The organism is Butyrivibrio sp. VCD2006 (assembly GCF_000423925.1).
Classification (GTDB): Bacteria; Bacillota; Clostridia; order Lachnospirales; family Lachnospiraceae; genus Butyrivibrio.
On sequence record NZ_AUIX01000002.1, the window covers coordinates 173,014 to 230,684 of the forward strand.

The 57,671-nt window shown below is 42.9% G+C and carries 48 protein-coding genes and 1 tRNA gene (2 of these 49 only partly in view); 45 read left to right on the forward strand and 4 right to left on the reverse strand.

The window, feature by feature from the left end:
• From G586_RS0102275 to G586_RS24530, 12 genes are all read left to right on the forward strand, one after another.
• Positions 1–1,024 carry the final stretch of a DUF7309 domain-containing protein gene (locus G586_RS0102275; protein ID WP_026526390.1) on the forward strand. It extends 1,118 nt beyond the left edge of the window, so only the last 1,024 of its 2,142 coding nucleotides appear in the window; its start codon lies off the left edge, out of view; its stop codon occupies positions 1,022–1,024.
• 6 nt (positions 1,025–1,030) lie between these two features.
• Positions 1,031–1,702: a DNA/RNA nuclease SfsA gene (gene sfsA / locus G586_RS0102280; RefSeq protein ID WP_026526391.1), complete on the forward strand. Its 672-nt coding sequence runs from the start codon at positions 1,031–1,033 to the stop codon at positions 1,700–1,702.
• A 99-nt stretch (positions 1,703–1,801) separates the two neighbouring features.
• The gene (locus G586_RS0102285) at positions 1,802–3,451 is read left to right on the forward strand and encodes a leucine-rich repeat protein (RefSeq protein WP_026526392.1); all 1,650 of its coding nucleotides are present in this window, start codon (positions 1,802–1,804) and stop codon (positions 3,449–3,451) included.
• A 14-nt stretch (positions 3,452–3,465) separates the two neighbouring features.
• Complete coding sequence (locus G586_RS21485; protein ID WP_051204423.1) at positions 3,466–7,119, forward strand: SNF2-related protein; 3,654 nt, start codon at positions 3,466–3,468, stop codon at positions 7,117–7,119.
• A 117-nt stretch (positions 7,120–7,236) separates the two neighbouring features.
• Complete coding sequence (locus G586_RS0102295; RefSeq protein ID WP_026526393.1) at positions 7,237–8,373, forward strand: FecR family protein; 1,137 nt, start codon at positions 7,237–7,239, stop codon at positions 8,371–8,373.
• A gap of 314 nt (positions 8,374–8,687) precedes the next feature.
• Positions 8,688–10,193, forward strand: a complete 1,506-nt coding sequence (locus tag G586_RS0102300) for an FxLYD domain-containing protein (RefSeq protein ID WP_026526394.1) — start codon at positions 8,688–8,690, stop codon at positions 10,191–10,193.
• Entirely contained in the window at positions 10,190–10,792 is a 603-nt protein-coding gene (locus G586_RS24525) for a VanZ family protein (RefSeq protein WP_051204424.1), read from the forward strand. The genes G586_RS0102300 and G586_RS24525 overlap by 4 nt, the downstream gene beginning before the upstream one ends.
• Positions 10,793–10,933: 141 nt before the next feature.
• The gene (locus G586_RS0102310; RefSeq protein WP_026526395.1) at positions 10,934–12,022 is read left to right on the forward strand and encodes an SH3 domain-containing protein; all 1,089 of its coding nucleotides are present in this window, start codon (positions 10,934–10,936) and stop codon (positions 12,020–12,022) included.
• A 3-nt stretch (positions 12,023–12,025) separates the two neighbouring features.
• A complete protein-coding gene (locus G586_RS0102315) occupies positions 12,026–13,015 on the forward strand; it encodes a LacI family DNA-binding transcriptional regulator (protein WP_026526396.1) in 990 nt (329 codons plus the stop codon).
• 481 nt (positions 13,016–13,496) lie between these two features.
• Positions 13,497–15,803 (forward strand): glycogen/starch/alpha-glucan phosphorylase, encoded by a 2,307-nt coding sequence (locus G586_RS0102320; RefSeq protein WP_081674126.1) that lies wholly within the window; start codon positions 13,497–13,499, stop codon positions 15,801–15,803.
• A 404-nt stretch (positions 15,804–16,207) separates the two neighbouring features.
• Positions 16,208–17,389: an acetyl-CoA C-acetyltransferase gene (locus G586_RS0102325; RefSeq protein WP_026526398.1), complete on the forward strand. Its 1,182-nt coding sequence runs from the start codon at positions 16,208–16,210 to the stop codon at positions 17,387–17,389.
• 128 nt (positions 17,390–17,517) lie between these two features.
• Positions 17,518–18,117: a hypothetical protein gene (locus tag G586_RS24530; RefSeq protein WP_051204428.1), complete on the forward strand. Its 600-nt coding sequence runs from the start codon at positions 17,518–17,520 to the stop codon at positions 18,115–18,117.
• A gap of 266 nt (positions 18,118–18,383) precedes the next feature.
• Here G586_RS24530 and G586_RS0102335 read toward each other — a convergent pair whose 3' ends face one another.
• Positions 18,384–18,986 (reverse strand): TetR/AcrR family transcriptional regulator, encoded by a 603-nt coding sequence (locus G586_RS0102335; RefSeq protein WP_026526399.1) that lies wholly within the window; start codon positions 18,984–18,986, stop codon positions 18,384–18,386.
• Positions 18,987–19,165: 179 nt separating this feature from the next.
• On the opposite strand from G586_RS0102335, the gene G586_RS21500 reads away from it, so the two are divergent.
• The 3 genes from G586_RS21500 to G586_RS21510 all read left to right on the forward strand — a co-directional run bounded on the left by G586_RS21500 (position 19,166) and on the right by G586_RS21510 (position 25,988).
• Entirely contained in the window at positions 19,166–21,307 is a 2,142-nt protein-coding gene (locus G586_RS21500) for an efflux RND transporter permease subunit (protein WP_051204430.1), read from the forward strand.
• Positions 21,308–21,370: 63 nt separating this feature from the next.
• Positions 21,371–24,805, forward strand: a complete 3,435-nt coding sequence (locus G586_RS24535) for a hypothetical protein (RefSeq protein WP_051204432.1) — start codon at positions 21,371–21,373, stop codon at positions 24,803–24,805.
• Between the two features lie 118 nt (positions 24,806–24,923).
• Positions 24,924–25,988: a glycoside hydrolase family 43 protein gene (locus G586_RS21510; protein ID WP_051204434.1), complete on the forward strand. Its 1,065-nt coding sequence runs from the start codon at positions 24,924–24,926 to the stop codon at positions 25,986–25,988.
• A 127-nt stretch (positions 25,989–26,115) separates the two neighbouring features.
• Here G586_RS21510 and G586_RS0102355 read toward each other — a convergent pair whose 3' ends face one another.
• On the reverse strand, positions 26,116–26,985 hold the full coding sequence (locus tag G586_RS0102355; RefSeq protein ID WP_026526400.1) for an ROK family protein: 870 nt from the start codon (positions 26,983–26,985) through the stop codon (positions 26,116–26,118).
• Between the two features lie 88 nt (positions 26,986–27,073).
• Here G586_RS0102355 and G586_RS0102360 point away from each other — a divergent pair, with 88 nt between their 5' ends.
• The 12 genes from G586_RS0102360 (at position 27,074) to G586_RS0102420 (ending at position 38,987) form a co-directional block, all read left to right on the forward strand.
• Positions 27,074–28,420 (forward strand): replication-associated recombination protein A, encoded by a 1,347-nt coding sequence (locus G586_RS0102360; RefSeq protein ID WP_026526401.1) that lies wholly within the window; start codon positions 27,074–27,076, stop codon positions 28,418–28,420.
• Entirely contained in the window at positions 28,404–30,215 is a 1,812-nt protein-coding gene (locus tag G586_RS24540; RefSeq protein WP_051204435.1) for a DUF5722 domain-containing protein, read from the forward strand. The genes G586_RS0102360 and G586_RS24540 overlap by 17 nt, the downstream gene beginning before the upstream one ends.
• 154 nt (positions 30,216–30,369) lie before the next feature.
• Positions 30,370–30,885 (forward strand): DUF4364 family protein, encoded by a 516-nt coding sequence (locus G586_RS0102370; protein WP_026526402.1) that lies wholly within the window; start codon positions 30,370–30,372, stop codon positions 30,883–30,885.
• 170 nt (positions 30,886–31,055) lie between these two features.
• Positions 31,056–31,128, forward strand: a tRNA-Thr gene (locus tag G586_RS0102375).
• A gap of 614 nt (positions 31,129–31,742) precedes the next feature.
• Positions 31,743–32,159 (forward strand): GNAT family N-acetyltransferase, encoded by a 417-nt coding sequence (locus G586_RS0102380; protein ID WP_026526403.1) that lies wholly within the window; start codon positions 31,743–31,745, stop codon positions 32,157–32,159.
• A 215-nt stretch (positions 32,160–32,374) separates the two neighbouring features.
• Entirely contained in the window at positions 32,375–32,803 is a 429-nt protein-coding gene (locus G586_RS0102385; RefSeq protein ID WP_026526404.1) for a hypothetical protein, read from the forward strand.
• A gap of 72 nt (positions 32,804–32,875) precedes the next feature.
• Entirely contained in the window at positions 32,876–33,043 is a 168-nt protein-coding gene (locus tag G586_RS25940; RefSeq protein ID WP_155834007.1) for a hypothetical protein, read from the forward strand.
• A gap of 347 nt (positions 33,044–33,390) precedes the next feature.
• Positions 33,391–34,284, forward strand: a complete 894-nt coding sequence (locus G586_RS0102395) for a J domain-containing protein (RefSeq protein ID WP_026526405.1) — start codon at positions 33,391–33,393, stop codon at positions 34,282–34,284.
• A 175-nt stretch (positions 34,285–34,459) separates the two neighbouring features.
• On the forward strand, positions 34,460–34,993 hold the full coding sequence (locus tag G586_RS0102405; RefSeq protein WP_026526406.1) for a GNAT family N-acetyltransferase: 534 nt from the start codon (positions 34,460–34,462) through the stop codon (positions 34,991–34,993).
• 14 nt (positions 34,994–35,007) lie between these two features.
• On the forward strand, positions 35,008–35,853 hold the full coding sequence (locus G586_RS0102410) for a hypothetical protein (protein WP_196811533.1): 846 nt from the start codon (positions 35,008–35,010) through the stop codon (positions 35,851–35,853).
• A 78-nt stretch (positions 35,854–35,931) separates the two neighbouring features.
• Positions 35,932–36,168 carry a hypothetical protein gene (locus G586_RS26505; protein ID WP_026526408.1) on the forward strand — a complete coding sequence of 79 codons (237 nt, stop codon included), beginning with the start codon at positions 35,932–35,934 and terminating at the stop codon, positions 36,166–36,168.
• Positions 36,169–36,173: 5 nt separating this feature from the next.
• Positions 36,174–38,987, forward strand: coding sequence for an alpha-L-rhamnosidase (locus G586_RS0102420; RefSeq protein ID WP_026526409.1), 2,814 nt, complete (start codon positions 36,174–36,176; stop codon positions 38,985–38,987).
• Here G586_RS0102420 and G586_RS27465 read toward each other — a convergent pair.
• Entirely contained in the window at positions 38,956–39,120 is a 165-nt protein-coding gene (locus G586_RS27465) for a helix-turn-helix domain-containing protein (protein WP_081674142.1), read from the reverse strand. The genes G586_RS0102420 and G586_RS27465 overlap by 32 nt on opposite strands.
• 146 nt (positions 39,121–39,266) lie before the next feature.
• On the opposite strand from G586_RS27465, the gene G586_RS0102425 reads away from it, so the two are divergent.
• Together G586_RS0102425 and G586_RS0102430 are read left to right on the forward strand one after the other, a co-directional pair.
• The gene (locus G586_RS0102425; RefSeq protein WP_026526410.1) at positions 39,267–40,676 is read left to right on the forward strand and encodes an MFS transporter; all 1,410 of its coding nucleotides are present in this window, start codon (positions 39,267–39,269) and stop codon (positions 40,674–40,676) included.
• A 12-nt stretch (positions 40,677–40,688) separates the two neighbouring features.
• On the forward strand, positions 40,689–43,121 hold the full coding sequence (locus G586_RS0102430) for a beta-glucosidase (protein WP_026526411.1): 2,433 nt from the start codon (positions 40,689–40,691) through the stop codon (positions 43,119–43,121).
• A 69-nt stretch (positions 43,122–43,190) separates the two neighbouring features.
• Here G586_RS0102430 and G586_RS0102435 read toward each other — a convergent pair whose 3' ends face one another.
• On the reverse strand, positions 43,191–44,162 hold the full coding sequence (locus G586_RS0102435) for an AraC family transcriptional regulator (RefSeq protein WP_026526412.1): 972 nt from the start codon (positions 44,160–44,162) through the stop codon (positions 43,191–43,193).
• 170 nt (positions 44,163–44,332) lie between these two features.
• Here G586_RS0102435 and rhaB point away from each other — a divergent pair, with 170 nt between their 5' ends.
• The 16 genes from rhaB to G586_RS0102515 all read left to right on the forward strand — a co-directional run.
• Positions 44,333–45,778, forward strand: coding sequence for a rhamnulokinase (gene rhaB / locus G586_RS0102440; protein WP_026526413.1), 1,446 nt, complete (start codon positions 44,333–44,335; stop codon positions 45,776–45,778).
• 39 nt (positions 45,779–45,817) lie between these two features.
• Positions 45,818–47,080: an L-rhamnose isomerase gene (locus G586_RS0102445; RefSeq protein ID WP_026526414.1), complete on the forward strand. Its 1,263-nt coding sequence runs from the start codon at positions 45,818–45,820 to the stop codon at positions 47,078–47,080.
• Positions 47,081–47,149: 69 nt separating this feature from the next.
• Complete coding sequence (gene rhaD / locus G586_RS0102450; protein WP_026526415.1) at positions 47,150–47,977, forward strand: rhamnulose-1-phosphate aldolase; 828 nt, start codon at positions 47,150–47,152, stop codon at positions 47,975–47,977.
• A 627-nt stretch (positions 47,978–48,604) separates the two neighbouring features.
• Positions 48,605–49,393, forward strand: a complete 789-nt coding sequence (locus G586_RS0102455) for a class I SAM-dependent methyltransferase (RefSeq protein ID WP_026526416.1) — start codon at positions 48,605–48,607, stop codon at positions 49,391–49,393.
• A 202-nt stretch (positions 49,394–49,595) separates the two neighbouring features.
• Positions 49,596–50,030: an LD-carboxypeptidase gene (locus G586_RS0102460; RefSeq protein WP_026526417.1), complete on the forward strand. Its 435-nt coding sequence runs from the start codon at positions 49,596–49,598 to the stop codon at positions 50,028–50,030.
• Between the two features lie 11 nt (positions 50,031–50,041).
• Positions 50,042–50,644 (forward strand): AAA family ATPase, encoded by a 603-nt coding sequence (locus tag G586_RS0102465; RefSeq protein ID WP_026526418.1) that lies wholly within the window; start codon positions 50,042–50,044, stop codon positions 50,642–50,644.
• A 97-nt stretch (positions 50,645–50,741) separates the two neighbouring features.
• Entirely contained in the window at positions 50,742–51,389 is a 648-nt protein-coding gene (locus tag G586_RS0102470; protein ID WP_026526419.1) for an HAD-IA family hydrolase, read from the forward strand.
• Between the two features lie 166 nt (positions 51,390–51,555).
• The gene (locus G586_RS0102475) at positions 51,556–51,939 is read left to right on the forward strand and encodes a VOC family protein (protein WP_026526420.1); all 384 of its coding nucleotides are present in this window, start codon (positions 51,556–51,558) and stop codon (positions 51,937–51,939) included.
• A 146-nt stretch (positions 51,940–52,085) separates the two neighbouring features.
• On the forward strand, positions 52,086–52,568 hold the full coding sequence (locus G586_RS0102480; RefSeq protein WP_026526421.1) for a YbaK/EbsC family protein: 483 nt from the start codon (positions 52,086–52,088) through the stop codon (positions 52,566–52,568).
• On the forward strand, positions 52,555–53,313 hold the full coding sequence (locus G586_RS0102485; protein ID WP_026526422.1) for a CPBP family intramembrane glutamic endopeptidase: 759 nt from the start codon (positions 52,555–52,557) through the stop codon (positions 53,311–53,313). The genes G586_RS0102480 and G586_RS0102485 overlap by 14 nt, the downstream gene beginning before the upstream one ends.
• A 276-nt stretch (positions 53,314–53,589) precedes the next feature.
• Complete coding sequence (locus G586_RS21520) at positions 53,590–54,126, forward strand: GNAT family N-acetyltransferase (RefSeq protein ID WP_051204438.1); 537 nt, start codon at positions 53,590–53,592, stop codon at positions 54,124–54,126.
• Positions 54,127–54,198: 72 nt separating this feature from the next.
• Positions 54,199–54,642 (forward strand): GNAT family N-acetyltransferase, encoded by a 444-nt coding sequence (locus tag G586_RS0102495; protein WP_026526423.1) that lies wholly within the window; start codon positions 54,199–54,201, stop codon positions 54,640–54,642.
• Between the two features lie 108 nt (positions 54,643–54,750).
• Positions 54,751–55,227 carry a GNAT family N-acetyltransferase gene (locus tag G586_RS0102500; protein ID WP_026526424.1) on the forward strand — a complete coding sequence of 159 codons (477 nt, stop codon included), beginning with the start codon at positions 54,751–54,753 and terminating at the stop codon, positions 55,225–55,227.
• Positions 55,228–55,301: 74 nt separating this feature from the next.
• Entirely contained in the window at positions 55,302–57,287 is a 1,986-nt protein-coding gene (locus G586_RS0102505) for a hypothetical protein (RefSeq protein ID WP_026526425.1), read from the forward strand.
• Between the two features lie 60 nt (positions 57,288–57,347).
• A complete protein-coding gene (locus G586_RS0102510; RefSeq protein WP_026526426.1) occupies positions 57,348–57,551 on the forward strand; it encodes a hypothetical protein in 204 nt (67 codons plus the stop codon).
• Between the two features lie 3 nt (positions 57,552–57,554).
• Positions 57,555–57,671: the beginning of a hypothetical protein gene (locus tag G586_RS0102515; RefSeq protein WP_026526427.1), read on the forward strand. 366 nt of this gene lie beyond the right edge of the window; only the first 117 of its 483 coding nucleotides appear in the window; the start codon lies at positions 57,555–57,557; the stop codon falls past the right edge of the window.

Below are 57,671 nucleotides of genomic sequence, written 5' to 3' on the forward strand. Positions count from 1 at the left end.
CAATACCAAAAAAATGAAGAAGTCAAAAAAGAATAATGAGACATGGGAGCTGGATATGCAGCCAATGGGTAGTTTTGTAGAAGATGAAAACTATTCGAAAATGTTGATGCCCGCGACCATTATGCTTGCATCAAGGAAGAATGAGCAGATTATAGCGCATTCCATAGTTGAGCCTCATTTGATAAAGGAAGAGGAAGCTTGTAGCCTTTTGGCTAATGCAGTAATGAATTATGGGAAACCCAAAACACTTGTAGTGAAGGATTACATGATTTTGTCTATGGTAGCCGATGTGTGTAAGGTATGTGGCATTGAGCTTGCGGTAGGGGAGACCGGAGTAGTTGATGAGTCCTATGAGTATGTAAACGACCCGGAAAATGATAAGGATGTCCAGAAAATGTTGGACGTACTGGGAATAGACATGGAGGAGGCTATTGCTGCTGCATCAAAATCCAAAGATGATTTTATGGAATATACAAACCAAAAGCTTGCTGATTATTTAATGCAGGGTGAGTTTGGTCCATTATCATTAAAAGAGGAAAAGCTGACTACTCAAAAGCAGAAAATTCAAAGAGTTTTGGATGCATTCGGTGAGGGCGAATATGACGAGGATACTCTTGAAGAGATTGGCGTAGTAATTACCTCTGAATGGGCAGATAGAACCAAAGACGTAGTATCTACATGTAGTAAGAAGACTCTTGAGAATATGGTGGAAACATTGGGCCTTCTGGTGAATAGCGGTGCGAAGAAAGAAACACTGGTGGACATTATTACGGACAGGTTTATACGTAAACCTCAGGAGATGGCTACATTTGTGAATGATAAAGAGAAGAAACTGCTTAAGACTTGTCTGCAACTTATAAAAAATGATGACTGTGAATTTCCTGATGAGTGCTCCTTTACTTCGGAAACAGTAATAGGGCTGATTGAAAAGGGCATGCTTGATGTTAAATGGAGAACCAGTAAGTATGAGATTCAGCTTGTGCTGTGTCCTTTAAAAGCAATGGAAAAGATCATAAGGAAATAGAGTAACATGAAATACCAATCCATCACCCCGGCAATTTTCATATCCCGTCCCAACAGGTTCATTGCGAAAGTAAATCTTAATGGCGATGAACTTTCTGTTCATGTGAAGAACACCGGAAGGTGCAAGGAGCTTCTGATTCCCGGGTGCAAGGTTTTCCTTGAGAAAGCATCCAATCCGGAGAGGAAGACGCCGTATGATCTGGTGGCAGTGGAGAAGAACGGCAGAATCATCAATATTGATTCCCAGGCACCAAATGCAGTGGTGAAGGAGTGGCTTCTTAAGAATAATAAGTATGACCTTGTGAAGCCGGAATTCAAATTCGGTGACTCACGGATCGATTTTTATATGGAAAAAGATGGCGAAAAGTATTTGATGGAAGTCAAAGGCTGCACACTTTTCGTAGATGGTATTGGATATTTTCCGGATGCACCTACAGAGCGTGGAGCAAAGCACCTTAGGGAGCTTGCCGCTTCAGTAGCAAAAGGCTATAATGCTGCGGTTGCGTTTGTGATCCAGGGCGAGGGCATACATGAAGTAAGACCCAACACAGCGACAGACCCTGAGTTTGCAAAGGCGTTTGATGAAGCCATAGCAGCAGGAGTCAGGGTGCTGTTTTATACCTGCAAAATTTCAGAAGATGGAATCGAGATTGCAGGCTGTGAATTTTTGCAGGCTTAAATTTACCGAAGCATTTTCATTTTATTATCTTGTACTTTTTCTTAAAGCACCTTATTGTATAGTAATAAAGGTGCTTTTTTTATGTTATGGAGGTCAGTTTTGAATCGGGGAAAAAATCTAATAATTAACAAATTTCTAATTCTATTTCTTTCAGTTTCAATTTTTTGTAATTATAATATCAGTGCTCAAGCAGCAGGCACGACGACTTATCAGGTAACAGGTAACTACCTTCAAACGTCAGCCAGGAATATGCTTGCTACGATTAATCAGCTTCGCACAAGCGGTAATGCCTGGGAGTATGATGAGAATAACAATAAGGTTAATATTGGTGTGAGGAGTGCACTTCAATATGACTACACTCTTGAGAAAATTGCCATGCAGAGAGCCATGGAGATTTCGGTGAGGTATGGACATGAGAGACCTGATGGCACTCTTTGCAGTACTGCTTACCCTGCAGGACTTAATTCTTGGTGGGGTGAGAATATTCTGTGCGGATCATATGACATCGATACCTTGGAGGCCTTCAATATGTGGCTTGAAGAGAACGAGGATTATGACGGACAGGGACACCGCAGGAATATGCTGAGCAGTAATTTTGCAGCTATTGGAATTGGGCATGTTGAACGTGATGGCTGCCATTTCTGGGTTCAGGAGTTTTTGGGAAAAACTACAACTGCTGCAGCAACCGCTGCTCTTGATGGGCCTTCTACTGTTCCGGTGGAAGTAGACAATTCATACATAAGATTATTTATTTCTGACGAAGAGGGCTATAACAGAATAAATCTGACCTTTGGCGATTCCTATGATCTTTCCGGAATTAAGGAGTGCATAACAGCTGCAGTAACATCAATTGAGCCGCCGATAGTTAAAATACCTGCTTCAGCGGTTACATCATCGGATACTTCTATAGCTTCCATATCAGGTAATAGACTCGTAGCAAATAATGTGGGAACAACTACGCTGTCAGCTACATCCTCACTTGGAACGACCGCCAGCATAACGGTCAGGGTATCAGCTCGTTCATTATTTGGTGCTTCTATGACTTTTGATAGGACTTCATATCAGTATACAGGAAACCCTATCGTTCCGGTTATCACTCTTACCTGTGATGGAAGAACTTTGACTGAAGGAGTTGACTATACCGTTGCATTGAGTAATAACACAAGTGTTGGATACGGAATGGCTACTATCACGGGAATAGGCAACTATAGAGGCACTATGTCACGGTCATTTACTATTTCCAGAAATTCAAGCAGCGGAAATCAGAATGGTAATAATTCTGATGGTGTCGATAGTTCCTCCGGGCTTGACGAGATTCAGGATGATGACGATACCGTCGTTATAAATCATATTGGTTATACTATTAAGGGACAGAATGCAGAGGTAATTGGCTGCACCACCAATATTACATCTTATACGGCACCCAAATATATCACAGTTTCCGGCAAAAAATATAAGGTAACTTCAATTGGAAAATATGCATTTGCCGGTCTTTGCAGTTTAAAAAAGCTTGATCTGTCAAAATCCGAGATAACTAAAATTGGGGCGAACGCTTTTTACAGATGCTTTAATCTTCAGACAGTAAAACTTAACGCATCAAAGCAGAAAACAATTGGCAAAAATGCATTCAAAGATGCTGCGTACTACGGAAAATGTATCATCAAAGCGAAGAATAAGAGCGCATATAATAAGCTGGTCAAGAAATTAAAGAAGGCCGGCATGAAGTACACTAATTTTAAAAAGAAGTAATAGGAACAAAACAAATGAACTGGACCGACTATTTTGACAGTACAATCCTTAGCAGGGGGCATGACTACTATGAGCTTGGTAAGGTAAAGGGACTCACACAGACTGAAGATGGATGCATGGCGAGAGTACTTGGTACTCATGTTTATAACGTTCACATAATAGGGCTTAAGGCGGGATATCTTACATTTTATTGTGATTGCAAGTTTGCGAAAAAGGGTTATAACTGCAAGCATGAAGCAGCTGTTATGTTCCAGTGGGAGGAAGAAAACTCATCGCTTCTCGTAGAGGGAGAAGAGTTCGAATCTGACAAGGGGCAGACCTTTTTCAATGTGAGGAAGGTGATTGAAAACAGCAGGATAAGCTATGATACCCTTGAGAAGGGTCGCGAGCTGGTAAGGCTAGGGCAGGTAAAAATTACGGATTCGGATTTTTACTATCTTGGCAGATATAACTCCAATAAGGGTGAGCTCGCGATTACTTTTAATGGTGAGTACACGGATAAGAAGGGGAATGTATCTGATTTAGAAATTACGTTTAACAGAAGCACTATCATAAATTCTTCATGTACACACATGCACAAGAGACTAAGTCACTATGGATATTATTCTCCAATGTATGATGAAATCTGTGAGCACAGGGCTGCGCTTCTTTTTCTTGCTGATAAATATATTGCCAAGTACAATCCCGGTGATGATACGGATATAGTTGGTAGCAGAATTCTAAGCGGATATAAGAGAATCACCAGTGCCCAGAAAATTGAAGAGACGATAAGTCGTAACCCGGTGATCAGGCTTTTGCCAAGACTTCATCTGTCATATATGGACGAGCTTGAGCTTTCCTTCAAAATTGGAATAGAGAAGCTATTCGTGTTGAAAAGTCTTAGCGAGCTTATAGAGGCCAAGGAGTCCTATGGAAGCATGAAGTTTGGTAAGAGCACGATACTTTCATTTATGGACAATGATTTTGACGAAAAGTCGATGCAGTACTATTCAATCGTTGATGCCGCCAGGAAGGAAGAGGAATATTATCACGACAGGTACTATGGCAAAAATAATTATTGGGGAAATGATGTTGACCTTGGGGATAAGTTAGACCTTTCAGACGAAATTTTGGACAAGTTCTATGATGCTGCTTTTGGTGAGACTTTTGAGGTTAATGGATACTACAAAGAAGACGCCCCAAAGTTAACACGGCTGAAAATCGGAAAAAGTAAAGTGGCTGCAAATGTGTTTATAAGTCCTACAAATGATGACGATGGTCACTTTAGCGGCTTATACATAGAGGCTGAGCTTCCGGTTATGTATCATGGCAAGGAACATCTGTATTCTATTGATGAGTCCAAGGGTGTGCTGACAAGGCTTGAGAGTATTTCTCCTATGATGGAGCTACTTCTTGATAATGCGTTTGATGGCAGAGCTGAGTTCACTATTGGCAAGAAGAGAGTTGCAGAGTTTTACTATAGGATTCTGCCTCAGATGATGGAATGCAGTGATATAAATGTTATTGAGCCGGAGGACGGAAGCATTGCAGAGTCTATGCCTCCTGAATGCGAGCTTTCATTCTATATGGATGCCGAGGAGGATATTATCACAGGAAGAATCCTTGCCAAATACGGTGAAAATGAACTTTTTCTCCATAAGCTTCGTGATGAAGATTACCCACTTCCCGATTCAAGGGATATAAATTTTGAGCAGCTGGCAGTTCAGACGGTTATGAACTATCTCCCTAATGAGAGCGAAAGCGGTGAGACCTTTTACTGTGAAAAAGATGGTGAGAACACATTTAATCTGTTAAATGATGGCCTTAAGGATTTCATGGCACTTGGTGAGATAAGAGCCAGCAAGGATTTTGAGAGGCTTAAGATCCGCAAAGCGCCTTCTGTGAGGCTTGGCATTTCTGTTGAGAGCGGCATAATGAATCTGGATGTTTCGACAGATGATATGTCTGAGGATGAGCTTCTTGATCTTCTCGAGAGCTATCGTAAAAAGAAAAAGTTTTTCAGATTAAAGAGTGGCGAATTCATAAGGTTGGAGCAGGATGATGCTCTTGAGGAACTCATTGCAACCATGCAGGCCATGGGAGTATCCGCCAGGGAGTTTACGAAGGGTAAGCTTCACTTACCGCTTTATAGGGCTATTTATGTAAATAAGCTTCTTGAAGAGCATGATGAGATAGCTGCTGACAGAGATAAGAATTTCAAGAATCTTGTCAGGAACTTTAACACCATAAAGGATGCTGATGTAGAGGCTCCGGGCAGCCTTGAAAGAGTTCTTAGAGGATATCAGAAGTATGGCTTTAAGTGGCTTACCATGATTTCTGAGCTTGGCTTTGGAGGAATACTTGCTGATGATATGGGACTTGGAAAAACGCTTCAGGTTATAGCAATGCTTCAGTATAGGAAGGAGCAGGCTGAAGCTGAGAAGGCAGATAATATCACGTCGCTTATCGTGTGCCCCGCATCGCTTGTATACAACTGGGAGGAAGAGTTCAAGCGCTTTGCTCCTTCAATTGATGTTAAGACAGTAACGGGAACGCAGGCTGAGAGAAAGAAGCTCCTTTCAAGTAAGAAAAGGCCGGAAGTCCTTGTTACATCCTACGATCTTTTGAAAAGAGATATTGGATTATACGAAGACCTTGAATTCGATTACGAGATAATTGATGAAGCGCAGTATATAAAAAATGCGCAGGCAGCAGCATCTAAATCTGTAAAGGTTATAAAGAGCAGACACAGATTTGCTCTGACAGGAACACCTATTGAAAATCGCCTCAGTGAGCTCTGGAGTATTTTTGATTATCTGATGCCTGGATTTTTATATACATATGACAGATTCAGAGATGATTTTGAGACAGCCATTACCAAGTATAAGGATGAGGACGCCACAAAGCAGCTAAAGAACATGGTTGGTCCATTCATTCTAAGGCGCCTAAAGGGCGACGTACTAAAGGATCTTCCCGAGAAGATAGAGGAGATTCGTTTTTCAAAGTTTGATACTAAGCAGCGAAAGCTCTACGATGCGCAGGTTACGCATATGAAGAAGCTTCTTGAAAGCGAGGACTACAAATCCGGAAAGGACAAGCTAAAGGTTCTTGCTGAGCTCACGAGAATTAGGCAGATATGCTGCGATCCGGAGCTTATAACTGCAGGATACGAGGGTGAGTCGGCCAAGAGAAGCTCATGTCTTGAGCTGGTACAAAGTGCAATTGACGGAGGACATAAGGTTCTTCTGTTTTCACAGTTCACATCAATGCTGGAGCTTTTGGAAAAGGACTTAAAGCAGAATCATATCGAGTATTACAAGATAACCGGTCAGACCTCCAAGGAAGAGCGAATAAAACTTGTGCACAGCTTTAACGAAAATGAGGTTCCGTTATTTTTGATATCACTTAAGGCAGGCGGAACAGGACTTAATCTCACAGGCGCGGATGTTGTCATTCACTATGATCCCTGGTGGAATCTTGCAGCGCAGAATCAGGCCACAGACAGAGCGCACAGGATAGGACAGACCAGGAACGTGTCGGTTTTCAAGCTCATAGTGAAGGATACTATTGAGGAAAAAATAGTAGAGATGCAAAATGCAAAAAAGGACCTGGCTGATGCCATTCTTTCAGGTGATAACGAATCCATCACAAATATGACGAAGGAGCAGCTGCTGGAGCTTTTGGGATAAAGACTGTTTTCTCATATTTTGCGGATTCATAAGTCAAATTTATAGATATTTAATATCATTTTTTATCATAATATCGTATTATTTTAAGTATAAGAAAGCGTTTAGGAAGGTGGCGCTATGAGGGGAGTATACGATTATACGATTTATAGGGCAATGCGTGTGGGCAGGCGACTGCTCGCATTCGCAATTGCGCTTTTTTTAATTGTAAGCTTCTCCGGTGATGCTATTGCCGCTGAGATAAAAGCAGATGCTGAAAATGCTATAAGGCTTACAGGTGGTACAGGAACCATCACTGTCACAGACAGCAGGGGCAGGAAGTCGCAGGTATCAACGAAGATGAGACTGGAAAACGGAAGCCTTGTCACAACCTCAGCAAAGAGCTCAGCTACCGTGAAGCTTGACAACACCAAGTACATAAAGCTTGATTCTCTTACAAAAGCAGAAGTCAGAAGAGCAGGTGACAAAACCGAGGTCCTTCTTAATGCAGGATCGCTTTTCTTTAATGTTACTTCCAGCCTTGAGGATTCCGAGATTTTCAACATTCGTACTTCCGGGATGGTAATGGCCGTACGGGGTACATGCGGTCAGGTGGAAATATTGGATCCAAGGCACACCAGAGTATCATTGCTTGAAGGAAGCCTTCACTGCAAGGTGACGAATCTTAAATCCGGAGACAGCAAAACGGTTATTCTTCTTGCCGGACAGGCAGCAGATTTTTATCTCACGAAAGATGGCTCTGATGACTGCAAGATCGTCACCGAGGATATAGGCACAGATTCTATAAAGGGCTTCATCTTGGAAGAACTTTTAAATGATAAAAATCTAGCAAATAAGGTATTTCAGCAGAGCGGTCTTGATTTCAGGAACCTTACAAGCAGTATGGTGGATTCAAGAATGAAGAAGGATCAGAACGTAGCAAAAAATACCAAGGATAAGGCAAAGAAGAATTCTAAAAAGGCTATCGAAATGGACTTTTTGGAGGAGCATAACGAGGGCAGGATTTTTTATACAACCGAAGGTCTCGTGAGTATAGTTCCTGAGAATGTTAGCGAAGAGCAGATTGCAGGGAATGGTAGTGCAGGTTCGAGTGATCAGAACAATTCCGAAGGCTCCGATAACAGAAGACCACATACGAGGATTAAGGAAATATCCGGACGAACTGTGCCCTTTAGCCCCGATTACGACAGGTACAACAGGAAAATTCCAAGTCCTACAGCTGTTGTGGTATTCAATGATTATTCGAATGGGCTTTAATGGCTATGAAAATGAAACTGCCGGGTATTTCGAAATACCCGGCAGCTCTGCGTCACGAAATGTTTTCTTATGAGGGAGATAAGAGAATTATTTTCTTTTATCTTATGTCTAGATAATAAAATATAAATCGTAAAGATTCGTGACCGTAATGTGTTTAATCTGTGAATTAATTTTGCTTTATTTGTGAAATGCACATAGCGAGGGGATTCTGATATTGAAACCCCTTTAGATGTTTGTTAAATTTATATTGAGGAAATGCTTGCATTTTCAAACCTTTTGAATGGTAATTGCATTCAGATAACGAGGGGAATATCATGAAATATGCTATTACAACATTTGCACTGATAGTCACTTTGCTTGGGGGCTTTATCTTCGGTGCTTATTACATGTACAGAAAGAATAATCCACTTCCTGCAGAGCCGGTTAATGAGGCGCCATCTGAGGAAGATGCGCTTGATAACTCGGCTTATTATGACGAAAACGGGAACTGGATTTTTAAATATGGTGAGAGTGAAAGTGGATATGGCGGAAGCGGTCCTTTGGTTTCAACAGGAAAAGAGGCTTCGGAGAATATCGACTATCGCATCACAGGTACAACCTTTGTCTATGAGGATGATGGTCTTTATTCCGGATTTCATGCAGTCGTTACTATTGAGAATATTGGTAAGAGCAACCTTTATCTTGGAGATGAGTCTGTTTTTGATATAGAGGATCGCAATCTTGAAGTGGTTGATTCTTATGATTATGTCAGGGCAGTTCCTGATGTTATTGCACCCGGAGAGAAGGGATATTTCTACGTTCCTTATGGACAGATAAAAACAAGAGAAGATAGCGTGACCATTGAAGAGGGAGACCTTTCAGGAGATACACCTGATCCTTCAGAGGCGAACAGTGCAGAAGGAAATGTGAATGGTCAGGATTTTAATGCCATAGACATAGATGAGCTTGAGAAGGCTCTTGAGGAAGAGGGACTTACATCTTCTTCAATAAAGGATTTAGAGCGGGTAGCAGTTAATCCGGAAAAGCTCATGGCAGCAGCGGATACAGCAAGTGGGACCACTGTTGGTGATAAAGAAGATACAAGTGGTGGAACACAGCTTTTACCTGATAATGAAAGTGGACAGAATGCGTCAGGCGACCTGGGAAGTACTGCAGATGCTGCGGCTGAGAAAACCGATGGAGCATCATCTGAGGAAGGTATGACCGCGGAGGCAGGAGCCTCTGCAACTGAAGGAGCATCGGCCGCTGATAGCGCGTCTACTTCTGATGAAGGAGCAGCAGGGGATAGTTCCTCAGCTGATGATGCATCGACGGAAGGGACTTCATCAGAGGATGGCACTGCTCCTGAAGATGCCGGTGAGGTTACATCCGGAGATGCTGCAGGAACAGGTCCTGCAATTTCATCTTCATTTGGCAGCACAACTGAGGAGGAGACACCGAAGGTAGAATATCCCGGACTTTCTCTCTACAGAGTTCATGAGTACTTTATAATGCCAAATCTTGATGTTCAAAAATGCGTAAATGATCCTCGCGCCGATTTTGACATCAGTAACATTATGTACGGCAGTAATACAAGCGGTTATTTCACACTCTCAGCTGACGTGACCAATTATTCGGACAGGAATGTGGATTATATTCCCGTAACAGTAGTGGCATTGGACCGCAGAGGAAATGCTATTGCTGTGGGTAAGGATTCCATCACTGACTTTTATTCCGGTGCTGTAAGGAGCTTCGGAGTCAGCTATATCCTTACGAGAGAGCAGCGCTCAAACATAGTACAGTGCGTAGTTTATGCAAGGGAAGCAGTTAATAAGGAATGATTAACGAGATATTAAATAATGAAGAGCTCATCAAAATGGTAATATCCGATTTGATGGGTGTTACAAAATATATGAACGTAGGCATATTGATCGCCCTGGCATACGGGGCGGTCTATTTGTTCTATGTGATTGGCTGTAAATTTCTAAAAAAGGACAGAAAGCTTTCGACAGGCCATGCTATAGCGGTTTTTGCCCTTCTAATCTATCTGACTTCAATTCTGTTTATTGTGTTTGTCAGTAGAGAACCGGGACAGTTTGAGGGAGTAAATCTCGAACTCTGGTCATCCTGGGGGAAAACAACTCTCTGGAGAGCCATGTTCATTGAAAATATAATCATGTTCATCCCTATGGGTATCCTTCTTCCAGGGGCTTTTAGGAAATTCAGAAATCCGCTGATATGTGTTATTACCTGCGTTGCGTTGTCCATCATCATTGAAACGGTGCAGTATATCTTCAAACTTGGTATATTCGAGCTCGATGATGTAGTAACCAACACGCTTGGCGGGGGTATAGGATGGCTGATTTGGGCTGTTTTGTGGCTTGTTTACCTTGGTATAGGTAAAATATTCAGTAATTCCCGCAAGGAGAAGGATAAGTGAAATTATTACAAAAACTTGACGTGGGCGTAAAAAAAGAGTAATATCTCGAACTATGGGGAGCATTATAGCTCCCTTTATGTTTATCTATAATGATAATGATGCTGCTTTTTGTTTTGAGACCAGGGAGTAATTATTTTTCTTATGAAAAGAACAGGTTACAGAAACAACTATAGAAACAATTACAGAACATATTATAGAAAGCCTTCAAAGCCGGTTAACAGAATCGCAGTTGCGACGTCCATTCTTCTTATGGCTGTCTTTTTTACCCAGGTTGGATTTAATTGTATAGATGGTAAGAGTGTAGTCGAGGCTAAAAAGGAAACAGTAGAGGTTGTTGCCGACAATGCAGAAGGCGCAGCTGATTTCGTTGGTTGGACGGCACAGGCTATAGGTGATTTTGAAGCTATGGAGAACGCGGCAGCTTCTGATGTCGATGAAACTGAAGAAGATGAGAAGGCTGCGGATGATATTAAGACTACAGATCTTCCTGAGTCTGAAATTGTCGTTCCGGAGTATAGTATCACTGTTTACGATGAGGAAAAGAGCTATTATTCCAATGACCGTGTCAACATAAGGACAGGCGCGGGAACGGAATTTGACAGACTTGCCACCATCAAAAGGGATACCAAAGTCACAGTTCTTGGGGAGACTGACAATGGCTGGTATCAGGTTATGTACAATGATGAAGTTGGCTACATAATGGGTGATTACATCCAGGAGACGGAACCCGGTATTGAATATATTTTTGCGGGTGATTCCCGTACGGTTCAGATGAGCCAGGCTGTAAATAAGTCAGACTATGCATGGATCGCCAAGGTTGGCGAAGGTTATTCCTTCTTTTCAAATGAAGCCGTACCTCAGATCGATGCAGAAGCAGGCGATGGAAGTGTTATTATTATCAACTATGGTGTTAATGACCTTTACAATGCTGAAAAATATATTAAACTTATAAATAAGAAGGTCGATTCATGGATAGCCGCAGGTGCTACTGTTTTCTATGCAGCGGTTACTCCGGTCAGCAGTTATCCCACGATAACCAATTCCGATATTGAGGCATTTAACAGTGAGATGAGAAGTGGACTTGATAGCAGAATCGGATGGCTTGACGGTTATTCATTTCTTACGAATGTTGGATTTTCCACAGGAGATGGCCTTCATTATAATAACGACACCTATAAGACGCTGTACACATATTATATGAATCAGGTGGCAGCGCAGAAGGAAGCATAATCAATGGTATCCATTAAGGATGTGGCAAAAGAAGCGGGAGTTGCCATCTCAACAGTTTCTAAGGTATTAAATCATTACCCTAACATAAGTGAACAAACACAGAAGAAGGTTATGGACGCAGTTGAAAAATTGAACTTTGTCCCTAATCAGGTTGCGGCTGCGCTGTCCTCTAAACGATCAGGTAGGATAGCGCTTCTTTTAAAGCTTAATATGAAAACACAGGCGATAGACGAGATTGATATGCAGTATATATCCGGAGCACTGGCCATGGCGCAGGAAAAAAAGCTGGATGTTATCACTGTGTTCTATTCCGTTATTGCTGAAATGAATTTACAGGAGATGATCAGATATTTTTCATCTCAGAGTATCAGCGGAATAGTAATCTTCGGAATGAATGATGACGACAAGGTACTTCACCAGCTCATCGAGTCACAGACCTTCAAAATTGTTGTGGTAGATGGCGCTGAGACAAATGAGAGCACCTCTGTTGTAGGCGTTGATCATTATCAGGCCCAGTACGATGTGGCTCAGAAGACTATGCGTGAAAATATGTGCAGGTCAATTCTTTATATAGCCGGTATGCGCAACAGCTATGTTACCCACGAAAAAATCAGGGCGATGGAAGATCTTGCGAAAAAGCATAATGTTAAGCTTCTTATAAGGAATGGCGATTTTTCAGAATTAAAGGCAAGGAACATTGCTTTGAGATATGCCAAAAATAAAGACATCGTAGTCTGCGGTTCGGATCTTATGGCAATCGGAGCCATGAAAGCTCTTATAGATATGGATATTTTCAGACCTGTCTGCGGATTCGACGGAATCATTCTTATGGGATATGTAGGCAAACAGATGAATACTGTTAAGCAGAACTTCTTCAAGGTTGCATCAGAGAGTGTTTGCGAACTGAACAGACTGCTTAATGGATCATCGGGAAGAAAAGTAAGACTCCCGTACACACTTGTAAGACTTAAATATGAGGATATAATCTGCTAAAAGTATTTCCCTTGCGGGTAGATGTAGATGAATCTGAAAGATGTATGTTTAAAGTCTTCCCCCTGTGGGCAGATGTCGATGAATCTAAAAGATGTATGTTTAAAGTCTTCCCCCTGTAGGCAGATGTCGATGAATCTGAAAGATGTATACTTAAAGTCTTCCCCCTGTAGGCAGATGTCGATGAATCTAAAAGATGTATACTTAAAGTCTTCCCCCTGCGGGGGAAGATGTCAGCGAAGCTGACAGATGAGGGGACACCTCATCCGCCGGTTTCACCGGCACCTTCCCCTCAAGGGGAAGGCTTTTTTTTTATAAAACTTTAATATTGCGGAAAACGTTTTCGTATGTTATGATATTTAAGAATTTGGTGAAAACGTTTTCTTTGTTTTTTGCAAATCATCATGCTTCACCAAACCAATTTATGACTTGTAAATAATAGGCAAGAAGATATTGTATTGCTTTTTAAAGGAAGGGAGATTATATGAGCCAGCACAGTAATTTACAGCAGGACGTACTTGTGACCAATATGGAGGAAGCACTTACAGGTATAGCAAATGAGAAGTTTGGCAAGAGCATCAAGGACTTAACAGACAAGGAGACATATGTAGTTCTTCTTGAGTATTCTAACCGTCTTATGAATCTTGCACCGATTACAGGGAAAGAGAAGAAAATCTACTACATCTCAATGGAGTTCCTTATTGGTAAGCTTCTTTCAAATAACCTTATCAACTTAAGAGTATATGACAGAGTAAATGAGATTCTTGAAAAGAATGGTAAGAGCCTTGCTGCTATCGAGGAATGTGAGCCAGAACCTTCACTTGGAAACGGCGGTCTTGGAAGACTTGCTGCATGTTTCCTTGATTCTATCGCAACACTTGGACTTGCAGGAGAAGGAATCGGCCTTAACTATCACTATGGACTTTTTAAGCAGGTGTTCAAGGATAATCTTCAGACAGCTGAAAAGGATGAATGGATCGAGAATGAGTCCTGGCTTGAGAAGACAGATACCACCTTCGAAGTATCCTTTGGTAAAAAGAAGGTTGTTTCAAGACTCTATAACATGAACGTTGTTGGGTACGATACAGGTGTAAACAAGCTCAGACTTTTTGATATTGAGACAATTGATGAGAGCCTTGTAAAGAAGGGCATCACTTTTGATAAGGAAAAGATAGAGAAAAACCTCACACTTTTCCTCTATCCTGATGACTCTGATGAGGCCGGTAACCTCCTCAGAATTTATCAGGAGTATTTCCTTGTAAGCAATGCGGCTCAGCTCATTTTAAGAGAACAGAAGGAGCACCAGTATGACCTTCGCGAGCTTAATAAGCATGCTGTAATTCAGATAAACGACACACATCCTACAATGATCATACCTGAGCTTATCAGAATTCTTGTTGAGGATAAGGCATTTTCAATGGATGATGCAATTGATGTTGTATCTAAGACCTGTGCATATACTAACCATACTATCCTTGCAGAGGCACTTGAGACATGGCCTCTTAAGTATATCGAGAAGGTAGTTCCTCAGCTTGTTCCTTACATCAAGGAGCTTGATAAGAGAATCCGTGCTAAGGTTAAAGATCCCGCAGTTCAGATCATTGATAAGGATAAGAAGGTGCACATGGCGTTTATCGACATCCATTACGGCTTCTCCGTAAACGGTGTTGCTGCCATCCACACAGAAATATTGAAAAATTCAGAGCTTAACGATTTTTACAAGCTTTATCCTGAAAAATTCAACAATAAGACAAATGGCATAACCTTCAGAAGATGGCTCATGTCCTGTAACCATCCTCTCACTGAGTTTATCTCCGAGAAGATTGGTGACGGATTTAAGAAGGATGCGGACAAGCTTGAGGATCTTCTTAAGTTTATCGATGATCAGGAGACACTTGACAGACTTGATGCCATCAAGCATCAGAAGAAGGAAGAGCTCGCCGCTTACCTTAAGAAGAAGGAAAACGTTGAGGTTGATCCTGATTCCATCTTTGACATTCAGGTTAAGAGACTTCATGAGTATAAGCGCCAGCAGATGAATGCACTTTATATCATTCATAAGTACCTTGAGATCAAGGGCGGCAAGAAGCCTTCTCGTCCTATCACATTTATTTTCGGTGCGAAGGCAGCTCCTGCATATGTTATAGCAAGAGATATCATCCACCTGCTTCTCTGCCTCCAGGAGATCGTTAACAATGATCCCGATGTATCTCCTTACATGAAGGTTGTTATGGTCGAGAACTACAACGTAAGCTATGCTGAAAAGCTTATCCCTGCATGTGACGTATCCGAGCAGATCTCACTTGCAAGTAAGGAAGCATCCGGAACAGGTAACATGAAGTTCATGCTTAACGGTGCTGTAACTCTGGGAACAGATGATGGTGCTAACGTGGAAATCCACAATCTTGTAGGCGATGACAACATCTACATCTTCGGTCTTAGCGCAGATGAAGTTATCAAGCATTATGAAAAAGCGGACTATGTTTCAAAGGATTACTACAAGAAGAGCAAGGTTATCAAGGAAGCCGTTGATTTCATTACTTCCAAGCAGTGTCTTGCAGTAGGTCACAAAGAGAACCTCAAACGCCTTCAGGATGAGCTACTTAAGAAGGACTGGTTCATGACACTCATCGATCTTGAGGATTATATCCGTGAAAAGGATCTCATTTTCGCAGATTATGAAAACCGCGACAAGTGGAAGAAGATGATGCTCACCAACATTGCAAAGGCTGGCTTCTTTTCATCAGACCGTACCATCGAAGAGTACAATCGCGATATCTGGAAGCTGTAATAAATAAAATATACGCGACCCGGATGGGTTGCATAGTCGTTTCACTCTCGTTGCTAACGCATAATCGATTGAAACGACTATGCAACTCACCCGGGTCTTTTTCTTTAATTTGAACGTATGCTAACAGAATAATTCTATTTTCCAAAATCAGCCCTGCCTAAAAAATTTAGTGTCCGGCCTTCTGGAAACATAATGTCTACAATAACCAGCCCTGATCAAACCATATAGGGATTTCGAGCGATTATGCGTAAGCAACGAGCGCGAAATCCCTATATAGTTTGCGATAGGGCGACCTATATACACAATGAAACAGGGCGTCATATATACATATTGAGGCGGGACGTCACCTTTGGTAAAATTGAAGTAACTAATATTTTTCAAATTAAAGGAGGGTTATAAAAGTCATGGCACGAAAAGTAGTTTTGGCAGGAGCTTGTAGAACAGCAATTGGTGTTATGGGGGGTGCCCTTAAGGACATTCCGGCTCCGGATCTTGGAACAATAGTTATTAAAGAAGCATTAAAGCGTTCAGGTGTTAAACCTGAGCAGGTTGATGAAGTATATATGGGCTGCGTTATCCAAGCCGGCACAGGGCAGAACGTTGCCCGCCAGGCAGCAGTTAATGCAGGAATTCCTGTTGAAGTTCCGGCTACAACAATTAATGTACTTTGTGGCTCAGGACTCCACTGTGTAAACCTTGCAGCAAAGCTTATCTCCATGGGAGATGCTGATATTATCGTAGCAGGTGGTACAGAGAGTATGTCTCGTGCTCCTTATGCACTTCAGAATGCAAGATTTGGTTATCGTATGAACAACGGTGAACTCATCGATACAATGATCAAGGACGCTCTTACAGATGCATTTGGAGGCTTCCACATGGGTATCACAGCTGAGAATATCTGTGAGCAGTGGGGACTTACAAGAGAAGAGCTTGATGAGTTTGCAGCAAACAGCCAGCAGAAGTGCGAGAAGGCTCAGGCTGAGGGCAAGTTCGACGAGGAAATCGTTCCCGTTCCTGTTAAGGTTAAGAAGGAAACAGTTATGTTTGCGAAGGACGAAGGCCCCAGAGCAGGCGTCACAAAGGAGAATATCTCCAAGCTTCGCCCTGCATTCAAGCCTGATGGAATGGTTACAGCAGCTAACTCCTCAGGTATCAACGACGGTGCAGCAGCTATCGTTGTTATGAGTGAAGAAAAGGCTAAGGAACTTGGAATTAAGCCTATGGCTACATGGATCGCAGGTGAGCTTGCAGGTGTTGAGCCTCGCATCATGGGTATCGGACCTGTAGCAGCAACTAAAAAGACAATGGCTAAGGCCGGCTATCAGATTTCCGATTTTGATCTTATTGAGGCTAATGAAGCTTTCGCAGCTCAGTCAGTTGCAGTAGGTAAGGATCTTGGCTTTGACCTTTCAAAGCTCAATGTAAATGGTGGTGCTATCGCACTTGGACACCCTGTAGGATGTTCCGGCTGCCGTATTCTTGTAACACTTCTCTATGAGATGCAAAGACGCGACGCTAAGAAGGGCCTTGCTACACTTTGCGTCGGCGGAGGAATGGGTGCCGCTGCCATCGTAGAACGCGACTAAGATTTTGAAATAAAACAGTAAGCTGACAACAATCTATGCCTTCTCTTATTAGGGGAGGCGTAGATGATAGCAGATTATGCCTTCTCCTTCTAGGAGAAGGTGTCAGCGAAGCTGACGGATGAGGTCATATGAACGTTAATCTTGGAAAGGGCTTCGGGCCCCTTGACTTTGATGAAAATGGCAAAATGTTTTCTATTTTTCCGGAGAATCTTCCCTATGTGGATGATGACTTCGACGGAGACAGTGCGGACTTCACGGTCTATGTGGATGCTGAGCTTGTGGAAGCTGTGTGCAATGCCGGACTTGACTTTGAAGAGTTTCTTCGCGCTGATGAAGAAGAACGTGCAGAGATGCTAAAAGAAGCCGGAGTGGATCCTGAAGACTACGAACTTGACTTTGACAGAGACGTTCGCGACAGGCTTGAGGCTGAGGGTTACTACGACATGGAATATGACGGCGACTTCGAAGAGGAAGAGGATGACGAGTACGACTTCGAAGAAGACGATGATTATGACGAAGACGATGAAGAAGATGGCGATGAATACGAGGAGGAAGAGGGAGACGATTTCTTTGATGATCCAAGATATGCTGACGGCAAATTTGCGGATGATGAAGATTACGATGATGAAGACTACGAAGATGAAGATGATGACGATGACGAATATTATGATGGAAATGACCCCAAAAACGGGCGTGGAGGCGGAGATCCATTCTTTGGAAACATGTGATAAAACCTGCGGCTTTAGAAAAATTTCGAAAAATTTTATTTTTTCTCTTGCACATATTGTTAGCCTATGCTAATATAACTGTGTTAGCAAAAGCTAACCAATCAAAATAGTAAATACAGCCAATATTTACTGGATGGGTTAAGCAGGACTAACACATATGACATACATAGTCATAAGAAATCTCCTACCTGAAAAACCCGCGTCTTGCCAACGCGGGTTTTATTTCGTAGAGTGCCTAATTATTTTTTGTAGAGCACATGATTATTTTATTTAAGTTCATATGCCTTCATGAAGCTTCGAACTGCAAATTCAAGCTCAGGCATTAGTTCTTCAAGAGGCATGGGCTGTCCGTGAACGATTGAGCTGTAACCGGCAGAGCTGATCATTTCTACCAAAAGGAACATCATAAGCTCGGGATTACGATATTTAACTTCCGATTCCTCAAACATCGCTGTGATGATCTGAAGAAAATCCGTTTCGGCATCATCAGGGTCAGTGGCCATGGCTTCTTTGAAAAGAGCCCAGCTCAGATCCTTATAAATGAAGGAGAGGAGCATCGGATTATTGGAAAGCTCCTTTAGAATATGTTTCATCATGAAGATTATCTTATCTTCAATCGAATGAAGATCTTCTTTTAATAGCTCTTCATATGCAACAGTAAACAACTGATTAGACTTTCGGGCAATCAAACGATTCCTTATATCATATTTATCTTTGAAATATAGATAAAAGGTTCCCTTGGCAACTCCTGCCTTCTTTACTATGTCGGAGATAGAAGTCTGATTGATTCCCTGTGAAGTAAACAGCTCAAAGGAGGTGTTTAAGAGAGAATCCCGTTTCATTTTTTTATTAGCATCCCATTTTCCCATAACTTAATCCTATCACAATTACAGTTGAAAGGCTTGAAAAAATCTAGCTTCAAGTCTGGTTTATAAAATTTTCATTATTTTTCTTTCTTTAAAACTTGACCATCGGTCATTTTTGGAGTATAACATAAAATGTAAAAAATGACTAGTAGTCATAAAATAATTTTTGCGAGGAAAAAGTTATGAAATTATTGTCAAAGGCAATAGTAAAATCAAGGTTTTTCATACTGATTGCCAGCATCGCACTAATGATTCCGTGCGTTGCGGGAATGGCAGCGACGAGAGTTAATTATGATATTCTCTCATATCTGCCTGGTGAGATTGAGACCATGAAGGGGCAGGATATCCTCATGGATCAGTTCGGAACCGGAGCGTATTCGCTTTTTGTGGTTGAAGGTATGGCTGATAAGGACATATCATCTCTGAAGTCACAAATTGAGACGGTTGAACATGTAAAAAAGGTCATATGGTATGACACTTTTATGGATTACACGATCCCGAAGGAGATGCTTCCGGATGAGGTCACGGAGGCCTTGGGTACAGGAGATGCCCAGCTGATGTTTATCATATTTGATGACACCACCTCGGGCGACGGCACAATGGAGGCCATAACCAATATTAGAAAGATTGCTAATGAAAAGTGCTTCCTTTCAGGAATGGCAGCAATCGTTCTGGATACCAAGAATCTTACGGAAAAAGAAACACCTGTATATGTAGGAATGGCAGTGCTTTTAGCAGTGATAATTCTTTCGCTGACAATGGATTCCTACCTGATTCCTTTCTTCTTCCTTATGAGCATAGGAATTGCGATAATGTTTAATATGGGAACGAATATCTTCCTTGGACAGATTTCCTTCCTGACAAAATCGCTTAGCGCAGTTCTTCAGCTCGGTGTCACACTGGATTATTCAATTTTCCTGTGGCATAGCTACCAGGAGGAGCTTGAGAAGGGAGAAAATAGTAAAAAGGAAGCTATGGCAAATGCCATCAGTGCAACCTTCCAGTCAGTACTTGGTTCTTCCATTACAACAATAGCCGGATTCGTAGCTCTGTGTTTCATGAGCTTCACAATCGGACTTGACCTTGGAATAGTCATGGCGAAGGGAGTTATCTTCGGAGTTATCGCTTGCGTAACAGTTCTTCCCGCCATGATACTCATATTTGATAAGATAATTGAAAAGACGAAGCATAAGCCTATTGTTCAGGAATTTGTAAAAACTCCCAGATGGATTTCAAAACACGCCATCTTATTCGGATGCATTTTCCTTTGTCTGCTTCCTCCTGCAATTTATGGATACAAACATGCAGCAGTTTACTACGATCTGTCAGAGACACTGCCTGATAATCTTTCAAGCAGACAGGCAATGATAGAGCTTGATAAGCATTTTGAAACTAATACAACATATATGATCCTTGCTGATGCGAACCTTGATTCAGCAACTATGCAGGGCATGGTAAAAGAACTTAAAAATGTCAAAGGTGTTGACGGAGTGCTGGGACTTGAGGCACTTTTAGGACCAAGTCTTCCGAAGGATATGATTCCTGCAAAGCTTAGAGATGAGCTTTCCAGCGACGATTACCAGATGCTCATGGTAACAAGCCAGTATAAGACAGCATCGGATGAGGTTAACGCTCAGATAGATTCAATAAATGAGATTGTTAAGAGATATAGTCCCACAGCAATGGTTGTAGGTGAGGCACCCTGTACTAAGGATTTGATTACAATTACCGATAAAGATTTTAAGACAGTCAGTGTGGTTTCTATCGGCTGTGTATTTCTTATCATTGCATTTGTAATGAAGTCTATATCACTTCCGTTTATATTGGTTGCGGTTATAGAGTTTGCGATTTTCATTAACATGGGAATCCCCGGTTTTACCGGAACAGTAATACCGTTCATATCATCAGTTGTTATCGGAACGATTCAGCTTGGTGCAACTGTTGATTATGCGATCCTTATGACAACACGTTATTGTAAGGAGAGAAAAGAAGGCCAGAGCAAAAAACAGGCTACAAGAATTGCACTTTCGACCAGCATGAAATCGGTAATCGTAAGTGCGCTCAGCTTCTTTGCCGCAACCTTCGGTGTTGGACTTGTATCCAGCGTAGACATGATCGGATCCCTCTGCTTCCTTATGGCAAGAGGCGCATTGATCAGTATGGCAGTAGTTATCCTGGTGCTTCCTTCAATGTATATGATCTTTGATGGACTTATCATCAGAACCACTTATGGCATGAGAGATTGTATCAGAATGGATAAGGATAGAAAAAAAAACGGCAGCAATAAAAATGATAACATCACACCTATAAGACAAGCAGGTTGATTTATTTAATAGAATGCGTCTTATGGATGCGCAATAGAAGGAAATAGGAAAAGAGGAAACGTTATGTATAAGAAGAACTTACTTAAAGCTACATCAGTTTTAACTGCATTCGCGCTTGCATGTTCCACAATGGCCGGATGCGGAATTGGTAAGAAGACAGAAGATACAATACAGGTTCAGGATGTTACAGAGGAAAGCCCTGAGGCAGAAGAGCTTGTTGAGACCATGACAAAGACTGCTTTCACAGGAAGCAAGGAGAATGCTGAGAGCGGAAAAGAAGAGACGGTTTACGTTATGACAGATGCTAACGGTACGGTCGATGAAGTTGTGGTAAGCAACTGGTTAAAGAACGCTAACGGCGACAAAGCTCTTAAGGATACAACAAACCTTAAGGATATCGTTAATGTGAAGGGCGAAGAATCTTTCAAAGACAACGGCGATGGAACAGTTACCTGGGATGCAGAAGGATCAGATATCTACTATCAGGGAACACCTACTGAGGAAGTTCCTGTAGGAGTCAAGGTTACCTATGAGCTTGATGGTCAGCAGATGAAGGCTGAGGATATCGCAGGTAAGAGCGGAAGTGTAAAGATTCGTTTTGATTACACAAACTCACTTACAAAAGAGGTTGAGATCGACGGTGAGAAGGAGAATATAGATGTTCCTTTCACAATGATCTCAGGGACAATGCTTGATAATGAAAAGTTTGCAAACGTTAAGGTTTCAAACGGTAAGGTTATTTCAGATGCAAATAACTACGTTGTTGTGGGCGTTGCAATGCCCGGTTTAAAAGAGTCTCTTAAGCTTGATGATGAGAAGCTTGCTGAGAACGATATTGATACAGAAGATGTTGATATTCCGGATTACGTGGAAATCACAGCAGATGTTCAGGATTTTGAGCTTCCCATGACCGTATCAATGGCAAGTGCAAATGTTGTATCAGATCTTGGACTTGATAAGATCTACAACTCAGATAAGATCGATGATCTCAACGGCGATATGGATAAGCTTTCAGATGCTTCCACAGAACTTCGTGATGGTTCAGGCGAGCTCGCTGACGGTACAGAGAAGTTTGCTGATGGTACTTCTGAGCTTTATGATGGTACTGTTGAACTTAAGGATGGTACAGGTGAACTTAAGGACGGTGTCAGTGAGCTTAAGAATGGTGCCGGTGAACTCAAGAACGGCGCAGGCGAGCTTAAAGATGGCGCAGGCGAGCTCAAAGATGGTGCAGGCAAGCTTAATGATGGTACCAAAGATCTTAAGAGTGGTACAGGTGAGCTTAAGAGTGGTGCAGAGCAGCTGGCAACAGGAACCAAGAAGCTTGCAACAGGAGCTTCCAAGCTCAGTTCAGGTATCGGAACTTATACAGAGGCTGTAGGACAGATAGCAACCGGAGCTAAGAGTGTTGATGATGGAGTTGGAACTCTTCAGACAGGAGCAACTACTCTTGCAGGCGGTATTACATCCGCTAAGGATGGAGCAAAGAGCGTGTCTGACGGAGCAGCTCAGCTCAGCGCAGGAATCACTACTGCTGCAACTACAGTAAAACAGCAGATGGAAGCAGTAACCTCTGCAGCAAATACTTTTTATAATGAATACCGCGCAGTTATTGATTATGCATTAGGTAATAGCGGAGCAGCACAGCCGGCTGCACGTAATGCCGCAGGACCTTCTGCAAATAATGCCTCACTCAGTGCTCTTCTTGCAGAGGCAACTGAAAAGCTTGCAGGACTTGTAGCTATCGATGCAGGAAATGGTTACGATGTTTTGACTGTTGAGAAGCCGGTTGTCGTTGAGGTAGAGAAGGACAGTTCATCCAAAGAATCAGATGCTTCAGATAATAGTGAAGAGAACGTACAGCCTGAGAACAATGAACAGCAGGAACAGGCTGAGAATACACAGGATAATAATTCCGAAGACAACACTCAGGAAGACAATAATACACAGGATAATAATAGTGAACAGGATAATAATAGTGAACAGGATAATAACAGTGCTCCTGCACAGGAAAATGCTGTAACTCCCGATAATAGTGATGCTCAGACAGAAAGCACTCCTGATACTGCAAGCGATAATACAGCTGCAGATGAAGCTGCAGCTGATACTACAACTGATACTGCAGAGCAGACTGAGGAAACTGTTGCTCCTGAAGCTACAAGCGAAGAACAGTCAGAAGAAGCTCCCGCAGAGTCAGAAGAGGCTCCTGTAACTGTTGATGAAGCAGTGACACTTGGAGCAGAGTCTGTTGATGGAAATATTGATGAGTATTCCACTGAAGAAGATTGGGCATACATTCAGGCAAATACAGGCATCTCACATGCAGAGTGGACAGCAATGTACCAGGCAGTTGTTAATTCAATGCAGAACCAGCCGACAGAGAGCAGCCTTTTAGAGCAGTGCAAAAATATTCAGGCAGCAATGACTGCAGGTGATCCTTATTATACAGCAGCTCAGACTGCAGCCGCAGCAGCAAAAGAGGCTGAGGGTAAGGCTAAGGCAGCTAAAGAAGAAGCTGAAGCAGCTGTGGCAGCAGGAGATCTCGCAACTGCTCAGGCTAAGGGAGCTGAGGCAGAGGGCTACGCACAGACAGCTCAGGCTAAGGCAGCAGAGGCTCAAGCTGCAGCTGATGTGGCAACTCAGTACTATTCAGCAGCTGTAGAAGGTGTTGCGGACGCACTCACTCAGACTAAGGATGCAACCCAGTATGCTACCACAATTGCTTTGACATATAAGACACTTGCAACATCAGCAAGTACTCTGAGTGCACTTTACAACGGCACAGGCCAGGGTGGACTTAAGGATATCCAGACCGGTGCTTCACAGCTTGCAGTTGGTGCTAACAGCCTTTACACCGGAATGCAGAAGCTTGATGAAGGTGGTTCATCACTTACAACAGGTATCGGTAGTCTTAAGGAAGGTACTAATAAGCTTTACACCGGTGCAAACCAGCTTAACTCCAACAGCAAAACTTTAAACGATGGTGGCAAGGACCTTGCAAAGGGAGCAGGCGAGCTTAAGACAGGTACATCTAAACTTGCCGATGGAACAAAGACACTTGATGAGGGTGCTGGTAAGCTTGCTGATGGTGTGAACCAGCTCTATGAAGGCACAGGTAAGCTTTATGATGGAACAGGTAAGCTCTATGACGGAACAGGCGAGCTCTATGACGGAACAGGTAAGCTCTATGATGGAGCAGTTGAGCTTGATAACGGTGTAGGCAAGCTTAAGGATGGCGCAGGCGAACTTAAGGACGGCGCAGTAGAGCTTAATGACGGCGCAAGAAAGCTTGCAGACGGCATGGTAGAGTTCGATGAGGATGGAATCCAGAAGCTTACAAGCACAGTTGATGAGGATCTTCTTTCAGTAACAGACAGACTTAAGGCTGTAGATGAGGCTTCTCAGAGCTACACATCATTCTCAGGTGCTAACGATGACGAGCCCAGCTCAGTACAGTTCATTATCAGAACAGCTCCTGTTAAATCCGATAAGGATTGAGCAAAATAACATAATAGCATTATTTGAGCAGTATACATTCATTTGTGAAGAGTATACTGCTCTTTTTATTTGTATAATCTTGTATAATTAAAAGCTCGTTTTTTAAGAAGGTGATTCTATGAGTGGTAAAATAAGACGCGCTTTATGCATGGTAGTTGTAGCTTTTTCAGTGCTTCTGTTATGCACAGCTGTTTTTAGTCAGTATTTTTTCAAAAGCGCCGGTAAGGAGATATTAACAATGGAACAGGAGAAAACTTTTCAGGAAAATCCGATAATAAAATCTATCTATACAGCCGACCCTGCACCGATGGTTTATGGGGATACGCTTTACCTCTACACAACTCATGATGAGGATGAACTAATAAATGACTTCTACACCATGAAGGATTGGAGATGCTTTTCAACAAAGGATATGGTGAACTGGGAGGATCATGGCGCTATATTCTCGCTTGATGATATCAGCTGGGCTGATGACAGAGCCTGGGCACCTCAGGCTGTAGAGAGGAACGGCAAGTTCTATCTTTATTGTCCCGTGCACAAAAGAAATGGCGGTATGGCAATAGCTGTGGGTATTTCAGACAGTCCCACAGGACCCTTCAAGGATCTTGGACATCCGCTTGTTGACGAGGGCGACTGGAATGATATAGATCCTACGGTTTTCATTGACGATGATGGACAGGCGTATCTGTACTTCGGGAATCCGGAGCTGAGATATGTGCTCCTTAATGAGGATATGATAACCTACGACAAGGAAGTGGGAGTTGTGAAGATTCCCATGACTGAGGAAGCCTTTGCAAAGGGAAGCCACGACACAGGCACTTCCTATGGTGAGGGCCCCTGGTTTTATAAAAAGGACGGCCTTTACTACATGGTATATGCGGCCTTCGGAGTAGGAAAACAGAATGAGCATCTGGCTTACTCCACCTCAGTTTCGCCTACAGGTCCCTGGAAATATGGCGGAGTTCTTATGACAGAGGACGGCGGAGTGTTTACGAATCACCCCGGAATAGCCGATTTTAAAGGCCATTCATATCTCTTCTATCACACGGGAGATCTGCCGGGCGGAAGCCTCTTCCACAGAAGCGTTTGCGTGGCAGAGTTTAAATACAATGAGGATGGAACCATAGATACTATTGAGAAGTGTAATGGGGTCGATAGAGTTAAGTCGTTTACTATACAATAATAGCCGGAGTTTAAGACCCTCATCCGGCACTCCGTGCCACCTTCCCCCCAAAGGGGGAAGGCTAATGATTTGCTTAAAAAATACTTAATTACTGGACAGAATGTCGGTTGTTTTAGGATAGCCTGCCTTACTCACATGCATCTATGGCCAGCTTTATAGCACCCATGATTCCCTGATTGTCATTTAAACTTGCAGGAACGATATAATTATCAAGGTCATCCATTTCTTTTGTCAGGATATATCCGTTTACAAGCTCCTTGAACTTTTTTCTGACAAGCGAGAAAAGCTGTTCCTGATGCATTACACCGCCTCCAAGAATAATTTTCTTGGGACTGAGGATAAGGGCATAACTCATAAGGGCAGTTGCGATATATTCACTTTCAATTTCCCATACTTCGGGCTTGTCTGCGAGTTCTACTGCCGGTTTTCCCCAGCGTGCCTGTATTGAGGGACCTGCTGCGAGGCCTTCAAAGCAATTGTCATGGAAAGGGCATACACTTTTTCCGGGATCATTTTTTGCAAAAGGAAGACGTATGTGCCCGACTTCAGGATGAAGCATTCCATGGAGCAGTTTTCCGTTGGATATTACTCCGCCGCCAACACCGGTTCCGATGGTGAGGTAGATTGCGTCTGAGAGTCCCTTGGCACATCCCCAGGTAACCTCGCCGAGGAGTGAGCCGTTTACATCAGTATCAAAGCCTACAGGGATACCAAGGGCTTCCTTTGCGGCATTTACGATGTTATAGCCTGACCAACCTTTCTTCGGAGTGGAAGTGATACTTCCGTAGGTGGGTGACTCCTTAATTAAATCGATAGGACCAAAGCATGCAATTCCGAGGGCCTTGATATCTTTTCCCTTAAAATACTCAAAAATCTGAGGCATTGTAGTCTCGGGTATTTCTGTGGGGAACTTCACCTGTTCCAAAATCTCCCCGTTTTCATTGCCAATAGCGCAGACCATTTTTGTTCCGCCTGCTTCAAGTGCACCAAATAACATAGTAACCTCCTCGATAGTAAAGAAATAGTTGCTGATTGTGGTTAATCAATTGGAATAATTATATCATTTATAGTAGAATACTAATACTATGGATTTATTTGAGTATGCACGTGAAAAAAACTTAAAGAGCGAGTCTCCGCTTGCAGCGAGGATGCGTCCGAAGACCCTTGATGATGTTGTTGGACAGCAGCACATAATTGGTAAGGACAAGCTTCTTTACCGCGCAATTAAAGCGGATAAGATAAGCTCGATTATTTTATATGGACCGCCCGGAACGGGTAAGACTACACTTGCGAAGGTTATTGCTAACACGACTAAGGCAGAGTTTATGCAGCTGAATGCCACCGTCGCAGGAAAAAAGGATATGGAAGAGGTTGTGGCCAAAGCCAAGCAGAATCTCGGAGGATTCGGAAGGAAGACCATACTTTTCATAGATGAGATACACCGTTTCAATAAGGGGCAGCAGGATTACCTTCTTCCGTTTGTTGAGGATGGAACGGTCATTCTTATCGGTGCGACCACAGAGAACCCCTATTTCGAGGTTAACGGGGCTCTTATTTCAAGATCAGTTATTTTTGAACTCCAGCCACTTTCCGAGGACGATATCAAGACTCTTATGAGAAGAGCAGTAACGGATACTGTGAATGGAATGGGTTCCTATGATGCTGTTTTGGAGCCTGATGCCGAGGAGTTTCTTGCCGATATAGCAGGTGGTGACGCAAGACACGCTCTAAATGCGATAGAGCTTGGAATTCTTACTACCGAGAGAAGTTCTGATGGCAAGATACACATCACAAGAGAGGTTGCGCAGGAGTGCATTCAGAAGCGTGTGGCCAGATACGATAAGGACGGGGATAACCACTATGATACAATTTCCGCTTTTATCAAGAGCATGAGAGGTTCCGATCCCGATGCGGCCGTTTATTATCTCGCAAGAATGCTTAATGCGGGAGAGGACCCCAAGTTCATAGCAAGAAGAATGGTCATCTGTGCCTCTGAGGACGTGGGAAATGCTGATCCTCAGGCTCTTCAGGTGGCGGTTGCAGCTTTTCTTGCAACGGAGAGGATAGGTATGCCGGAGTGTCAGATCAACCTGTCACAGGCAGCGAGTTACATAGCGACAGCGCCTAAGAGCAATGCCGCAGTGGAGGCAATTTTTAACGCAATGGATACAGTGAAGAATACAGGCAATCTTCCTATACCGACACATCTTCAGGATGCGCACTATAAATCCGCAGCAAAACTGGGACATGGAATAGGCTATAAATATGCCCATGACTATCCCAACAATTATGTGGAACAGCAGTATCTGCCGTATGAATTAAACGGAAAAGAGTTCTATACTCCTTCCGGTAACGGTTATGAGGTAAAAATCAAGGAGCATATGAAGTTCTTGAAAGACCGGGCAAAGAAGCAGGATGAAAAGAACCTATAAAAAGATTAAAGAATTTATCAATAACAGAATAATTTTTTCCCGCAAAGGAACGCTTACTGTGCTTATCTGCTCAGTGCTTGCGGTACTCTTTGTGGTTGGGATTTTACTATACACAGAAGGCACATTTGACAAGAAACCTGAGGTGGTTGAGACCGTAGTCGAGGAACCTGTAAAAGAGGTTAAGGAAACACCTAAGGAAAAGAGCTATCTCGACGAAGATGCTTTAAAAGTAATAACGGATTCCGGAAACAGGGTAAAAATCGCCCTTGATGAGAGACCGAAGACGGTGGACATACCTGAGGATCAGCTCGCGGAATATGTAAGTCTTCAGAGCTGTATTATCGGTGAAAACGGCATGGTAGAGGTCACGGGAGCATCGGATGCAATCCCGACTTCTGATGATAAGTACTACTACTTATTTGATGCGGCGATGTATGAGGATAGCTTTGCTGAGGACGCAGAGCCGATTTCTAAGGTTTATAAAGATACAGAGATGACTCTGAAGGCTAGTCTTAAAAAGGGAGAATCCGGTTCAAGACTTTACAGGAAGTTCATCGTTGCAGTGAAAAAGGGAGACGAATATAAAACCGTATCCCACGCAAGCTATGTAACAAATCCCGAGGCTGTTGCGGCTTATAATTACGGAGGAATGCAGCAGAGTTCCAAGAAGGGACTATTGGTGGATCCATCGCGGCTTGACGCGGTGGGTGATCTGGGGGTAAATTACGCGACCTATAACATTCCGCTCAACAGGCTTCTTGCAACAAGTGCGGAAGGCTCTGTGGCTTACCCCTATAATGGTGTTACATATTATTTTAATGGCGCGATTCTGCATGAGTACGATTATCTTTTTACAACTCTTAATGCAAAGGGTGTGGATATCGCGGCAATCGTGCTGAATAATGTATCGCCATCGAATTTTCCAGAGGTTACACATCCAAGTGCAAGAAGCGGATCGACAGCACCTTATTACATGTTCAATGCATCCGATGAAGCCGGTGTAAATGCGCTTGCAGCGATAGGTTCATTCCTGGCAGGCAGGTATTCCGGTGCAGGGCATGGTAATGTAGCCATGTGGATTATAGGTAATGAGGTGAATGCGCGCAAAGAGTGGAACTATATGGCTTCCACTGACCTTGCAACATATTCGGCAGCTTATGCAAGGTCCTTTAGAGTTTTTTACAATGCGATAAAGAGCAATAATGCCGGTGCGCATGTTTATATTTCTTTGGACCAGCAGTGGGATAGAAATTTAAAGGGCAATCCCGACTATGACGGAAGGGACCTTCTGGACAGCTTTGCCGCTTCACTCAGGAGCTATGGCGATATAGGATGGGGACTTGCGCAGCATCCATACACTGTGCCGCTTACAGATGTGGCATTTTGGAACGGACACAAGCTTGTGACTGATTCTGCGGACACATCCTTTATCACGATGAAAAACATAAATGTGCTCACGAGCTATATGAACAGCGAAGCTATGCTGTATAATGGCAATGTCAGATCCATAATCCTTAGTGAAGTCGGTTACACTTCCTCAAAGGGAGATGCTCTGCAGGCGGCAGCCATAGCTTATGCATACAGTAAAGTCGCGGCTAACGGCAGTATTCATGCCATCATGTTTTCAAGGCAAACGGATGCGCCGGAGGAAATCGCGCACGATGGCCTTGCCATGGGACTTTGTACCACAGGCGGTGGGCATAAATATTCCTATGACGTGTTTAAATATATGGACACGCCACAGAGAGAGCAGTATATTTCTTTTGCGAGGGGAATTGTGGGGGTAAACTTTTGATATAATTTAGGCTTGTTGCCGGAGATGGCTTGTTATAAGAAATAGCATGTTGCCTGAGATAGCATGTTATTGGAGATATAGCCTGTTGTCTGATTTGAATTCTGACGATGAGCAGATATAAAAATTTATGGCGGTGACGCCAAATGAGGTCTTCATGAGTTCACAATACCTTACTTTATACAAGATGATCGTGCTGTATATGCTGAGGAAATCCGATGGACGTCTCAGTAAGGCACAGATTTATGATTTTATATTAGACAAAGAATATACCAATTTTCTGACGCTCCAGGAGGTATTCGGGGAGCTTGCGGAATCAGAGCTTATCACTGAAAAAAGTGAAGGCAGCAGGACTTTTCTCAAACTTACAGATGCTGGAAGTGAGACACTGGACTTTTTTGGCAATCGCATCAATCCTGCAATCAAGGAACAGATTGATACATTCTTTAAAGAAAACGGAATGAAAATTCGTGATGAGACATCGATTTCCGCTTTCTACAAGAAGACTGGAGAAAACGAGTACACCACATATCTCTCCGCGTCAGAAGGAAGCAGCACTCTTATAGATATCTCTATTCCTGTGTGGAATGAGGAGGCAGCTATGGCTATGTGCGACAACTGGAAAAAGAAGAATTCCGAGATATACCAGTATCTGATAAGAGAGTTGATGTGATTGAGCTTTGTGCATATGTGATTTGAAGTTGGAATTGTATATACTAAATTCCTTAGGCATAATGAGTAATAGCTAATACAATCGGTTAATTTCGGTGTGCTTTTTTCTGGTTGACAAGCACCTATGTGCTTGGTATTATATTCGTTGTGACTAACCATAAGTCACGGATTGCTGGCATAGCACAGTCGGTAGTGCGTCGCATTGGTAGTGCGGAGGTCACGGGTCCGATTCCCGTTGCCAGCTCGATAATTTAAAGTCCCTCAAGATTAGATAATATCTGGTCTTGGGGGATTTTTACTGTGACACACTTTTTTAGCTGTTGGTACCATTTTGGAGGCTATATGGGTATCAAAATCCAGTAAACTTTTACTATAGAGCCATTTTTTGTCTGTTGGTACTATAAAAATGACAATTAATGGGTACCAATGAAATCATTTTCATCATATAGTAAAAAATCATGTGTTTTTTCCTGTAAAACAAGCTAAAAAGGGTACCAATGGAGTGATTTCTCGCATATAATAAATTTTATTGTTTTTCTAGCCGGAACACACCTGAAATATGGCCTTGACTGGATTTTTAAATCCGGAGGCTTTATCTAGATTTTGGTAGGTAATTAAGGCTTGTTTACGAACAGTTTTAATGAGAATTTTAAATAGATGGACATAATATGAGATTTGTTAGGTGAATATTTCAAAAATGTACCTACCAAATTTAATCATTCACCTAACTATTTAAAAGAGCATTACTGAAGTACGGCAAAACAGGACAAAATAACTACCAAAACTCAGAAATCAGTCGAATATTTAAAACTACCCAAAACCGAGCATTTAAAATAAAAAAATGAGGATTGACTAAAAATGTCATTAAAAGTAGAACTTGTTGAAAACATCTTAAAACCTGAGGATTTTGTAAGGCTGCGCAACTCTACGGCTTTTGCGGATATTCCGATAGAGCATGCTAAAAGAGCGCTGGAGGGTGGACTCGTCAATGTCTCTGCGCTATATAACGGGGAACTTGTTGGTATGGGCAGACTTGTTGGTGATGGAGCTATGTACTGGTACCTCCAGGAGATAGTTGTTCTGCCTGAATACCAGAAGCAGGGTATCGGGACTCAGATCGTGAATTATCTGGTGGATTATGCGGTCAGAAACTCATATACAGGTAAATTTACTTCAATTGGTGGTGTCTCAGCCAAGGGAAAAGAGCCATTTTATGAGAAGCGCGGATTTGAGATAATTCCAAACGGAATAAGAAAAATGGTAGAGATAAAGTAAAGCATTGCGATAAACAGATTTGCACCAAACATAGTATAATATAGCTGACTATTTGGTAGTGCATTCTTGGTAAGAATATCAAAGGAGCATCATTTGTTGCATTTGTAGAAAAATTACCAACATGTTAGTTCGGGTGCTGATTTCCATGGCAAAACCGAAAAAGAAATGGCAATCACTATACTTGAAGCAGGTTTTATATAATTGAGGGATTTGATTTGAAGACAATGTCCGGCATCAGAAAATTCATACTTGTATTACTTACAATGGCCATCATTACTGGTGGCTTGTTTTTTGATGTTCGTGAGACAAGCGAAGTCTACAATAATATTGGAACCATGGCCGCAGTTTCCTCAAGAGTAGATGACAACGCACATAATAACTCCAGCATTATCAGTGCAAGGGACATATCTATAGTTGCTGCTCTTGAGATCAGAGATTTAAGGGCGGCAAGAGAAGTCGTAAACAGGCAGGAGCTGACAACAAGGGCTAAAAGAGTTGTCGTATTCAGTCTGATTCTATACATCCTATTATCCTTAGGAGCATTTTATGCTTCTGTATTACCGTCTATATTTCCATGGACATCTATAGTAATAAGCAGATTTATTGCTGTCAGCTACATCCATTTGAAGGATGGAAAGAAATAATCTTCAATTTTCCTAATACAACTGAATAAATAACGCATATTGCTGCGAGGGCGGCAAAGATTGGAGATTATTATGGCAATTATGTCAATCGCTATAGGCGTAATATGTACGGCGCTAATGTTCGGGGCCGTTATTTGGATACTCGTTTTAGAGCGCAGTGGAGATGATGATGAGTTTGAGCATTCAAAAGAAGATAACAGAAAGAATTCTGAAGAGAAGTCTAAGGAAGGCAAGCAGTAATATAAACAATAACGGAAAAACCAAATATGGCAAAAGATTAATGTAATCTGGAATCTCTGCGCAGGTATGAAAAATGCTTGCGCAGAGATTTTTGTTATAAACAGACGCTGTGTTATCATTAGAATATTATTTATCATATAAAAATGGCATTACTTCGATATACTGGCCGAAAAAGGATAGAAATAGAAAGGCTTTTACATGACAAACGGCGCGGCAGATTATATAGGAAAAGCGATAGAGGCTTTTTATAGTTAAGAAGAATAATTGAGTTGGAAAGCAGACCATTATCACAATACTTATGTGATTTTGGTCTGTTTTTTGCTGCGAGCTAATATATAATTACAGTTATGGATATAAACGAAGCATACCGCATTCTTGGTGCATCCAGGAGCGATGATGAAATCACAATAAAGAAAAAGTATAAACGACTCCTTTTTGTCCATCACCCTGATTCCAAAAGTCACAGGGGAGAGACTTCAGATGATGGCATGGCTGCTAAGATAATCGAAGCCTACAGGCTCATAAGGAAAGGCGAGGGTATAGAGGTAGAGCAGGCAGAAGCCTATGAATGGGAGGCTGTAGTTAATGAGATGGCTTTTAGTGAAAGGGCAGTCTATGTTCAGTACAAGATTTACGATGATGAGGATCTGCCACTTTCCAAAGTAGCCCAGGGAAAATATGTCTGGGACCCTGATCTTGAGGACTTTCCGTTTTTTACGAAAAGTGTAGTTGAAGCTGCAAGGGATGCTGTATCAGAGAATTGCACCAATTTTTCACAAAGCGTGCTGATGGAGGTGTTCCACCTTATGATGCAGGAGTACGTATTTCCTGCGGATTCAGCAAGAAAACTCGGAAAGCTTACAAAATCAGATCAGACTACTAAGGATTTTGAGTTTCCAGGTTATATAAAGATAAAGCCTGGAAATAAGGGAGAAGTTTTTCGTGAAGGAGAACCCATCGAGATTTATCTTTCAGATAACAAGGCGATGGCACAAAATCTTGTCACAGGGACTTTTCTTGGAGATATTTCTTTTGATGATGACAGCCTTTACTATGTGATTTTGCCACTCCTTGAAGAGCATGAAGTTAAAGTCACCGCGAGGATGCAGAAACTTATAAAGGCGGGTAGAAACAAAAATACCATCATGATTAGTTTAAAGCTCACAATACCGGATGAACTTCAGGATAGGAAGGTTTCATATAAAAATCAGATATTAAAAATACTTAAGGATGCGGACTGATTCATAAACAAAGGACTTGTGGATGGAAAAGTTGCCTGTGCGTTCATGCTTCAGTGGACGGATTCAGACTCGTCGGGGCAAAGGAAATAAAAGACATTTGCGGAGAAGATGCAGAAAGAATCCTTTATCTTGCATATGTTGGTGCGTGACAGAAGAAAAGAGAAGTTGGAGTTTTATGAAACCAAGTACTGAAATTATTGGAAAAAATGTCATATTACGTGAGCAGCGAACAACGGATGCAGAGTATTTTGCTCATTGGTTCAGCCAGCCGGATGTCATGTTTAAATGCGGCTTTACTGAGCCTACTGATGAGGAAACAGAGAAAAAGATCATCACATCCAATTACAAGAGTGAAGATTCCATTTGGTACACCATCACGGACTTAGATGGCAATATCGTAGGGGAGACAGGTTTACTTCGCATGTGGCCGGAGTGGCATTGCACGGACTTATCGATTATCCTCCCTGATCCCGAGACGCAGCATAAAGGGTACGGTTCAGAGGCAATAAAGATCATGCTTGATATGGCTTTTAAAGAGTATGACATGAACCGCGTTGCCATTGGTGTTGTAGGACTTAACACCAATGCGCTTTCATTCTATAGGAAAATCGGCTTCAAGCAGGAAGGTATTCAGGAACAGGGATATTACTATAATGGTGAGTATAGCGACTTTGTCATGATGAGAATCCTTCGTCAGGAATGGAAATGAACAGGTTGGAAAAAATGAATATACTGGATACTACAGGCAACATCCTGACTTTATATGAATCAGGGCATTTTAATACTGAAAAATGGAAAGCTTACATGGACACGTTCATACCCGGGGCAAAGGAGCTATGTCTTGCGGATATGCAGGATTGCCTGAGAGCAGGATTTACTTGGGAAAAAGATTACCTTCCGGTTCTTAATGCGGTCATAAAAAGCGAAGATAAGCTTGAAATGGCAATCAGTTCTTTTTACGAAGTTACCAGTCATTTGGAAGATAATATCATCACCAGATTCGGCAAGTCTGTGGAGGCAGACATTTATTTGTATCTGGGGCTCTGCAATGGCGCAGGATGGGTTACAACCATAGGTGGAAAAACCACCGTGCTTCTTGGAATCGAAAAAATACTGGAGCTTAACTGGTGCGGAGTAGATGATATGAATGGCCTTATCATACATGAACTGGGCCATGTGTACCATTCACAATACGGAAATGGAACAAAGAAAGCAGAGATACTTCCGGATAGGTTCCTTTGGCAGCTTTTCAGAGAAGGCGTTGCCATGGTGTTTGAGCAGGAGGTTCTTGGAGATCCGGAGTATTTCCATCAGGATAAAAATGGCTGGAAGAAATGGTGCGACAGTCATATTGATTTGATCAAAGAGTCCTTTTCCGGAGACTTGAAAACCATGACTCATGAGAATCAGAGATATTTTGGAGACTGGGTTAATTTTGAAGGGCATATTGATACAGGATATTATCTGGGAACGGAGTTTGTGCGATTTTTGCTTAAGTCTGATTCATTTGAGAACATTATTATGTATGACATAGATAAAGTAAAAAGCTGTATTGGAGCATTCAGATGAAAACCGAAGACTATATTATTTGAGGACGGAGTTATTTTGGTCCTATAACCCCGTCCCCAAGTAGTCAAAAAGACAGTGATGGCAATAAACAATAAATGCCATTTGCCGGTTTTTATAGCAGAGTTTTCATATCCCTCCGGTGAGATGTCCGGAGCCTTTGCGGGGTGGAACAAGAAGGCAAAGGGCTATGATAATACCGAAGAGGGACAGGCAGCAATCTACAGAGATGTGATTGCACAAATTTACAACAAAATTCACTTGGCTACAATAAACTGCAAGATAATCAGAGTATGGTTATATGGGAAGGAGTTATAGCAAAAATGAAATTATATGATCTTAGAATTGAATACGATAAGTATCCTATTGGACTAACCGTGGAAAGACCGCGGTTTTCATGGAAGATACAGTCCGATAAAGGGGACACGATGCAGACGGGGTATCGCATCATAGTAAAGAGAGCAGAGGATGAAAAAGTAGTCTGGGACAGCGGAGAAGTCATGAGCGATGCGTCTATACACATTGAGTATGATGGTGAAAAGCTCCTTGATGAAAGTGAGTATAGCGTACACATCAGCGTTACCGACAACCATGGGGAAAGCGCAGAGGCAGGGGCATATTTTGAAACAGGAGTGTTTGATGCCTGCTCCTTTGAAGCGAAGATGATCACTCACGATTTTGATGAGAGTAATACGGCATGCCCTGTTTTCTATAAGTTATTTAATATAGACAGGACCATAGCAAAAGCGGTTGCCTATGTCACAAGTCAGGGCGTATATGAGATGACAGTCAACGGGCAGAAGGCAGGGGATTACAGGATGGCTCCCGGATGGACTAGCTATCATAAAAGACTTCAGTACCAGACCTATGACATAACAGAGCTTTTGGGCGAGGAGAATAACATTGAGATAACTGTAGGAAATGGCTGGTACAAGGGAATATTCGGATTTGACTTAAGACCGAACCGCTATGGTGACAGAGTGGGAGCTTTCGCAGAGATTCACATTTTCTATGAGGATGGAGGCCGCGAAAAAATCTGTACGGACGAAACCTGGAGTGTCAGAGAAAGTGAAATTCTTTCAAGCGAGATTTATATGGGAGAGTCTGTCGACACGACGAAAAATAAAACTGTGGGTATGAGCAATTCTCTAGATACGACTGAACCTACAGAGAAAAATGCCAAAGAAGAAAAACATCAAACAAGCTGCAAAATCATAGTAAAGGACTTCGACAAGAGAACCCTCGTCTCTCAGGAAAATGAGCCTGTCCGCGTGACAGAAAGAATAAAAGCAAAGAAGGTCTTTGCTGATCCTGCAGGTAATGTCCTTGTGGATTTCGGGCAGAATCTCACCGGAGTGGTGGAGCTTAGCATAAAAGGAAGCAGAGGTCAGAAGGTAACAATAAGTCATGCTGAAACCCTTGATAAGAACGGGGTATTTTATCCGGACACCTTAAGAAAAGCGAAGTCGGTCGATGAATTTATTTTAAATGGTGAGGACCAGATCCTGTCTCCGACCTTCACCTTCCACGGCTTTAGATATGCGAAAATTGAGGGAATAGAGAATCCTGAGCCTTCGATGTTCACAGCACTTGTCCTTCATTCGGATATGGAGAATATAGGGACCTTTGAGTGCTCAAACAGAAAGGTCAATCAGCTTTACAGCAATATCACCTGGAGCTTTAGGGATAACTTCCTCGATGTGCCCACGGACTGTCCTCAGAGAGATGAGAGACTTGGCTGGATGGGAGATGCCCAGGTATTTAGCTGGACGGCATCGGAGATAAAAAATACCGCGCGTTTTTACAGCAAGTGGATGAAGGATGTGGCGGCTGACTCATCCCTTGAAAAGGGAGTGCCCCACGTTGTTCCTGATATCCTTGGGCAGTACAGCGCTTCAGCCTGGTCGGATGCGGCGGTTATCATTCCCTGGGTTGTCTATCAGACCTATGGCGATAAAAAGATTCTCGCTGATTCCTGGAAGTGTATGCATGAGTGGGTGGACTACATCAGGAACCACTGCGATGAGAATGGGCTGTGGCAGAGCGGCTTCCAGTATGGAGACTGGCTTGCTCTTGATAAGGAGGAAATGGTCGATAGGATAGGCGCCACTGACAGGTACATGATTGCCAACGCATATTATCTGTACGTGACGGATATTGTGAGAAAAACGGCAATTATTCTGGGCTACATGGATGCCGAGAAGGATTATTCAAACCTTTATACATATACACTCGAGGCCTTCAGAAATGAGTACTACACAAGGACCGGAAGAATTGTTAGCGAGACTCAGACAGGGGCAGTAATATCCCTTTACTTTGATCTTGCAAGAGAAAAGGATAGAAAGAGAATTCTTGAATCACTTGTAAACAACATAGCAGCTCATAAAAATCATCTGGTAACCGGATTCGTAGGATCCCCATACCTTTGTCATGTTTTATCGGAAAATGGTGAGCACGAGCTTGCTGCTACACTTTTCATGAGAGAGGACTACCCTTCGTGGCTGTATGCCGTAAACAAGGGTGCTACCACGATTTGGGAGAGGTGGAATTCAATCACGCCGGAGGGGGATTTTGATGAGTCGGGAATGAATTCATTAAATCACTACGCATATGGCTCTATCGGTGATTGGATGTTCAGAAGACTATGTGGAATCACGCAGCTCGAAGCGGGCTATAAGAGATTCAGAGTTCAGCCTATGCTGGTTAAGGGAATCCATGAAACTCACAGAACCTTTGAGTCGATGTATGGCACCATTGAAAGCCATGTCAGTTGCAGAGACGGCAGGATAAAGGTGAAGGTGGTTGTCCCCGCAAACACCACCGCGGAGATCATTTTACCCGAAAAGCAGGAGGTGATCAGCGTGGGCTCAGGAACCTATGAATATGAGTATGCTACGAGTACGGATCTCACAGTTGAGAAATATAGTATGGAGAGTACTCTTGGAGAGATTCTCCAGCAGCAGACAGCGGTTGATATGTTCAATCAGTTCGCTCCCGGAATGCTGGATAATCCGATGATAGGCTATGCAAAGGGAATGTCCCTCACAGAACTACTTACTCAGGCACCTGAGGCAAAGCCCATGTATGAAGCTGTAATAGCCGCACTCAATGTTCAGGAGAAGATTTTGATTGCCTGAATTCCTTGGGTGTCATACCATACTTTGCTTTGAAAACATTCTGGAAATAGCTCTGGGATGAAAAACATAAATATTCACTGATCTCACTTATGGTGCGATCGGAATGATGGAGGAGGCTTTTTGCTTCCTCCAGTTTTTTTCATTGAATGGTTTTTCATAAAATCCTCACTGATGATTCACAAACTTACAACAAAATTCACATAACTGCAATAATCTTAAGAGGCTTCTCCTTAAAATGTCAATAGTATTAAACGTACCATGTACACGGAGGAAAAACTAATGGCAAAAAAACAATTGGGTCTGGACAAATTTGGTGTCCGGAAGGTTATGAGAACAGGAGATTATTTTGCGGACTCCTTGGGACAGTTCGCACTTAACTCCATAGCCGGTCTTATCGGACAGCTGACTTACTTTTATACGGATAAAGTCGGCATGGCAGCAGGAGCTGTTGCGACAGCATTTTTCATCACAAAGATTATTGATGCATTCACTGATATCATAATGGGTCACATTGTGGATCACACCGAGCCCGGAAAAGAAAAATTCAGACCATGGATCTTAAGAATGGCACTACCTGCAGCAATAATAATCATTGCATTGTTTACGGTTCCATCAGGATTTTCGGATACCGCAAAGCTGGCATATATGTTTGTGACAAACATCCTTCTGACAGCTATCATCTACACGGCAATATGCATTCCCTACGCGTCAATAATGGTTGTGAGGACCAACAGCCAGGAGGAGCGAGGCGTGATGGGAACCTGGAGAGCCGCAGCAGGCTATGTCTCCGGAATGATCATCGCTGTTGGAATTATTCCGATTACCAATGCACTTGGCGGAAATCAGGATGCATGGGCTAAGTTTGGTATCGTATTTGCTCTGATGGTTGTGCTTGCACTTCTCATCTGCTGGCTTAGAGCGAAGGAAAATGCTGTAGAAACCGGAAAAGAAGATGCAGCGACAGAACAGATTACAAAAGAAGAGGAAGAGCCTATCCCTTTTGGAGAAGCTATCTCAAACCTTTTTCATAACAAGTATTGGGTTATAGTGCTGGCAGTATGCTTCATGACAAATGTTTCCTATGGTATAGGAGGAGCATCAGGAAGTTACTATTGCAAATGGATTTATGGAAATGACAACCTCACAGGTATTCTTGGTGCTGTTGGACTTGTTCCTACAATTCTGGGATTTATTCTTATCGGACCTATGATCAAAAAGCTTGGAGTAACAAAGACCTTAAAGGTATCATTCTTAATCGGCGCTGTTACTGCAGCTTTAAGACTTCTTGATCCCACAAACTTTGTTTATAACACAGTACTCGGTGCTTTCGGAACTTTTGCAAATATTCCCATGATGTGCCTTACAGGTGTTCTTACTGCAATGTCTATCGATTATAATGAATATAAGTATGGAAAGAGAATGGTGGCTACATCTCAGTCAGCATCAAGCTTTGGTAGTAAGATCGGAACAGGAATCGGTGCATCCGTGATCGGATGGTGCCTTGCATTTGCAAACTACGACGGTCTGGCAGAAGCAATCACACCTGCGGTTAGACAGGCAATCTACACATTTTCAATTTATATTCCGATCGTATTGTTTGCAGCTATGTTTATCCTGACATCAATGTTTGATCTTGAGGCTAAGCTTCCGGGTTACAGAGAAGAGATTGAAAAGAGAAAGACAGCGTAAAGGGAGTTAAAAATGCAGAACTACGAAAAAGATCATTTGAACATCGTTCTTTCAAACGCAGCTGAATGCACAGTACTTTTAAAGAGTAATGGCAAATTTCCGCTTAACGCCCCCGGAAAACTTGCGGCATTCGGAGCGGGACTGCGGTACACCGTCATGGGCGGAACCGGTTCAGGAGAAGTTAACAGCAGATTTTCATATACCATCGAAGAGGGACTTGAGCGGGAAGGCTTTACCATTACCACGAAAAACTGGCTAGATGAATATGACCGAACAAGAGAAGTGGCAAAGAAAGCTTTTTACAAACAGCTGAAACAAGAGGCTAAGGAAAAGCATGAGAACCCGATCATGTATACCATGGGAAAATCCATGAGTGAGCATGAGCATGGTATCCCGCTTGAAGGTGAGGGCGATGCTGCAATCTATGTGGTCAGCAGGAATTCCGGTGAGGGAAGTGACAGATCTCCGGAAAAGGGAGAAGTGAAGCTTGCGGATTCCGAGGTCCGCGATATCCTTGCGCTTAATAAAAAGTTCGAGCGCTTTATGCTGGTGCTGAATGTGGGCGGTGTTATTGATCTTTCTCCTGTTATGGAAGTGGGGAATATACTCCTGCTTTCTCAGCTTGGTGTGGACTGCGGGAAGGTTCTTTCTGATATTCTTACAGGAAAACAGAACCCTTCAGGAAAGCTCACAACAACCTGGGCGGCATGGGAGGATTACAGCAGCGAAGGAACCTTCGGTGATTGGAATGACACAAACTACAACGAAGGCATTTATGTAGGTTACAGATATTTTGATACCATGAAAAAGAAGCCGCTGTTTCCCTTTGGATATGGCCTTTCGTATACGAGTTTTTCATATACGACTGAGGACGTCAGCGTAGAAGGTGACCTTGTGACTGTCAGGGTGCAGGCGAAAAATGTAGGTGAGCTTCCCGGAAAAGAGGTAGTGCAGGTATACGTATCTCTTCCGGATGGCAGGCTTAACAAGGCTTATCAGGAGCTTGCAGGCTTTGCGAAGACAAAGGAGCTTAGCGCAGGGGATGCGGAAGTGCTTAGTATCAGCTTCAGGCTCTCAGACTTATCTTCCTATGATGCAGAGAACGAAGAATATATTCTGGAAAAAGGTGAGTATCTTGTGAGAGTTGGAAACAGCTCAGTAGATACAACTATTGCAGCGGTTCTTACCCTTGATAAAACTGTAGTTACTTTAAAGGCGAAGAACTGTCTTGGGGATCCCGGTTTTGATGATATTAATATCACCAGGAGGGAGGCTGAGGACATTCCTGCTGAGGCTAAAAGACTGGTGATTTCGGCCGATGATATAAAGCATTCAGAGGTTACATACGACTCTGAAACTGAGATAGATACAAGGGTAAAAGCGCTCTCTGATGAGCAACTGGCATTTCTTGGCATAGGGAACTTTAGCCCGGATCAGAAGGGACTTAGCATAATTGGAAATGCTGCAACCCATGTGGCGGGAGCAGCAGGTGAGACAACATCCCAGCTTGAAGGTAAGGGTATAAAGCCTCTTGTCATGGCAGATGGACCCGCGGGTCTTCGCTTTTCAAGGAACTATTATGAGGATAGCACGGGAGCTCATGATGCAAGCGGCGCCGGAATGATACCTGAGAGTATGCTTGAGATGATGAGTCCTTTTATCAGATTCTTAGCCAGAGTTGTTTTAGGAGGAAAAAAGCCGCCAAAGGGCGCTATTATAAAAGAGCACTATGCCACCAGAATTCCCATAGGAACTGCCATCGCACAGAGTTTTAACACAGAGCTTGCGAAAATGTTCGGTGATATCGTCGGAAGCGAAATGGAGCTGATGGGCGTAAATCTGTGGCTTGCGCCTGCTCTCAATATCCACAGGAGCATCCTCTGCGGAAGGAATTTTGAGTACTACTCTGAGGATCCGCTGGTATCCGGACTTATGGCAGCAGCTGTGACTGATGGAGTTCAGAAGCACAAGGGCTGTGGCACGACAATAAAGCACTATGCAGCAAACAATGCTGAGACCAACCGCTACTGCAACAACAGTCATGTAAGCGAGAGAGCGATGCGCGAGATTTACTTAAGAGGCTTTGGAATCTGCGTAAGGAATTCGCAGCCAAAGGCAGTCATGACAAGCTACAACCTTCTTAATGGAACCCACACTTCAGAGCACAGGGGCCTTATTGATGATATCCTGAGAGCTGAGTTTGGCTTTGAAGGAGTTGTTATGACAGACTGGGTGATAACAATGATGGACAGCAAAAAGTCCATTTACAGAAATGCTCTTTCAAATGAGGTTGCAAAGGCCGGAGGTGACCTTTTCATGCCGGGTTGTAAGAAGGATTACGACAATCTTTTAAACGCCTTGAAAGAGGGTAGCATCTCGAGAAAACAGCTTGAAATCAATGCTTCAAGGGTTGTGAAGGTGGTTGATTGGCTAGTGGATTTATAAGACAGGGGGACGGTTCTAGTGTCTCATTGGCCCCAATAAGACATAAGAACCGTCCTCGATGTCTTTTTTTTATTGTTGCAATACGTTCAGCTTTTTGTATTCTCTTGGCGAGCAGCCATATTTCTCTGAAAACTTTCTGTAAAAATAGGCGCTGTTTTCATAGCCTATGGCCTCGATGATCCGCTCTGTTGTAAGGGTGGTGTTCTCAAGGTAATAGGTTGCCTGCTGAAGCTTTCTTGTCTGAAGGAGCTGCTTGAAATTGCAGCCTGTGTTTTTCTTAAGGAGCCTGCTTAGGTAAGCTGTGGAATAACCTGTGCTTTCGGATAGTTCCTCCAGGGTTCCGTTTTTATAATTGTGATCTATGTATTCAAGGGCTTTGATGGTAATCTGCTGCGACTTTGAACTCATGTCTCTTAGCGTATCAGATGAGAGTGCAGACAGGTTCATCAGAATCAGGTCCATGGTTGAATTGACTATCTGGTTCATGCCCTTCGCGCCGCTACTTAAGGTCCAGATGAGGTTCTCCAAAAGGTTCTCAACAGTTATCATGCCCTTTGTGTGATAGATAAGATAATCGCTGTACCGCTTCTTCTCGGACAGGGATGAAATGATGAAGTCTCGAAGAATGTTTTCTCTGTCATAGGCGACATCGTTGCGTGAGAAAAATTCCGGGAGAATTATGATGTTTACGGCTATGTCATCTTTGCCGCAGGCCATGATCTCATGCTTTGCGTGACGGTTCATAAGAAGGATGTCACCCTCAGTAAGAAACAGTGTGTCGCCGTCCACAATTTTGGTGGTTAGCTGTCCCTTTATCATCACCAGCATTTCTATGTAGTTGTGCCTATGTACAGGAAAATAGGCGAATCTTGTGTGGGGCCTGATGGCGATGTATTTACCTTTTTCCAGTAGTCTTGCGCTGTCTACGATGAACTCGTCTTCTGAGGTGTACAGCTCTTTGGAAATATCTGATTTTCCGGCAAGGAGCTGCTCTTCCTCAGGAGTCAGTGCGCTTATTTTTTCTATGATTTCTTCTCTCATAATTTCCTTTAAACCCATTTCAGGGGGTATTAAATTCCATGTTGGACCTCATACTGGTCATAAAAATAATGTCAAATAAGGTTCCAAAACTAGAAGGTTATCGTTCTAGTTAATGCTCTTTTTTTTCAATATTATAGCACTATAAACAGTGGTTGTATTGGAGTTTCGATATGAATAAATATTATCTTGCAATTGATATTGGTGCATCCAGCGGACGTCACATCATCGGATGGGTAGAAAACGGGATGATGAAGTTAAAAGAGGTGCACCGCTTTGAAAACAGACAGCTGCATAAGAACGGGCATCTCGTCTGGGATATGGATAATCTTTGGAACGGAATCCTCGATGGGCTCAAGGCCTGTAAACAGGAGGGTATGATTCCGGAGACTGTCGGAATCGATACCTGGGCCGTAGACTATGTGCTCCTTGATAAAAACGGGGACATGATAGGAGATGCAGTTGCCTATAGGGATAGCAGAACTGAAGGAATTGAGAAGGAAGTGTTTGAGATCATTCCGGAAAAAGAATTATATGAAAGAACCGGAATTCAGAAGCAGCCCTTCAATACGATTTATCAGCTTTTTGCACTTAAAAAGGAAAGCCCTTCGGAGCTTGAAAATGCAAAAAGTCTTCTGATGATACCGGACTATTTTAACTATAAACTCACCGGAGTGAAGAAGCAGGAATACACCAACGCTACCAGCACAAATCTTGTGGATGCTTCCGAGAAAAAGTGGGATATGGAGCTGATAAAGAGACTTGGTTTTCCGGAAAAGCTTTTCGGAGAGCTGTCGGTTCCCGGAACTGTTGTGGGGGAATTTAGTAAGGAGATTTGTGAGGAGGTTGGCTTTAGTTCAAAGGTCATTCTTCCCGCAACCCATGATACGGGATCAGCATTTCTTGCAGTTCCCACAAAGGATGAGAGCTCGGTATTTTTATCAAGCGGAACCTGGAGCCTTCTTGGAATAGAAAATGAAACACCCATAACCTCGGATAAGGCAAGAGAGAATAATCTGACCAACGAGGGCGGCGCTTTTTACAGATACAGATTCCTTAAGAACATCATGGGCTTGTGGATTATTCAGTCCATAAGGCGTGAGCTCAATGGCACTGAGTATGTGGAAGGCGTTAAGAGCAGATATGCCACCGGAAGAACCTACAGCTTCCCTGACCTTATCGAAGAGGCCAGAAGGAGCGAGGATTTTGAGCCATTCATCGATGTAAATGATGAGGCTTTTCTCTCACCTGTCAGCATGATCGATGCCATAAAGGAGCATTGCAGAGTAAACGGAAGACCTGAGCCTCAGGCCATCGGCGAAATCATGCAGACAGTTTACAGAAGCCTTGCAAAGAGCTATGAGGAAGCCATTGGAGAAATCTCTGAGATTACAGGAAAACAGATAACCTCGGTACATGTAATCGGAGGTGGATGTCAGGATGCATATCTTAATGAGCTTACGGCAAAGGCTACAGGACTTCCTGTAATCGCAGGACCAATTGAAGGAACGGCAGTTGGCAATCTGGTGATTCAGATGATAGAGGCAGGTATTTTTAAGGACCTTGCTGAAGCCAGGAACTGCATCTTTGAGAGCTTTGATATTAAGAGGTTTGAGTAAGAAATTTCAGCACTACACAAGAATTGAAAGGAAAGAGATATGAGTTACGCAGAAGCAAAAGAAAAATATGCTGCAATTGGAATTGATACAGAGAAGGCAATTGAAAAGCTTAAGGAGGCTGAGATAGCCCTTCACTGTTGGCAGGGAGATGACGTAAGAGGTTTTGACACAGATCCTAATAAGCCGCTCACCGGAGGCATACAGACAACCGGTAACTATCCCGGAAGAGCAAGAACACCTAAGGAGCTTATGGCTGATATAGATGAGGTATTAAAGCTCATACCCGGAAAAGCGAAGATGAACCTTCACGCCAGCTATGCGATTTTCGATGATGAAAATGGCGGCTGGGTAGACAGAGATAAGCTGGAGCCTAAGCACTTTAAGAAGTGGGTGGATTTCTGTAAAGAGAGGAACCTGGGATGCGACTTTAATGCCACATTTTTCTCACACCCTAAGTGCGATCCGCTGACACTGTCATCCCCCGATGAGGAGACAAGAAAATTCTGGATCGAGCACGGAAAGGCATGCATCAGGATTTCCCAGTATTTTGCAGAGGAGCTTGGAGAAACCTGTGTTATGAATATCTGGACCGGTGACGGCTTCAAGGATATCCCCGCAGACCGCAAGGGACCTAGAGACAGATACAAAGATTCCATCGAGCAGATTCTTTCTGAGCCCTTCGATTTTGACAAGGTTAAGCCCTGTGTTGAGTCCAAGGTATTCGGCATCGGAGTTGAGTCATACACCGTTGGAAGTGCGGAGTTTACGCTTTCCTTTGCGGCGACTCACTCAGATAAGTGCATTCCCCTTATGGACAACGGACACTATCATCCTACAGAGGTTGTAAGTGACAAGATTCCTGCACTTTTATCTTTCTATCCCAACATCGCACTTCACATCACAAGACCTGTGCGCTGGGATTCAGATCACGTGGTTTTATTCGATGATGAGACAAAAGAGATAGCTAAGGAAATCGTTCGCTGCGGCGGACTTGATGGTTCGGTTTTCATGGCTCTTGATTATTTTGATGCATCGATCAACAGAATCGGAGCGTGGGTGACAGGCTTCAGAAACACGGAAAAAGCGCTGCTTAATGCACTTTTAGCACCACATGATGAGCTTAAGGATTTACAGGATAAGTCGAACTTTACAAAGCTTATGATCAAGCAGGAGGAGCTTAAGACCATGCCTTTCGGAGAGGTGTGGAACGAGTACTGCAGAAGATGCGGCGCGCCTGCTGATGGAGAGTGGTACTCAGAGATCGAGAGATATGAGAATGAAGTGCTTGCAAAGCGTGTGTGAAAAGAGAAAGAAGTATTAGTGATAGCTAATAGATTGTAATCAAATAGGAAATAGGAGAGAATTTTAGGAATGAGAGTATTAGATGCAGAGTTTACAAAGGGATTTATCCGTATGGCAAATGACGGATGGGAGCAGGGCTGGCATGAGAGAAATGGCGGCAACCTGTCCTACAGAATGAAGCCGGAAGAGTCAGCTTTAGTAGCAGATGACCTTAAGGCGGGAGACTGGCAGCCCATCGGAGCTTCTGTTCCGGACCTTGCAGGTGAGTTTTTCATGGTGACAGGATCAGGCAAGTATTTCAGAAATGTGATCATCGATCCTGAGGATAGCCTTTGCATCATTGAAGTTGATGACGCAGGTGAAAACTACAGAATAATGTGGGGACTTGTAAATGGCGGAAAGCCCACTTCCGAGCTTCCTTCACACCTTATGAACCATGAAGTGAAGAAGCGCGTGTCCGGCGGAAAGTACAGAGTTATCTACCATGCTCATACAACAAATGTAATCGCACTTACCTTTGTGCTGCCACTCACAGATGAAGCTTTCACAAGAGAGCTTTGGGAGATGGCAACTGAGTGCCCTGTTGTTTTCCCTGACGGAATCGGAGTTGTGCCCTGGATGGTTCCCGGCGGCCGTGAGATAGCCGTTGAGACCAGCAAGCTGATGGAGCAGTATGATGTTGCAATTTGGGCGCATCATGGCATGTTCGCAGCAGGAGAGGACTTTGATCTCACCTTCGGCCTTATGCATACAGTTGAGAAGTCCGCTGAGATTCTTGTGAAGACCCTCTCAATGACAGGAGCTAAGAGACAGACCATAACTCCTGATGATTTCAGGCATCTTGCCAAGGACTTTGGAGTAACTCTTCCCGAGAGATTTTTATTTGAGAAAATGTAAATAAAGCATGCGGAAATAGACGGTTTTGCATGCTACTATTTGAGAAAATGCAAATAATAGCATGCAGAAATAGCCGGCTTTGACTGCTACTATTTGGAGAAGTGCAAATAATAGCATGCGGAAATAGTCGATTTTGCATGCTACTATTTGAGAAAATGCAAATAATAGCATGCAGAAATAGCCGGCTTTGACTGCTACTATTTGGAGAAGTGCAAATAATAGCATGCAATAATAGACAGTTTTGACTGCTGCTATTTAAGAAAACGAGAATTTTAGCATGCACTTTACACTTAAAATGCATGCTGTAATTCTGAGATTTGCCAAAAAGAGCAGGAAAGTATTAGCCCACGGAAAGTATCTTTTACTTAAGACAACTATTTGTACTTTTTCACAGCTTTTTAATATATCTCGTCCCGGGATTAAATCAGTGTAAAACAGGCTGAATCGTGTGTAACGGTCAGCCTGCTTTTATTTACAAGGTAATTTAGTAAATATAAAATGCTCCGCTAAGGATGCTTAAAATATATCATGTTCACAAAGATAAGCGACTGATATAATGTGTCTAATCGTGAAAAAGTAAACGTGATTAGGACTATGGTTTATAGGTAGCAGAAGGGAGGAGTCTGTATGATCATTAAGGACATCGATAAAGGTAAGGCTTTTGACTGGGGAGAAACCTCCAAAGATTACGCGAAATACAGAGACATTTATCCGCAGGAATTCTATGATTACGTTTTGAATCTGGGACTATGCAAAGATGGTCAGAATGTGCTGGACATAGGAACCGGCACCGGCGTACTCCCCAGGAATATGTACAAGTATGGAGCAAAGTGGACTGGAACTGACATAGCTGAGAATCAGATAGAGCAGGCAAAAGTGCTTGCAGAGGAAGCCGGGATGGATATTGATTTCTTTGCTTCGAGAGCGGAAGAAGTGACTTTTCCTGATAATACCTTCGACGTTATAACAGCCTGCCAGTGCATCTGGTATTTCAACCATGACATAACCTCCGAGAGCTTTGCAAAAATGCTTAAGCCTGAGGGCAACTTCCTTATTCTCTACATGGGCTGGCTTCCTTACGAGGATCCTGTTGCAGGGAAAAGTGAGGAAATCATATTAAAGCACAATCCGGATTGGACAGCCTATGGGGACATGGTTCATCCTGTGTGGGTGCCGGATCAGTACCGCAAAAATTTTGAACTGCTGTCGCAGGAGGAATTCCGCGTAGACATTCCTTTTTCAAGGGATGGATGGCATGGAAGAATGCGTGCCAGCAGAGGTGTGGGTGCTTCAATGTCTCCGGAACAATTATCAGCATGGGATAAGGAGCATATGGAGATGCTTGAGAAAAACGCGCCTGAGAACTTCATGGTGAAGCATTATATTTCTATCGCGAGATTACAGGTGAAAAAGTAAGGCTTTAAGTTTGGAGCCAGAGACAAAAACATTTGAATATATCCCAAAGAGGTCAAGGCTTAGTACTCTTTTGGGTAGGGGGTAGAGATTTACATTTTAAAAAAATATTTCCTTTAGGGAGACTGACCATTCCGGCAGTCTCTTTGCTATAATACATAATTATGGTATGGGATAAGCTTCTTGTTACTTGGAGGAGGACCGGATGAAAAAGCTTATTGTTCCAAAGAAGCTAAGCGCTGGGGATACCGTGGCATTTATATCCTTGTCCGGCGGACGGGCGGGAGATACGGATATGCTGCCAAGGTATGAGACGGGGAAGCGGCGTTTTGAAGAGGCTTTTAATGTAAAAGTTATCGAGACTCCTAACGCACTTGCGGGGAGCGATTTTCTATATGAGCATCCTGAAAAACGAGCCGAGGATCTGATGTGGGCTCTTAAAAATGATGCGGTTCAAGGCATCGTCTGCAACATGGGCGGTGATGATTCTTACAGAGTACTTCCATTTATTGATACAAACGTTATACATGACAATCCCAAGGTTTTCATGGGATATTCGGATATTGCCACCTGGATGGCTGTTTTTGCATATGCTGCAAGTCACGGGGACGGTTCTTCTGACTTGATGGAGTGTTTATAGGAGGAGTGATAATGGCAAATTTAATTGTGGTATGCGGGCCTCAGGCAGTTGGGAAAATGGTGGTTGCCGAGAGCCTTAGAGATAAGCTTCATTACAATATGATGATGAATCATGACAGCATTGAAATGTCTGATAAAATCTTTGGTTTTAACACACCGGCGCAGCGGGAATTCAATGCAATTTTCCGAGAGAAAGCATTTGACCTGGCTGTGAAGCATAACGTGGATTTGATATTTACTTATGTCACTGCGTTTGAGATGCAGGAGGAGCATGATTACCTCATGGGGTTACACGACCTCTTTGTGAAAAATGGTGGGAATTTCTATTTTGTTGAGCTGAGTGCAGATCTTAAGACAAGACTTATGAGAAATGAAACACCCTACAGAATGGAGAGGAAGGCTTCCAAGAAGGATGTGGAGTGGAGCAGAAATAACCTTTTGAGAGATACGGAGAAGCACAGACTCAATTCCGATGAAGGTGAAGTGTGGTTTGAGAATCATCTAAAGATCGATAACACAGACCTTCTGCCGGATCAGGTTGCGGATATTGTCATCAAGGAATATGACTTGAAGGTGCTTGATAAAAGTGAGAAGGAGTACCGGTTCGGAGTGTAAGACACGGGGACGGTTCTTCTGTCTTTAAAGACACGGGGACGGTTCTTCTGACTCATGAATGAAACGAGTTCTGATAGTTTTGTAGGAGGAAAATAAATTGGGAAATTATGAATACATACTGTTTGACCTGGATGGGACACTGACAGATTCAGGCCCGGGCATCGTGAATGGCTTTGCTTATACCGTTGAGAAAATGGGAGGACAGGTTGAAGACAAAAATCAGTTTAAGAGATTTGTCGGACCACCGCTTAAGGAATCCTTTGGAGTTCTTGGATATCAGGGTGAGGAAATAGATAAGGCCATCACGATTTACAGAGAGTACTACAACGGCATGGGCGGATGCTTTGAGAACGAGGTTTATCCCGGGATTGAAGATACTCTGGCAAAGCTTAAGACAGCAGGCAAAAAGCTTATAGTTTGTACATCGAAGAACGCCCATGGAACCAAGACAGTACTTGAGCATTTTGGCCTTGATAAATATTTTGACTTTGTCGCAACTGCCAATGACACCGATAGACAGCATAAGATTGACGTTTTGAATTATGCCCTTGAGCAGGGTGGCGTGGCTGACCTTAAGAGAGCAGTTATGGTTGGAGACAGAATGTACGATATCGAGGCTTCAGCAGAAGTGGGTGTTGATTCGATAGGTGTGCTCTATGGTTATGGCAGCAAGAAAGAACTGACAAACGCAGGAGCTACTTATCTTGCGGAGACTGCGGATGATATAGTAGCGCTGATATTGTGAGTCAACGAGAACCGTCCCGGAGACTCATGTAGTAGCTCAGAAATATGATATCCCGCGAGATGGGATAACAAGCAGGTTGTCCACGAAGGTGATTATGTTTGTTGCGAGAAAAATAGTATTTCAATAATAGGATTAGAGAAACACTGAAAGAAGTGGGGAACATTTTATGGTAATTGAACACGTGGCAATGTATGTGAATAACTTAGAACAGGCAAGGGATTTCTTCGTGAAATACCTCGGTGCAAAATCCAACGACGGTTATCACAACGTAAAAACAGGCTTTAGATCATTCTTTGTCTCATTTGATGGCGGGGCAAGAATAGAAATCATGAATAAGCCTGAAATGGCGGACGACAATAAGGAGCTTAACCGAACAGGCTATGCGCATATCGCTTTTTCCGTTGGCTCAAAGGAGCGCGTAGACGAACTTACAGAGCAGATAAAGAATGCTGGCTACGAGGTTGTAAGCGGTCCCAGAACCACTGGTGATGGATATTATGAATCGTGTATTGTCGCAATCGAAGGAAATCAGATAGAACTTACGGTGTGATATATAAGGATAAGTCAATAGAATCGTCCCCCTGACTCATAAGAGGTGGAGCGGCGTGCTTTTACGGTGGCAAGATTCTTGAAGAGATACCTTCGGGTAAGCAGGATATACTTCTAATTAATGGATAGAAAAAGGAGGAGGCAGAAATGGTTGATGAAAAAGTTTATAACGCGCTTAAAGTCAAGGGCTTTGGTGATCGAATCACTGAGCATAAGGAAACTATAGACACAGTCGAGCATGCCGCGCAGCAGATAGGCTGCAGCGAAGCTGAGATTGCCAAGACACTCTCTTTTATTGTGGACGAAAAACCGGTTGTGGTAGTTATGGCCGGAGATGGCCGCGTGAACAGTTCGAAGTTCAAGGCGCAGTTTCACACCAAGCCCAGCATGGTTCCAAGGGACCGCGTTGAAGAGCTTATCGGCTTCCTCCCCGGCGGAGTATGTCCCTTTGGCGTAGATAAGAGCATTCCGGTTTGGCTGGACGTTTCCATGAAGAGATTTGACTACGTTCACCCGGCAGCAGGTAACGAGTTCACATCAGTGACACTGTCACCTGAAGAACTGCAAACTGCTTCGGATGCTATTGGCTGGTGCGATGTCTGTAAGGGATGGGAAGATGAGTCGAAGTAAGGCTATCATTTTTTATCTATCTGGCGCATTAGGGCAGATTGGCCTCGTATGTATGGCGGTGTTCTTACTTAGAATTAATGGCATAATAGTTGATTACACTACGCCCCTTGGAATGCTTGCCATTGCTGTCGGAGGCATATCTTCAGCGCTGTGGGGAACGATTTTTTCTATAAAATACAGGAACATAAAAGTAGCCAAGATACTTAAGGACTTCTTCAATATAGTGCAAAGTCCCAGATTTTATCTGATTGCATTTTTGTTCCTATTTTTGGACTTCTTTTCACTGCTTTGGGGAGGCGGTCTTAAAATCTCAACCTGGTATGTGCCGATTATCCTGTTTATGAAGGCGATTGTGTTCGGCGGAATTGAGGAGATTGGCTGGAGATACTTTTTTCAGCCGGCGCTGCAGGAGCGACTTGGCTATGTGGCTTCAACCCTGTGTACTTTTGTCGCGTGGGGGATTTGGCATTTTGTTTACTTTTACGTTGAAGGAACATTAGCGGTGGTAGACCCGGTTCCATTTTTAATAGGACTACTGGTCAACTGCTTTATATTGTCCACCATCTTCAATGTGTCAGGAAGCTTGTGGCTGTGCGTTATGACGCATGCGCTGATAAATGTGTTCTCACAGCTTGCAGTGGGTGGAAATGCATATGTTTCCTACGTTTGCAAGGTGGTGATTGTGGCTATTGCCATTGTGCTGAGCACGAAGAGGAATTTGGACAAAGTTGGTAGCCTACGGTGATATAGCTGGAAGCGACATATATTTATTATTTGAGAAAAATAGTGTAATTGGTACCCATTTTCCTCTAATATGAACGACTTTAGAATCCATTTTTTTATCAGAGAGCAGATATTTTATCATTGGTACCCATAATTATGCTAAATAGGGGTACCAATGAGTGAAAATGCCTATAACAGTAAAAATCATAAGAATTATCCAGCTAAAAACTGGCTAAAACCCACTTAAAAGGGTACCAATGAATAAAAACAGCCACTGCTGTAAAACATAGGAGGAGTCATGAAAAGAGTTATTGAAACAGAAAGACTTATTTTAAGGACGGTTACTGTAGACGATGCTGAGGCGGTTTACAAGTGGGCATCGGATCCGGATGTAAGCAAGTATATGATATATGCTCTTCACAAGAGTATAGATGATACGAAGGAATGGCTTAAATCCAGGGATATTGATGGCGAGGATGAATTCGATCTGGGATTTGTTTTAAAGGAAACAGGTGAACTTATAGGCCAGGGTGGAATCTTTTACAAGGAAGAGAATGATGCCTGGATGATCGGATACAACCTGCGAAAAGAGTACTGGGGACAGGGACTTGTTCCCGAGGCCATGAAGGCCATAATCGATTATGTAAATAAAGAAAAGGGCATCAAAAGAATAATTGGTGACTTTGCGATAGAAAACAGCAAGAGCAGGAGAGTTATGGAAAAGCTTGGAATGACCTATTGGAAGGATTACCAGTACACAAAGCTTGACGGTAGCGCTACCTTTGATGCCTACATGTATAAAAGAGAGTTTGATCAGACAGCGGCCGACATTTAAGAGAAGTAGGCTATTTAAAAAAAAGCAGGCTATTTAAGAAAGGTAGGCTATAAGAGATGAGGAGAATGAAAAATGGAAAAATTTGTTGTGAGTAAATGCGGGGATATTGATGCAATTAAGGAACTTTTCAAGGAGTATTCGACAATTAAAGGAGCAGAGAGCTGCTTTGTCTCCTTTGATAAAGAGCTTGCAGATTTAGAAGGCTTCTACAGTGGCGGCGCTCTTCTTTGCGGCTGCGAAGATGATAAGCCGGTTGCCTGCGTTGCAGTCAAAAAGGTTGATGATAAGACCTGTGAAGCTAAGCGACTTTTCATAAAGCCCGAGCACCGTGGAAAAGGCTATGCAAGGGTTATGCTGAACGCGATGCTTGATAAGGCAAGAGAACTAGGATTCGGCGAGGTTGTGTTTACAACTAAGCCTTCTGTGATGAAGATAGGATATGAGCTATATAAGCGCATGGGATTTGAAGAGACAGGAGAAGAGGATGGCGTTGTGAGCATGAGGATGGCGCTGTGAGAAAATCAATAGCGCTACGGTAATTATTGTAAGCGACGTTGTCACCTGAAGAACTGCAAACAGCTTCAGATGGTGCTAGCTGGTGCGATGTCTGCAAAGGATGGAAAGATGAATTTTAGAGAAATATGTAAAGCTGATGATGAAGCTCTTGCCCACATCATCAGAACCAACTTAAAAGCGCATAAACTTGATATTCCCGGAACTGTATATTTTGACAGTAACCTTGATCATCTAAGCGATTTTTATCTTGGAGACAAGACGGAAAGGTTTTACTTTATTGCGCTTGAAGATGAGGAAGTGGTTGGTGGTATCGGCCTTGCCAGGTTCGAATTCTTTGATGATTGTGCCGAACTTCAAAAGCTATACCTTGCCGATAGCGTTAAGGGCAGTGGAATTGGATATATCTTGATCAGCATGATCGAGGATAAGGCCAGGGAGCTTGGATATAAACAAATGTATCTTGAGACTCATACGAACCTTGCCACGGCCATTCATGTTTATGAGAAGAGTGGCTATAAAGAGATTGAGAAACCTGCAGGGGTAGTCCATGCAACAATGGACAGATTTTTTATCAAGAAATTATAAGCTGCAATTTTACGGACGGTAATTATGGGTTTATGAAAAAAGTTGATTCAGAAATAACATGTTGGGGATAGAGGATGAATATACAGGATATCAATTGCGTAGCACGGAGCTCCGAAGGTGAGCATAGCGATTATTATTCATGCGATAAATATGGACTAAAGATTGTATTATCCGATGAAAAGGATGATGCGAACGGTTTTTATACTGATGTGAAGGTGGGGATAACCAACACCTCAAAAGAAGATTTTAATGGGGTTATACACTTGAAATTTATGGCCGATGATGAGAACCCCAAGTTCTTTATGCCGGGATTAATGTACAACACCAATACCGCAGACAAGCCATCTTCCGGTCGAAAGGCGTTCCCTAGAATAAAAAGAAATCCCGAAGGAATGCCGGAATCTCAATACTTTATGACAAGGAGTGACAGGCTGGCTGAACCTGTAAGCCTGGTTTTTTCTTTGGGAAAAGTGAAAGGAATTGCCGCTCCTCCATACTGGGTATGTGAAAATGGTAAATCCGTTCCGGTATCATGTGAAGAGGGTGTGAAAAAAACTGAAGGCGCAGAATTCGTGCAGTATGGCGGTTTTAGCTGCAATATAAATGATAATGGAAAAGTGAGCGTGGGCTATACACTTGGCTACGAGGATGCTCCATGGCTTTTCGTTCAGACAGCAACTGTGCTTGAGAGGAGAGCAGTCGATAAAAAGAATTCATTTTGTATAAAGGCCGGTGAGACTATAGAATTTTCCATCATCATTTATGACTACGAGGGAGAGGATGAACGTGCGATATACAGGGCCTTGACGCATACTTATGAGTGCTTTCATGAAGCTCCAAGAACCATTAAGGGTATGGATAGCGAAAAGGCACTTACCCTTTTGAGCGGTGCCATAAGAGATAATGCGTGGCTTGAAGACGAGAAAATGTACTCGGGATTTGTATATGACAGGGAAGAACCAAGATATAACAAGATTGGATCTCTTTCCTGGACGAATGGATTATCTGTTGCTGTTCCAATGCTTTTTGCCGCAAACAGCATACAAGATGAAAAGGCCAGAAGACAGAGTCTTGAATTTATTGATAATGTGGTCCGGAACAGTTTTAATCCGAATTCTAATCTTCTGTATGATGCCGTGGATGATGGCAAATGGTCTGTTCGTGGATGGTGGTACAACGGAATGCACAGCGGCGGACACAGCGCATATTTAAACGGGCAGGCGGTTTACTATATTCTCAAAGCATATCTGTCAGAAAAGAATGAACACAATATAGTACATGATGACTGGATCACATTTGTTGTCCCCGTGATACGTAAAATGAATTCTGAAATGAATTCCGATCACGAATATCCCTTCTCTTTTTCAGAGAATACCGGCGCAGGTCTTGAATATGATTCGATGGGCGGCGCATGGTGTCTTACTGCAACGGCTCTATACGAATTTGTTACAGGGGATACGGAATATCTGGATGCTTTGAAGAAGAGTGAGCAGCACTATTATGATGCGTATGTAGTTAAGTGCGAATGTTATGGTGGGCCGCTCGATACTGATAAAGCTGTGGATGATGAAGGAATCCTGGCATATGTTCGCGCATTAAGAATACTTCATGAAATCACAAAAGAAGACTATCTTTTGGAACATATGAAATTTGCATTGTATTACGAATGCAGCTTTAAGCTTTCATACAATACGCCGGTTTCTGTGATGCCCTTAAGTAAGATTGGATGGTCTTCATGTGGCGGAAGTATTACCTCTACTGCCAATCCGCATATCCATCCAATGTCCAGCACGATCATACCGGAGATGAGATATTACGTTGATGCCTCAGGTGACAAATACATGAAGGAAAGGCTTGAAGATACAGTAAAATGGAGCCTTCAGACATTTAATACCTATGACAAAGAATACGGTTACGGAGAACCCGGATGGATGTCGGAGAGGTTCTGTTTCTGCCAGGGGCTTTTGACAGAGAAGTATCCTGACGGCTCTCCTGCTAGCACCTGGTTTGCACTGATGCCATGGGCTTCTGCAAGTATTATTGAGGGGCTGGCTTTTTAAAAAGTAAATCAGGAGTAAGGGGGAAATGTCATCACGACAGATATAGAGAGGAGGGAAATTATGGGGAATCCACCTGAAATATCAGAGTCAACAATTGAAGAGCGCAGAGAATATATAAAGAAAAGATTTCCATGCATTGCCGACTGTGACATGTGTGGTCTTTGCAAAGTTTTTCATGGGAAAGATGCTGAAACGGCCTATGCGGATTACATACAGGGGAACAGGTCGTTTTTGGAAGTTTCAGAAGACTATCGGAGGGTATGACAAATGATTAGTGTAATAGTTTTGGTAATGATATGTTTGGGGTTTCTTTTTGCTTCTATTATGGCAGGAAAAGCTGAGCCATCAGCTAAAACCAGGAAAGTAACTGATGGAATCAGAAAA

Bases quoted from the DNA above. Each gene is read 5' to 3' on its own strand.
- sfsA (WP_026526391.1), top strand. From the start codon at position 1,031: ATGAAATACCAATCCATCACCCCGGCAATTTTCATATCCCGTCCCAAC.
- G586_RS21485 (WP_051204423.1), top strand. From the start codon at position 3,466: ATGAACTGGACCGACTATTTTGACAGTACAATCCTTAGCAGGGGGCAT.
- G586_RS0102295 (WP_026526393.1), top strand. From the start codon at position 7,237: ATGAGGGGAGTATACGATTATACGATTTATAGGGCAATGCGTGTGGGC.
- G586_RS0102300 (WP_026526394.1), top strand. From the start codon at position 8,688: ATGAAATATGCTATTACAACATTTGCACTGATAGTCACTTTGCTTGGG.
- G586_RS24525 (WP_051204424.1), top strand. From the start codon at position 10,190: ATGATTAACGAGATATTAAATAATGAAGAGCTCATCAAAATGGTAATA.
- G586_RS0102310 (WP_026526395.1), top strand. From the start codon at position 10,934: ATGAAAAGAACAGGTTACAGAAACAACTATAGAAACAATTACAGAACA.
- G586_RS0102315 (WP_026526396.1), top strand. From the start codon at position 12,026: ATGGTATCCATTAAGGATGTGGCAAAAGAAGCGGGAGTTGCCATCTCA.
- G586_RS0102320 (WP_081674126.1), top strand. From the start codon at position 13,497: ATGAGCCAGCACAGTAATTTACAGCAGGACGTACTTGTGACCAATATG.
- G586_RS0102325 (WP_026526398.1), top strand. From the start codon at position 16,208: ATGGCACGAAAAGTAGTTTTGGCAGGAGCTTGTAGAACAGCAATTGGT.
- G586_RS24530 (WP_051204428.1), top strand. From the start codon at position 17,518: ATGAACGTTAATCTTGGAAAGGGCTTCGGGCCCCTTGACTTTGATGAA.
- G586_RS0102335 (WP_026526399.1), bottom strand. From the start codon at position 18,986: ATGGGAAAATGGGATGCTAATAAAAAAATGAAACGGGATTCTCTCTTA.
- G586_RS21500 (WP_051204430.1), top strand. From the start codon at position 19,166: ATGAAATTATTGTCAAAGGCAATAGTAAAATCAAGGTTTTTCATACTG.
- G586_RS24535 (WP_051204432.1), top strand. From the start codon at position 21,371: ATGTATAAGAAGAACTTACTTAAAGCTACATCAGTTTTAACTGCATTC.
- G586_RS21510 (WP_051204434.1), top strand. From the start codon at position 24,924: ATGAGTGGTAAAATAAGACGCGCTTTATGCATGGTAGTTGTAGCTTTT.
- G586_RS0102355 (WP_026526400.1), bottom strand. From the start codon at position 26,985: ATGTTATTTGGTGCACTTGAAGCAGGCGGAACAAAAATGGTCTGCGCT.
- G586_RS0102360 (WP_026526401.1), top strand. From the start codon at position 27,074: ATGGATTTATTTGAGTATGCACGTGAAAAAAACTTAAAGAGCGAGTCT.
- G586_RS24540 (WP_051204435.1), top strand. From the start codon at position 28,404: ATGAAAAGAACCTATAAAAAGATTAAAGAATTTATCAATAACAGAATA.
- G586_RS0102370 (WP_026526402.1), top strand. From the start codon at position 30,370: ATGAGTTCACAATACCTTACTTTATACAAGATGATCGTGCTGTATATG.
- G586_RS0102380 (WP_026526403.1), top strand. From the start codon at position 31,743: ATGTCATTAAAAGTAGAACTTGTTGAAAACATCTTAAAACCTGAGGAT.
- G586_RS25940 (WP_155834007.1), top strand. From the start codon at position 32,876: ATGGCAATTATGTCAATCGCTATAGGCGTAATATGTACGGCGCTAATG.
- G586_RS0102395 (WP_026526405.1), top strand. From the start codon at position 33,391: ATGGATATAAACGAAGCATACCGCATTCTTGGTGCATCCAGGAGCGAT.
- G586_RS0102405 (WP_026526406.1), top strand. From the start codon at position 34,460: ATGAAACCAAGTACTGAAATTATTGGAAAAAATGTCATATTACGTGAG.
- G586_RS0102410 (WP_196811533.1), top strand. From the start codon at position 35,008: ATGAATATACTGGATACTACAGGCAACATCCTGACTTTATATGAATCA.
- G586_RS26505 (WP_026526408.1), top strand. From the start codon at position 35,932: ATGGCAATAAACAATAAATGCCATTTGCCGGTTTTTATAGCAGAGTTT.
- G586_RS0102420 (WP_026526409.1), top strand. From the start codon at position 36,174: ATGAAATTATATGATCTTAGAATTGAATACGATAAGTATCCTATTGGA.
- G586_RS0102425 (WP_026526410.1), top strand. From the start codon at position 39,267: ATGGCAAAAAAACAATTGGGTCTGGACAAATTTGGTGTCCGGAAGGTT.
- G586_RS0102430 (WP_026526411.1), top strand. From the start codon at position 40,689: ATGCAGAACTACGAAAAAGATCATTTGAACATCGTTCTTTCAAACGCA.
- G586_RS0102435 (WP_026526412.1), bottom strand. From the start codon at position 44,162: ATGAGAGAAGAAATCATAGAAAAAATAAGCGCACTGACTCCTGAGGAA.
- rhaB (WP_026526413.1), top strand. From the start codon at position 44,333: ATGAATAAATATTATCTTGCAATTGATATTGGTGCATCCAGCGGACGT.
- G586_RS0102445 (WP_026526414.1), top strand. From the start codon at position 45,818: ATGAGTTACGCAGAAGCAAAAGAAAAATATGCTGCAATTGGAATTGAT.
- rhaD (WP_026526415.1), top strand. From the start codon at position 47,150: ATGAGAGTATTAGATGCAGAGTTTACAAAGGGATTTATCCGTATGGCA.
- G586_RS0102455 (WP_026526416.1), top strand. From the start codon at position 48,605: ATGATCATTAAGGACATCGATAAAGGTAAGGCTTTTGACTGGGGAGAA.
- G586_RS0102460 (WP_026526417.1), top strand. From the start codon at position 49,596: ATGAAAAAGCTTATTGTTCCAAAGAAGCTAAGCGCTGGGGATACCGTG.
- G586_RS0102465 (WP_026526418.1), top strand. From the start codon at position 50,042: ATGGCAAATTTAATTGTGGTATGCGGGCCTCAGGCAGTTGGGAAAATG.
- G586_RS0102475 (WP_026526420.1), top strand. From the start codon at position 51,556: ATGGTAATTGAACACGTGGCAATGTATGTGAATAACTTAGAACAGGCA.
- G586_RS0102480 (WP_026526421.1), top strand. From the start codon at position 52,086: ATGGTTGATGAAAAAGTTTATAACGCGCTTAAAGTCAAGGGCTTTGGT.
- G586_RS0102485 (WP_026526422.1), top strand. From the start codon at position 52,555: ATGAGTCGAAGTAAGGCTATCATTTTTTATCTATCTGGCGCATTAGGG.
- G586_RS21520 (WP_051204438.1), top strand. From the start codon at position 53,590: ATGAAAAGAGTTATTGAAACAGAAAGACTTATTTTAAGGACGGTTACT.
- G586_RS0102495 (WP_026526423.1), top strand. From the start codon at position 54,199: ATGGAAAAATTTGTTGTGAGTAAATGCGGGGATATTGATGCAATTAAG.
- G586_RS0102500 (WP_026526424.1), top strand. From the start codon at position 54,751: ATGAATTTTAGAGAAATATGTAAAGCTGATGATGAAGCTCTTGCCCAC.
- G586_RS0102505 (WP_026526425.1), top strand. From the start codon at position 55,302: ATGAATATACAGGATATCAATTGCGTAGCACGGAGCTCCGAAGGTGAG.
- G586_RS0102510 (WP_026526426.1), top strand. From the start codon at position 57,348: ATGGGGAATCCACCTGAAATATCAGAGTCAACAATTGAAGAGCGCAGA.